Source organism: Pseudomonas sp. UM16, assembly GCF_050312595.1.
Classification (GTDB): domain Bacteria; phylum Pseudomonadota; class Gammaproteobacteria; order Pseudomonadales; family Pseudomonadaceae; genus Aquipseudomonas.
In genome coordinates this window covers 111,432-167,346 of the sequence record NZ_JBNPJT010000008.1, presented here as the reverse complement: position 1 = coordinate 167,346, position 55,915 = coordinate 111,432, and the positions used below count along the sequence as shown (strand labels likewise).

55 protein-coding genes and 1 pseudogene (1 of these 56 running past the window's edge) are annotated in these 55,915 nt (G+C 60.6%); 26 read left to right on the top strand and 30 right to left on the bottom strand.

The genetic code is table 11. From position 1 onward, the window contains the following. The first annotated feature begins 84 nt into the window (after positions 1-84). Entirely contained in the window at positions 85-2,556 is a 2,472-nt protein-coding gene (locus tag ACQRAX_RS11710; protein WP_412040259.1) for a TonB-dependent siderophore receptor, read from the top strand. A 34-nt stretch (positions 2,557-2,590) separates the two neighbouring features. Here the strand turns inward: ACQRAX_RS11710 and ACQRAX_RS11705 are convergent, their stop codons facing one another. The 3 genes from ACQRAX_RS11705 to ACQRAX_RS11695 all read right to left on the bottom strand — a co-directional run bounded on the left by ACQRAX_RS11705 (position 2,591) and on the right by ACQRAX_RS11695 (position 4,697). Continuing rightward, positions 2,591-3,184 carry an HAD family hydrolase gene (locus tag ACQRAX_RS11705; RefSeq protein WP_412040258.1) on the bottom strand — a complete coding sequence of 198 codons (594 nt, stop codon included), beginning with the start codon at positions 3,182-3,184 and terminating at the stop codon, positions 2,591-2,593. Further along, the gene (gene tesB, locus ACQRAX_RS11700) at positions 3,181-4,050 is read right to left on the bottom strand and encodes an acyl-CoA thioesterase II (protein WP_412040257.1); all 870 of its coding nucleotides are present in this window, start codon (positions 4,048-4,050) and stop codon (positions 3,181-3,183) included. The genes ACQRAX_RS11705 and tesB overlap by 4 nt, the downstream gene beginning before the upstream one ends. 77 nt (positions 4,051-4,127) lie before the next feature. Next, entirely contained in the window at positions 4,128-4,697 is a 570-nt protein-coding gene (locus ACQRAX_RS11695) for a GNAT family N-acetyltransferase (RefSeq protein WP_412040256.1), read from the bottom strand. A 189-nt stretch (positions 4,698-4,886) separates the two neighbouring features. On the opposite strand from ACQRAX_RS11695, the gene ACQRAX_RS11690 reads away from it, so the two are divergent. From ACQRAX_RS11690 to ACQRAX_RS11680, 3 genes are all read left to right on the top strand, one after another. Then, positions 4,887-5,576: a histidine phosphatase family protein gene (locus tag ACQRAX_RS11690; protein ID WP_412040329.1), complete on the top strand. Its 690-nt coding sequence runs from the start codon at positions 4,887-4,889 to the stop codon at positions 5,574-5,576. Positions 5,577-5,677: 101 nt separating this feature from the next. Beyond that, entirely contained in the window at positions 5,678-6,592 is a 915-nt protein-coding gene (locus ACQRAX_RS11685) for a histone deacetylase family protein (protein WP_412040255.1), read from the top strand. 148 nt (positions 6,593-6,740) lie between these two features. Next, positions 6,741-7,976: a TIGR03862 family flavoprotein gene (locus ACQRAX_RS11680; RefSeq protein ID WP_412040254.1), complete on the top strand. Its 1,236-nt coding sequence runs from the start codon at positions 6,741-6,743 to the stop codon at positions 7,974-7,976. Positions 7,977-8,049: 73 nt separating this feature from the next. On the opposite strand, the gene ACQRAX_RS11675 is transcribed toward ACQRAX_RS11680, so the two are convergent. Both ACQRAX_RS11675 and yedA read right to left on the bottom strand, forming a co-directional pair. After that, positions 8,050-9,381, bottom strand: coding sequence for a DEAD/DEAH box helicase (locus ACQRAX_RS11675; protein ID WP_412040253.1), 1,332 nt, complete (start codon positions 9,379-9,381; stop codon positions 8,050-8,052). A gap of 37 nt (positions 9,382-9,418) precedes the next feature. Next, positions 9,419-10,375 carry a drug/metabolite exporter YedA gene (gene yedA / locus ACQRAX_RS11670; RefSeq protein ID WP_412040252.1) on the bottom strand — a complete coding sequence of 319 codons (957 nt, stop codon included), beginning with the start codon at positions 10,373-10,375 and terminating at the stop codon, positions 9,419-9,421. Between the two features lie 152 nt (positions 10,376-10,527). On the opposite strand from yedA, the gene ACQRAX_RS11665 reads away from it, so the two are divergent. Then, a complete protein-coding gene (locus ACQRAX_RS11665; RefSeq protein ID WP_412040251.1) occupies positions 10,528-10,986 on the top strand; it encodes an Lrp/AsnC family transcriptional regulator in 459 nt (152 codons plus the stop codon). On the opposite strand, the gene ACQRAX_RS11660 is transcribed toward ACQRAX_RS11665, so the two are convergent. The 3 genes from ACQRAX_RS11660 to ACQRAX_RS11650 form a co-directional block, all read right to left on the bottom strand. After that, positions 10,983-11,585: a 3'-5' exonuclease gene (locus ACQRAX_RS11660; protein ID WP_412040250.1), complete on the bottom strand. Its 603-nt coding sequence runs from the start codon at positions 11,583-11,585 to the stop codon at positions 10,983-10,985. The two genes, ACQRAX_RS11665 and ACQRAX_RS11660, sit on opposite strands and share 4 nt — an antisense overlap. 19 nt (positions 11,586-11,604) lie before the next feature. After that, a complete protein-coding gene (locus ACQRAX_RS11655) occupies positions 11,605-12,105 on the bottom strand; it encodes an NYN domain-containing protein (protein WP_412040249.1) in 501 nt (166 codons plus the stop codon). Between the two features lie 80 nt (positions 12,106-12,185). Continuing rightward, positions 12,186-12,926: a DUF2076 domain-containing protein gene (locus ACQRAX_RS11650; protein WP_412040248.1), complete on the bottom strand. Its 741-nt coding sequence runs from the start codon at positions 12,924-12,926 to the stop codon at positions 12,186-12,188. A gap of 154 nt (positions 12,927-13,080) precedes the next feature. Here ACQRAX_RS11650 and ACQRAX_RS11645 point away from each other — a divergent pair, with 154 nt between their 5' ends. Further along, a complete protein-coding gene (locus ACQRAX_RS11645; RefSeq protein WP_412040247.1) occupies positions 13,081-13,749 on the top strand; it encodes a hypothetical protein in 669 nt (222 codons plus the stop codon). 53 nt (positions 13,750-13,802) lie between these two features. On the opposite strand, the gene hrpB is transcribed toward ACQRAX_RS11645, so the two are convergent. Continuing rightward, positions 13,803-16,331: an ATP-dependent helicase HrpB gene (gene hrpB, locus ACQRAX_RS11640; protein WP_412040246.1), complete on the bottom strand. Its 2,529-nt coding sequence runs from the start codon at positions 16,329-16,331 to the stop codon at positions 13,803-13,805. Between the two features lie 118 nt (positions 16,332-16,449). Here hrpB and ACQRAX_RS11635 point away from each other — a divergent pair, with 118 nt between their 5' ends. After that, positions 16,450-16,869: a polyribonucleotide nucleotidyltransferase gene (locus ACQRAX_RS11635; RefSeq protein WP_412040245.1), complete on the top strand. Its 420-nt coding sequence runs from the start codon at positions 16,450-16,452 to the stop codon at positions 16,867-16,869. A gap of 24 nt (positions 16,870-16,893) precedes the next feature. After that, the gene (locus ACQRAX_RS11630) at positions 16,894-17,766 is read left to right on the top strand and encodes a cation diffusion facilitator family transporter (protein ID WP_412040244.1); all 873 of its coding nucleotides are present in this window, start codon (positions 16,894-16,896) and stop codon (positions 17,764-17,766) included. Positions 17,767-17,780: 14 nt separating this feature from the next. On the opposite strand, the gene ACQRAX_RS11625 is transcribed toward ACQRAX_RS11630, so the two are convergent. After that, the gene (locus tag ACQRAX_RS11625; RefSeq protein ID WP_412040243.1) at positions 17,781-18,287 is read right to left on the bottom strand and encodes a hypothetical protein; all 507 of its coding nucleotides are present in this window, start codon (positions 18,285-18,287) and stop codon (positions 17,781-17,783) included. A 408-nt stretch (positions 18,288-18,695) separates the two neighbouring features. On the opposite strand from ACQRAX_RS11625, the gene ACQRAX_RS11620 reads away from it, so the two are divergent. Together ACQRAX_RS11620 and ACQRAX_RS11615 are read left to right on the top strand one after the other, a co-directional pair. Beyond that, positions 18,696-19,172: an Lrp/AsnC family transcriptional regulator gene (locus ACQRAX_RS11620; protein WP_045182667.1), complete on the top strand. Its 477-nt coding sequence runs from the start codon at positions 18,696-18,698 to the stop codon at positions 19,170-19,172. Positions 19,173-19,227: 55 nt separating this feature from the next. Further along, positions 19,228-19,431: a DUF2788 domain-containing protein gene (locus tag ACQRAX_RS11615; RefSeq protein WP_045182665.1), complete on the top strand. Its 204-nt coding sequence runs from the start codon at positions 19,228-19,230 to the stop codon at positions 19,429-19,431. Here the strand turns inward: ACQRAX_RS11615 and ACQRAX_RS11610 are convergent. The 4 genes from ACQRAX_RS11610 to ACQRAX_RS11595 all read right to left on the bottom strand — a co-directional run bounded on the left by ACQRAX_RS11610 (position 19,428) and on the right by ACQRAX_RS11595 (position 25,318). Further along, positions 19,428-20,057: a pseudouridine synthase gene (locus ACQRAX_RS11610; protein WP_412040242.1), complete on the bottom strand. Its 630-nt coding sequence runs from the start codon at positions 20,055-20,057 to the stop codon at positions 19,428-19,430. The two genes, ACQRAX_RS11615 and ACQRAX_RS11610, sit on opposite strands and share 4 nt — an antisense overlap. A gap of 6 nt (positions 20,058-20,063) precedes the next feature. Further along, complete coding sequence (gene amn, locus ACQRAX_RS11605; RefSeq protein WP_412040328.1) at positions 20,064-21,569, bottom strand: AMP nucleosidase; 1,506 nt, start codon at positions 21,567-21,569, stop codon at positions 20,064-20,066. Between the two features lie 32 nt (positions 21,570-21,601). Then, the gene (locus ACQRAX_RS11600; RefSeq protein WP_412040241.1) at positions 21,602-23,254 is read right to left on the bottom strand and encodes an acyl-CoA dehydrogenase family protein; all 1,653 of its coding nucleotides are present in this window, start codon (positions 23,252-23,254) and stop codon (positions 21,602-21,604) included. An 81-nt stretch (positions 23,255-23,335) separates the two neighbouring features. Beyond that, complete coding sequence (locus tag ACQRAX_RS11595; RefSeq protein ID WP_412040240.1) at positions 23,336-25,318, bottom strand: sensor histidine kinase; 1,983 nt, start codon at positions 25,316-25,318, stop codon at positions 23,336-23,338. 264 nt (positions 25,319-25,582) lie between these two features. On the opposite strand from ACQRAX_RS11595, the gene ACQRAX_RS11590 reads away from it, so the two are divergent. The 4 genes from ACQRAX_RS11590 (at position 25,583) to ACQRAX_RS11575 (ending at position 29,049) form a co-directional block, all read left to right on the top strand. Beyond that, entirely contained in the window at positions 25,583-26,380 is a 798-nt protein-coding gene (locus tag ACQRAX_RS11590) for a hydroxymethylpyrimidine/phosphomethylpyrimidine kinase (RefSeq protein ID WP_045182864.1), read from the top strand. Between the two features lie 15 nt (positions 26,381-26,395). After that, entirely contained in the window at positions 26,396-27,022 is a 627-nt protein-coding gene (thiE, locus tag ACQRAX_RS11585; protein WP_412040239.1) for a thiamine phosphate synthase, read from the top strand. A gap of 15 nt (positions 27,023-27,037) precedes the next feature. Then, positions 27,038-28,324 carry a glutamate-1-semialdehyde 2,1-aminomutase gene (gene hemL / locus ACQRAX_RS11580; protein WP_412040238.1) on the top strand — a complete coding sequence of 429 codons (1,287 nt, stop codon included), beginning with the start codon at positions 27,038-27,040 and terminating at the stop codon, positions 28,322-28,324. A 176-nt stretch (positions 28,325-28,500) separates the two neighbouring features. Continuing rightward, the gene (locus ACQRAX_RS11575) at positions 28,501-29,049 is read left to right on the top strand and encodes a tetratricopeptide repeat protein (RefSeq protein WP_412040237.1); all 549 of its coding nucleotides are present in this window, start codon (positions 28,501-28,503) and stop codon (positions 29,047-29,049) included. Positions 29,050-29,058: 9 nt separating this feature from the next. Here the strand turns inward: ACQRAX_RS11575 and ACQRAX_RS11570 are convergent, their stop codons facing one another. Next, a complete protein-coding gene (locus ACQRAX_RS11570) occupies positions 29,059-29,385 on the bottom strand; it encodes a DUF1820 family protein (protein WP_038606593.1) in 327 nt (108 codons plus the stop codon). A gap of 129 nt (positions 29,386-29,514) precedes the next feature. Between ACQRAX_RS11570 and miaB the strand changes: the two genes are divergently transcribed. The 5 genes from miaB (at position 29,515) to lnt (ending at position 34,826) form a co-directional block, all read left to right on the top strand. Then, positions 29,515-30,843 carry a tRNA (N6-isopentenyl adenosine(37)-C2)-methylthiotransferase MiaB gene (miaB, locus tag ACQRAX_RS11565; RefSeq protein WP_412040236.1) on the top strand — a complete coding sequence of 443 codons (1,329 nt, stop codon included), beginning with the start codon at positions 29,515-29,517 and terminating at the stop codon, positions 30,841-30,843. A gap of 123 nt (positions 30,844-30,966) precedes the next feature. Continuing rightward, positions 30,967-31,968, top strand: coding sequence for a PhoH family protein (locus tag ACQRAX_RS11560; protein WP_412040235.1), 1,002 nt, complete (start codon positions 30,967-30,969; stop codon positions 31,966-31,968). Continuing rightward, positions 31,961-32,455, top strand: coding sequence for an rRNA maturation RNase YbeY (gene ybeY / locus ACQRAX_RS11555; protein ID WP_412040234.1), 495 nt, complete (start codon positions 31,961-31,963; stop codon positions 32,453-32,455). Before ACQRAX_RS11560 ends, ybeY begins: the two co-directional genes overlap by 8 nt. A 5-nt stretch (positions 32,456-32,460) precedes the next feature. Further along, positions 32,461-33,300, top strand: a complete 840-nt coding sequence (locus ACQRAX_RS11550) for an HlyC/CorC family transporter (RefSeq protein ID WP_028944390.1) — start codon at positions 32,461-32,463, stop codon at positions 33,298-33,300. 8 nt (positions 33,301-33,308) lie between these two features. Beyond that, entirely contained in the window at positions 33,309-34,826 is a 1,518-nt protein-coding gene (lnt, locus tag ACQRAX_RS11545; RefSeq protein WP_412040233.1) for an apolipoprotein N-acyltransferase, read from the top strand. Here lnt and ACQRAX_RS11540 read toward each other — a convergent pair. Both ACQRAX_RS11540 and ACQRAX_RS11535 read right to left on the bottom strand, forming a co-directional pair. Next, positions 34,823-35,584: a YdcF family protein gene (locus tag ACQRAX_RS11540; RefSeq protein WP_412040232.1), complete on the bottom strand. Its 762-nt coding sequence runs from the start codon at positions 35,582-35,584 to the stop codon at positions 34,823-34,825. The two genes, lnt and ACQRAX_RS11540, sit on opposite strands and share 4 nt — an antisense overlap. 124 nt (positions 35,585-35,708) lie before the next feature. Beyond that, complete coding sequence (locus ACQRAX_RS11535; protein ID WP_412040231.1) at positions 35,709-36,026, bottom strand: hypothetical protein; 318 nt, start codon at positions 36,024-36,026, stop codon at positions 35,709-35,711. Positions 36,027-36,263: 237 nt separating this feature from the next. On the opposite strand from ACQRAX_RS11535, the gene leuS reads away from it, so the two are divergent. The 5 genes from leuS to ACQRAX_RS11510 all read left to right on the top strand — a co-directional run bounded on the left by leuS (position 36,264) and on the right by ACQRAX_RS11510 (position 42,223). After that, positions 36,264-38,870, top strand: a complete 2,607-nt coding sequence (leuS, locus tag ACQRAX_RS11530) for a leucine--tRNA ligase (protein ID WP_412040230.1) — start codon at positions 36,264-36,266, stop codon at positions 38,868-38,870. A gap of 65 nt (positions 38,871-38,935) precedes the next feature. Next, complete coding sequence (lptE, locus tag ACQRAX_RS11525) at positions 38,936-39,541, top strand: LPS assembly lipoprotein LptE (RefSeq protein WP_412040229.1); 606 nt, start codon at positions 38,936-38,938, stop codon at positions 39,539-39,541. A gap of 36 nt (positions 39,542-39,577) precedes the next feature. After that, complete coding sequence (gene holA, locus ACQRAX_RS11520) at positions 39,578-40,615, top strand: DNA polymerase III subunit delta (RefSeq protein ID WP_412040228.1); 1,038 nt, start codon at positions 39,578-39,580, stop codon at positions 40,613-40,615. A gap of 65 nt (positions 40,616-40,680) precedes the next feature. Then, complete coding sequence (gene arfA / locus ACQRAX_RS11515) at positions 40,681-40,845, top strand: alternative ribosome rescue factor ArfA (RefSeq protein WP_412040227.1); 165 nt, start codon at positions 40,681-40,683, stop codon at positions 40,843-40,845. Between the two features lie 61 nt (positions 40,846-40,906). Then, complete coding sequence (locus tag ACQRAX_RS11510; protein ID WP_412040226.1) at positions 40,907-42,223, top strand: lytic murein transglycosylase; 1,317 nt, start codon at positions 40,907-40,909, stop codon at positions 42,221-42,223. A gap of 26 nt (positions 42,224-42,249) precedes the next feature. Here ACQRAX_RS11510 and ACQRAX_RS11505 read toward each other — a convergent pair whose 3' ends face one another. From ACQRAX_RS11505 to ACQRAX_RS11445, 13 genes and pseudogenes are all read right to left on the bottom strand, one after another. Then, complete coding sequence (locus tag ACQRAX_RS11505) at positions 42,250-43,209, bottom strand: S66 peptidase family protein (protein ID WP_412040225.1); 960 nt, start codon at positions 43,207-43,209, stop codon at positions 42,250-42,252. A gap of 135 nt (positions 43,210-43,344) precedes the next feature. Next, positions 43,345-44,343: a lipoyl synthase gene (gene lipA / locus ACQRAX_RS11500; protein WP_412040224.1), complete on the bottom strand. Its 999-nt coding sequence runs from the start codon at positions 44,341-44,343 to the stop codon at positions 43,345-43,347. A 2-nt stretch (positions 44,344-44,345) separates the two neighbouring features. Then, the gene (gene lipB / locus ACQRAX_RS11495; RefSeq protein WP_412040223.1) at positions 44,346-44,993 is read right to left on the bottom strand and encodes a lipoyl(octanoyl) transferase LipB; all 648 of its coding nucleotides are present in this window, start codon (positions 44,991-44,993) and stop codon (positions 44,346-44,348) included. Beyond that, positions 44,993-45,265: a DUF493 domain-containing protein gene (locus tag ACQRAX_RS11490; protein ID WP_412040222.1), complete on the bottom strand. Its 273-nt coding sequence runs from the start codon at positions 45,263-45,265 to the stop codon at positions 44,993-44,995. Before ACQRAX_RS11490 ends, lipB begins: the two co-directional genes overlap by 1 nt. A gap of 76 nt (positions 45,266-45,341) precedes the next feature. Next, complete coding sequence (locus tag ACQRAX_RS11485) at positions 45,342-46,502, bottom strand: D-alanyl-D-alanine carboxypeptidase family protein (protein WP_412040221.1); 1,161 nt, start codon at positions 46,500-46,502, stop codon at positions 45,342-45,344. A 134-nt stretch (positions 46,503-46,636) separates the two neighbouring features. Beyond that, a complete protein-coding gene (locus tag ACQRAX_RS11480) occupies positions 46,637-47,635 on the bottom strand; it encodes a septal ring lytic transglycosylase RlpA family protein (protein ID WP_412040220.1) in 999 nt (332 codons plus the stop codon). Further along, positions 47,635-48,645 carry a lytic murein transglycosylase B gene (gene mltB, locus ACQRAX_RS11475; protein WP_412040219.1) on the bottom strand — a complete coding sequence of 337 codons (1,011 nt, stop codon included), beginning with the start codon at positions 48,643-48,645 and terminating at the stop codon, positions 47,635-47,637. The genes ACQRAX_RS11480 and mltB overlap by 1 nt, the downstream gene beginning before the upstream one ends. A 17-nt stretch (positions 48,646-48,662) precedes the next feature. After that, entirely contained in the window at positions 48,663-49,766 is a 1,104-nt protein-coding gene (gene rodA, locus ACQRAX_RS11470) for a rod shape-determining protein RodA (protein WP_051939583.1), read from the bottom strand. A gap of 38 nt (positions 49,767-49,804) precedes the next feature. Continuing rightward, entirely contained in the window at positions 49,805-51,694 is a 1,890-nt protein-coding gene (mrdA, locus tag ACQRAX_RS11465) for a penicillin-binding protein 2 (RefSeq protein ID WP_412040218.1), read from the bottom strand. Between the two features lie 16 nt (positions 51,695-51,710). Further along, on the bottom strand, positions 51,711-52,178 hold the full coding sequence (gene rlmH / locus ACQRAX_RS11460) for a 23S rRNA (pseudouridine(1915)-N(3))-methyltransferase RlmH (protein WP_010222895.1): 468 nt from the start codon (positions 52,176-52,178) through the stop codon (positions 51,711-51,713). Positions 52,179-52,187: 9 nt separating this feature from the next. After that, positions 52,188-52,595 (bottom strand): annotated as a pseudogene (gene rsfS, locus ACQRAX_RS11455) (ribosome silencing factor); the annotation flags it as partial. Between the two features lie 63 nt (positions 52,596-52,658). Further along, positions 52,659-53,315: a nicotinate-nucleotide adenylyltransferase gene (gene nadD, locus ACQRAX_RS11450; RefSeq protein WP_412040327.1), complete on the bottom strand. Its 657-nt coding sequence runs from the start codon at positions 53,313-53,315 to the stop codon at positions 52,659-52,661. Positions 53,316-53,346: 31 nt separating this feature from the next. After that, on the bottom strand, positions 53,347-54,618 hold the full coding sequence (locus ACQRAX_RS11445) for a glutamate-5-semialdehyde dehydrogenase (protein ID WP_412040217.1): 1,272 nt from the start codon (positions 54,616-54,618) through the stop codon (positions 53,347-53,349). A 199-nt stretch (positions 54,619-54,817) separates the two neighbouring features. On the opposite strand from ACQRAX_RS11445, the gene ACQRAX_RS11440 reads away from it, so the two are divergent. Both ACQRAX_RS11440 and ACQRAX_RS11435 read left to right on the top strand, forming a co-directional pair. Continuing rightward, a complete protein-coding gene (locus ACQRAX_RS11440) occupies positions 54,818-55,510 on the top strand; it encodes a DNA-3-methyladenine glycosylase (protein ID WP_412040216.1) in 693 nt (230 codons plus the stop codon). Between the two features lie 4 nt (positions 55,511-55,514). Then, positions 55,515-55,915 carry the 5' end (the start) of a bifunctional DedA family/phosphatase PAP2 family protein gene (locus ACQRAX_RS11435; protein WP_412040215.1) on the top strand. 916 nt of this gene lie beyond the right edge of the window, so 401 of the gene's 1,317 nt are visible here — the first part of the coding sequence; it begins with the start codon at positions 55,515-55,517; the stop codon falls past the right edge of the window.

The following is a 55,915-nucleotide window of genomic DNA, read 5'->3' as shown; positions in this document are numbered from 1 at the left end:
CGATTTTCATTCTCATTCGGCTACGCAGTTAAAGCAGCAAAAAACCAGCTGCCACTCTGCCCAGCCAATCGAAGGAAAACCTGCATGACCCGCATTTGCCCTCGGGCGCCCCGCCCTCTGGTTCGCGCCGTTCACCTGGCATTGTTCGGCCTGACCCTGGCACCGCTACCGATGCTGGCGTTGCTGCCAACACACGCCCAGGCACAGAGCGCCAGCAAAGATTTTCAGATTGCGCCTGGGGCATTGGGTACCAACCTGAGTCTGTTCGCCACCCGTGCCAACATCACCCTGTCGTTTGATGCGCGTCAAACCCAGGGCCGACAGTCGGCTGGACTGCAAGGCAATTACTCGGTGGAAGAGGGTCTGGCGCGCCTGCTCCAGGGCAGTGGCTTGCAAGCCCAACGCCAGAGCAATGGCGGCTATGTGCTGGTGCCGATCAGCAGCGACGGCACGGTGGAACTGGGCGCCACCAGCATCAATGGCCAATTTCTCGGCGAAACCACAGAAAACACCGGCTCCTACACCACTGCCGTGACCCGCACCGCCACCAAGCTGCCTCTGTCGATCCGTGAAACACCGCAGTCGGTCACCGTCGTCACCCGTCAATTGATGGACGACCAGGGCGCCCAGAGCATCTCCGATGTGTTGCGCAACACCCCCGGTATTTCCTCGCAAACCTATGACAGCGACCGTACCGAGTTCACCAGCCGCGGCCTGGTAATCACCAACTATCAGTACGATGGCGTCAACACCATCTATGACGGTGTGTATGACGAAGGCACCGCCCACGTCGACATGTCGATCTATGACCGGGTTGAAGTACTCAAAGGCGCGACCGGCCTGATGACCGGCTCCGGCGACCCTTCAGCGACGGTCAACCTGATCCGCAAGAAACCTACTGCGCAGTTCCAGGCCTCGCTCACCGGCAGTGCCGGCAGCTGGGACGATTACCGTGGCCAGGGCGATGTCTCTGGCCCGCTGAACAGTACCGGCACCCTGCGCGGACGCTTCGTTGGTGCGCAGCAAGACAAGCAGGGCTACCAGGACCACTACGAGCAAAAGAAAGAGGTGTACTACGGCATTCTCGAAGCCGACATCACCCCTGACACCCTACTGACTGTCGGTATCGATCAACAGAACACCACGCCACGCGGCACCTCCTGGACCGGTAACCCGGTGTACTACACCGATGGCGGTCGGACCGACTTCTCCCGCTCATTCAACCCTGGGGCTGACTGGAGTCGACGCGACTTTCAGAACCGTACCTACTTCGCCTCCCTGGAGCAGGCCCTGGCCAATGACTGGTCACTCAAGCTCAGCGTCAACCAATTGCAGAGCGACCATGACACCCGCCTGGCATCGGCCAGCGGCGGTGCCCCTGACCGTGACGGCAACGGCATGTATTTCTTCTGGGGTCGCTGGGAAGGCCATCGGGTTCAGAACACTGCCGACCTGAACCTTTCTGGCCCGTTCAGCCTGTTTGGCCGCGAGCATGATCTGGTAGTCGGCTATAACGCCTCGTATTCACGCCAGACCGGCGCCACCTGGGACACCAGCGAATTCGCCATGGTGCCGGGCAGTATCTTTGACTGGAAGGGCCACATCGGCGTCCCCGACTTCCCGAAGAACGGCAAGTATGAGCAAAAGAAAAGCCAGACTGGCGCCTATATTGCCACCCGCCTGCGTCCAACCGATGACCTTTCGGTGATCCTCGGCACCCGCGTCAGCACCTTCAAGTACGACGACAATTATGACTATGACGGCCTGAACCCACTGTTCCCGGACAGCCAGGCCAGTTACAAGCAACATGGTGTAGTCACGCCCTACGCCGGTGTCGTGTACGACCTCAACGATACCTACTCGGTGTACGCCAGCTACACCTCGATCTATCAACCGCAGAGCAATAAGGACAGTAATGGCAGCACGCTTGACCCGGTCGAAGGCGACAGCTACGAAACTGGTCTGAAAGCCGCCTACTTGGTGGGTAAGCTCAATGCCAGCCTGGCACTGTTCCGCACCGAACAAGACAATGTAGCGGAGCAGATCGGTACCAACCCGGCGACCAACGAAGGCATTTTCAAGGCCACCAGTGGGGCAACCACTGAAGGTGTGGAGCTGGAACTGAGCGGTGAGTTGCAGGAAGGCTGGAACCTGTCGGCTGGCTACACCTACGCCCGCACCCGCGATGCCGACGAACAGCGCATGTACGGGTTCCCGATGAGCACCAGCAAGCCTGAACATCTGGTACGGGTGTTCACCACTTATCGCCTGCCAGGGGTAATGGACAAGGTCACCGTCGGTGGCGGGGTGAATTGGCAGAGCGCGTTCTACGGCAAGATCTATAACCGATCAGTCAACGACTACACCTTTATCAAACAAGGCGGCTACACCCTGGTCGACCTGATGAGCCGCTACCAGTACAACGAACATCTGAGCTTTACCGTCAACGCCAACAACGTGTTCGACAAACGCTACCTATCCGGGCTGGGTAACTTCGACACCACCTATTACGGCGAGCCGCGCAATATGATGTTGACCACGCGCTGGGATTTCTGAGAAGTGATCGCGGGCCTGTCCCGCGATTACCCACTCACTGGTTAAGCAATCCCTGCAACGCCCGGCAATCCGCCGCATGCCAGTCGGTCAACTCCGGCCAGGGGTTGTCCGGCAGGTTGACCAGGATAGTTCTGGCACCTGCCGCGCGACCGCAATCAAGGTCAAAGCGATAGTCACCGACCATGACCATCGCACTCGGCCTCACATCCCAGGCATCGGCCAGCTTCAACAAGCCACCGGGGTGCGGTTTTGGCGGCGCTTCATCACGCCCCAGCACGTACGCCTCGGCAAAGCAGTCAGCCAGGCCAATCGCCTCCAGCGTCACATGCGCCAATTCCCGCGCATTACGGGTAAGGATGCCTAACTGGCAGCCACGCCCAGCCAGCTCGTGAACCAACGCCACAGCACCGACTGCCGCCTGCGAGCCGATCGCCAGGTCACGTTCGTGCTCCAGCAACCAGGCGTGCTTGGCCGCCGCTTCAGCAGCGGGCAAGGCGGCCAGGTGAGTGAGGATGTCATCAGCCGGTGGAATTTCCAGAGCCTCACGAATCGCCGCGAAATCATGCACGGCCACGGTCAAGGTGCCATCCATGTCGAACACCCAATGACGGATATCGTTGAGGTTCATGCCCAGTCCTTGCGATGACGAATCAACCCTTCCTGGCAGGATGAAGCCACCAACTGCCCGGCCTGGTTGTAGATGTTGCCGCGGGAGAATCCACGTGCATTACCCGCCCAAGGGCTGTCCATGGCATACAGCAGCCACTCGTCAGCGCGCAGATTGCCGTGGAACCACAGTGCATGGTCAAGGCTGGCGATCTGCATGTCTCTCTGCCATACCGATTTGCCATGGGGCAGTAACGAGGTGGTCAACAGGCCGAAGTCCGAGGCGTAGGCAAGCATGTACTTGTGCAGCGCCGGTACGTCCGGCAGGGTGCCATCGGCCCGGAACCAGATGTACTTCACCGGATCACCCGGCTTGGGATCGAATGGATCTTCTTCGGTAACCGGGCGCATCTCGATCGGTTTGGCGCAGAGCATCTTGTCGCGGATAGCCTCAGGCAGGCGATCAGCCATGCGCTGGAACAACTCCACTTCCGACGGCAGGTTTTCCGGCCCCACCACCGTCGGCATCTGCGTCTGATGCTGGTAACCTTCTTCGTCGTACTGGAACGAAGCGCTGCAGGTAAAGATCGGTTGTCCCTTCTGGATCGCCGTCACCCGCCGGGTGCTGAAACTGCCCCCGTCGCGAACCCGGTCAACCGAGTAAACCACTGGCATCGCCGCATCACCCGGGCGCAGGAAATAACCGTGCAATGAATGCACGTGGCGCGCTTCCTCGACCGTCTGGCTGGCAGCCGACAACGACTGACCCAGCACCTGGCCGCCATACAACTGACGAAAACCCAGGTCCTGACTGCGTCCGCGGAACAGATTTTCCTCGATGGCTTCCAGACTCAGCAGGTCAACCAGATCGTCCAACACGTGGCTCATTCAAGATTCTCCAAAGCAATGCGCAACTGCGACAAATGATACAGGGTTTGTCATAGCGCACCCGTATGTCATGCAATTCAGCCGCGCAGGGTCTGTTGCCACTGGGCCCGGTTGATGCGGTACAGGACATGCGGACGCAGCGGGTGAAACTCGGGCAGTTTCGGGTGCAAAAAGCTGCCGGCCACGTCCTGCTGCATGCCAATGGCTTGCATGACTTTCTGAGACGGTAGATTACTTTCGGTGGTGAACGACACCACCTGCTCGAGCCCCAATTGGGCGAAAGCGCAGCGCAAGCTGGTCCAGGCCGCCTCGCTGGCGAAACCCAAGCCCCAATGACGACGGGCCAGACGCCAGCCGATTTCTACCGCCGGGGTGAAATCGGCGTCGAAATTGACGTTGAGCAAACCGGTCATGCCAATGAAGGCGCCGCTGTCTTTGCGCTCTAACGCCCACAGTCCAAAACCGTACTCATTGAAATGACCACGGATACGACCGATCAGGGCTGCGCTTTCCAGGCGGGTCAGGGGGGCGGGGAAATAGCGCATCACGTGTGGATCGGCGCACAGGGCGGCGAATTCGCCGAGGTCGTCATCCTGCCATTGGCGCAGTACCAGGCGGGCGCTTTCCAGTTCAAATATGGGGGTCATTGCCTGCTCCTCGACACATCCCCTGCAGTTTATAGCGTAGGCACCTGCAGAAAAATCGCGATTCAAACAGGTAAAGACTTTTTTCACATTCGCTTCACCTGCTCTGCACAGGCCACGTTCTAAAGTGCCGCCATTCTCATGGCAGCCATCGTCCTGGTTGCTACCCGATCCAATTACCCGTACGGAGTATTGTTGTTGCCAAACACCGCTGAGAACCTCGTTCTGTCCCCCGCCAAACGACGACGTTTATCCCCATTCAAAACGCTGTGCATCGGGCTGAGTGTGATGCTTGCACTCGCCACCCTCAGCGCCTGGGCATCAACGAGAACACATATCGTGGACTTGAGCAGAGACAATCGAATGTACAGCAGCGGCGTGTACCGTGAATGGTCCAAGGGCAAGGTGATCGTGCTGATCCGTCATGCCGAGCGCTGTGACCGTTCAAGCAATAGCTGTCTCAGCGACCCGAGCGGCATCACGGTGGCGGGCAGTCAGGTTGCTACAGACGTCGGAGACGGCCTGCACCATCTAGGGCTGGGCGATGCAGATGTGCTAAGCAGCCCACAAGTAAGGACCCGCCAAACGGCGCACTATATCTTTGGCAAAGCCATTAAAAGTGAAGAGTGGGTACAACAATGCGACGAGGGCTTCGCCGAATCGGCCCTGGCGCATAAAGCGACCAATCACAATCTGGTGCTGGTCACCCATAGTGGTTGCATTGACCACCTGGAGCGTCAGCTGAATGTGCCCGGTGGTCAGCGCTCCAGCGACTATGCCAGCGCTTTGTTCGTCTCGGTCGCTGCCGATGGAAAGCCGAGAATTCTCGGCAAAATGAACGCCGACCAATGGCAAAGGCTACTAAATAGCGCAAACCGTTGAGTAGTTGTACCAGCGACTCGACACCATCAAACAACTCATAAAGTAGCGCAACGGCGCCAGCAACTGGCAAGATCAGCCTCTGTCCAGTTCAAGAATTTGTCATGCCGCTGCCGCTGATCTACCACGACGACTACAGCCCGGAATTCCCCGCTGAGCACCGTTTTCCGATGGACAAGTTCCGCCTGCTGCGCGACCACCTGGTCGACAGCGGCTTGACCTGCGAGCAGGCGCTGCTGCGCCCGGAAATCTGCCCCAATGACATCCTCGCCTTGGCCCATGACCGCGATTACATCGAACGCTACATGCATGGCGAGTTGTCCCGCGAAGACCAGCGGCGCCTCGGTCTGCCCTGGAGCGAAGCGCTGGCGCGGCGTACCGTGCGGGCAGTGGGCGGCTCGCTGCTGGCAGCGGAACAGGCCCTGGAACATGGCATTGCCTGTCACCTGGCCGGTGGCACTCACCATGCTCACTACGACCACCCGGCCGGCTTTTGCATCTTCAACGACCTGGCCGTGATCAGCCATTACCTGCTGGAAGCCGGGCGGGTGCACAAGGTGTTGATCTTCGACTGCGATGTACACCAAGGCGATGGCACCGCGCGAATTCTCCATGACACGCAAGATGCCATTACCGTGTCCTTGCACTGCGAGCAGAACTTCCCGGCGCGCAAGGCCCAGAGCGACTGGGATATTCCGTTGCCACGGGGCATGGGTGACCAGGCCTACCTGAAAGTCGTGGAAGACGCGCTCAATTACTTGTTGCCATTATACCGTCCGGACCTGGTGCTCTATGACGCTGGCGTCGATGTACACAAGGACGATGCCCTTGGCTATTTACAGCTGACCGATGAAGGCCTCGCCGCCCGTGACGAGCAGGTGCTGCGCCAATGCCTGGGCCGCGATATTCCGGTGGTCGGGGTAATTGGTGGCGGTTACAGCAAGGACCGCCAGGCCTTGGCACGTCGTCATGGCATTCTCCATCACAGCGCCAGCCGGGTCTTGGGTTACTCACAATGACTGTGGAGCCGCCTGTGGATAACCTGAGCGAAAGCCATTCAAACCCTTAGCCCGCTTGGGCTTGAGGCGACTGTACGTTTTTTGCTCAGTGTTTCCGCCTGCCCTGCTGAGGTAGAATGCCGGCTCTTTTCCCAGCTTGCAGCCGACCATGACCGACACCCGCGCCACCAACCGCCCACACGTTGCCATTATCGGAGGCGGGCCGGCCGGGTTGATGGCCGCCGAAGTGCTCGGTCAGGCCGGGGTCGCCGTCGATCTCTACGACGCTATGCCTTCGGTGGGGCGCAAATTCCTCCTGGCGGGCGTCGGTGGCATGAACATCACCCACTCCGAACCTTACCCGGCGTTCATTTCCCGTTACGCCGAACGCTGCGGCGAAATTGCCGCGCTGCTCGAAGGCTTCGACGCTGATGCGCTGCGTCAGTGGATTCACGACCTAGGCATCGAGACATTTGTCGGCAGCTCTGGCCGGGTTTTCCCCCGCGACATGAAAGCCGCCCCGCTGCTGCGTGCCTGGCTCAAGCGCCTGCGCGACAACGGGGTAGTTATCCACACCCGTCATCGTTGGTTGGGCTGGAACAGCGACGGCAGCTTGCGGCTGGCTTATCCACAAGGTGAATTGGCGCTCACGCCAACCGCCACAGTCCTGGCCCTCGGTGGCGGTAGCTGGGCGCGCCTGGGTTCCGATGCCGCGTGGCTACCATGGCTTGTGGATAAAGGCGTGCAGGTCGCGCCGTTACAGGCCGCCAACAGTGGCTTTGAGGTGCGCGCCTGGAGCGATTTGCTCAAGGAAAAATTCGCCGGTTCGCCGCTGAAAAACATCGCCCTCAGCCTTGCTGGACAGACGCCGCGCCTGGGTGAGTGCATTGTCACTGCCCAAGGGTTGGAAGGAAGTCTGGTGTATGCCTGGTCGGCGCAGATTCGTGAAACGATCAACCGTGCAGGCTGTGCCACTGTGCTACTCGACCTATTGCCCAATCGCACTGTGGATAACATTCAAACGGCCTTGGCAAAGCCACGCGGCTCCCGCTCGATGGCCAAGCACCTGCACAGCCAATTGGGTCTGGATGGCGTCAAGGCGGCATTGCTGCGCGAATTGATCGATGCGCAGTGCTTTGCCGATCCGGGGCGACTGGCCCAGGCGATCAAAGCCTTGCCGATTGTGCTGGTGCGCCCACGCCCGCTGGATGAAGCGATCAGCAGCGCTGGCGGCGTGGTGTTCGAAGCGCTGGATGAGCACCTGATGCTCAAGCAACTTCCGGGGGTGTTTGGCGCCGGGGAAATGCTCGACTGGGAGGCACCGACAGGCGGCTATCTGCTGACGGCGTGTTTTGCCAGTGGACGTAAGGCGGGGCTTGGGGTTCTGGACTGGCTGAAAAACTAAGGGAAGCCAGCTCCCAGTATTCCCTGTAGGAGCCGGCCTTGCCAGCGATGGGCCGCGAGGCGGCCCTAGGCGCTCAAGGCTTGCGCTTGCGCGGCCCAGTATTAAAGGTTGGCACCTTGCGCACCGGCTTGGCCGCAGGCGCTGCCGCGGGTGTGTCGCCGCTGTCCATCCAGCGCCCCAGGCTACGCTTGCTGCTGCTTTCCTTGGGCTTTTTCGGTTTCTTCGGCTTCTTCAGCACCTGACCACTGGCATCGGTCATCGGCACTTTGTGATCAGGGACGAAGTCCGGTTCTTCGTGACGCGGCAAGGTTTTGCGGGTCAGCGTCTCGATCGCCGACAGCAACTGCACTTCATCAGCGCACACCAGTGAGATCGCCTCACCGGTATTGCCCTTGCGGCCGGTACGACCGATACGGTGGATGTAGTCTTCGGCGACTATCGGCAGGTCAAAATTGACCACCAATGGCAAGTCGTCAATGTCCAAGCCACGCGCCGCCACGTCGGTGGCCACCAGAATCTGGATTTCACGCGCCTTGAAACTGTCCAGAGCACGCTGACGAGTGGCCTGGGGCTTGTCGCCATGGATGCCGTCGGCATTCACGCCTTGGCCGCGCAGGCGCTCAACCAGTTGATCGACACCGTTACGGGTCTTGGCAAACACCAACACCTGCTTCCAGCGCTGTTTGCGCAGCAGATGGCTGAACAGCTCCGGCTTGCGCTTCTTGTCCACCGGGACGATCCATTGCTTGACCGTACTGGCGGTGACATTGCGCGGACTGACTTCAATGCTCAACGGGTCATTCAGGGTCTGCCCGGCAAGTTGGCGGATCTCGTCAGAGAACGTCGCCGAGAACAACAAGGTTTGCCGCCGAACTGGCAACGCGGCATACACCGCGCGCAGCTCTTCGGCAAAGCCCAGGTCGAGCATGCGATCGGCTTCGTCGAGCACCAAAGCCTGGAGCTGATTGAACTTCACCGCATTCTGGCGGAACAGGTCGAGCAGGCGCCCTGGTGTCGCCACCAGCAGGTCAATACCCTTGCGCAGCTTCATCATCTGCGGGTTGATACTGACCCCACCGTAGACCGCGTAGGTACTCAGCGGCAGGTGTTCGGCATATTCGCAGATGTTGCTGTGGACCTGTTCGGCCAATTCACGGGTCGGCACCAGGACCAGAGCGCGCACCGAGTTGCTGGCAACCTTGGCCCCTTCCAGGGTCAGACGTTGCAACAGCGGCAAGGCGAAGCCTGCGGTCTTGCCAGTACCGGTCTGGGCCGCGGCCATCAGGTCACGCCCGGCCAATACGGCAGGAATGGCCTGGGCCTGGACCGGCGTCGGGGTGTTGTAGTCCAGGCGCTCAAGCGCGCGCAGCAAAGGTTCAATCAGGCCAAGTTTGGCGAATGTCATGGCAATACCGTCAGGGGAATTCAGCAATGGCGGCAGTTTACCTTGTTCCGCCAGCACCTTCCTGACAAACCGCTGCTTCGCTCACTTGCGCTTGCGACTTGCTGACCACTGTCGTCGGCTTGCGCCACTGCGGTAGACCGATCAACACCACCGCGCCAATGATCACAGCCATGGCCACACATTCCTCAAAGCCGATCTGTTCGCCGGCAAACAGGATCCCCAGCAACACCGCCACCGCCGGGTTGACATAGGCATAGCTGGTGGCTGCCGCTGGACGCACATGCTTGAGCAGGTACATATAGGCGCTGAAGGCCAGGATCGACCCGAACACCACCAGGTAGGCCAACGCCCCCCAGCCAGCCGCCGTAGGCATCTGAGTCATGCGTTCACCGCTCAAGGCACTGCCCAGCAATAAGACGCCACCCCCCACCAGCATCTCTGCGGCACTGGCCATAGGCCCTTGGGGCAGCGGCAGGCTTTTGCTCCAGACCGAGCCAAACGCCCACGAAGCGGCAGCAAACAGGATCAACGCGGCGCCCATGGGGCTGGCCTGTAGGTTTGAACCCAGGTTGAGCATGGCGATACCGATCAGCCCGAGCAAGATCCCGGCCCATTCCAGGCGCGTGTTGCGCTGGCCCCAGAACAAGCCGAACACCAGAGTAAACAGCGGCACCGTGGCCACCGCCAGAGCGGCCACCCCGGAGGCAACGCCTGCATGTTCGGCCAGGGTCACGCCCCCATTGCCACAACTGAGCAACAGCACACCAATCACCCCGGCTGCACGCCATTGTGGCCAGGTCGGTGCTGGCACCCCGCGCCAGCGCAGGAAGCCATACAGCAGCGTCCCGGCAATCAAAAAGCGCACGCCCGCCATCAGCAGTGGCGGCCAGGACTCGACGCCAATGCGAATAACCAGGTAGGTCGAACCCCAGACCAGGTACAGCGCGAGGAAGGCGCCGATCAATACCAAGGGAAAGCGACGAGGGGCAGACATGGGAGGCTCGAATTCTGTTGAGGGGAGGTTTAGTTTAGAAAGGCAGGTGCGTAAACATAAGTTACAAAACCTGTTTAAATGAACCGTACACTTTTGAAAGCATGGTTCTACTGGCCTTTGACCTTTGATTCAACACAGCGCTTAGGAATGCCATGGACAAGTACGATCGAATACTGCTCAGCGCTCTGCTGGAAAACGGCCGCGCCTCTTTTGCCGAGCTTGCACGCAAGGTCAACCTGTCTGCGCCAGCGGTCGCCGAACGAGTGGCCAAACTTGAGGCCAGTGGTGTGATCACCGGCTACCAGGCCAAGGTCGATCTAGAGAAAATCGGCTTGCCGATCCAGTGCGTCATTGAACTGCGCCTGGCCAGTCATGGTAATCAGCAGACCTACGAAGAGCTCACGCAAATCCCGCAACTGACCGAATGCCACCGAGTCACTGGCGATCCTTGCGTGATCATGAAGGCCGCCGTGAGCTCAATGCCGGAGCTGGAAGCGTTGATCAACCGCGTTGCCCAATTCGGCTTCAGCAAGACCTCGATCATTCTTTCCAGCGCGGTGGAGCAGCGCTTGCCGCTGGGCCATCTGGAGCACACCGGCAAGAAGCCCTAGCGGTAGGTTTTCAGTGCGTCAGCGACTTTAGCTGCTGGGACTTTCTGCAGGCTGCAGAATAACTGGTGAGACACCGCATTGACGCCTTGCGCACGCAACTGCCCGGCCAGGTGCTGGGCGAGGTTGGCAGCCATTTCCGCATCCACCATGGCCCGGTGCGTGGTGCCGGTGTCTGGCAAGCCAGCCCAGCGGGTCAGGGTGCCAAGCTTGTGGTTGGGTGCTGCCGGCATCAAACGTCGCGCCAACAACATCGAACAGGCAAAGCGTTGATTGCGACTGCGGCCGATCTGCGCCAGCTCGTAATCCCAGAACTTCTGGTCGAACGAAGCGTTGTGCGCCAGCATCGGTGTATCACCGACGAACTCGGCGACTTCGTTCATCACTCGGGCAATCGGCGGAGCGCTGCGCAGCATGGCCGTGGTGATCCCGGTCAGACTGGCAACAAAGGCCGGCACTGGCAGCCCGGCATTCATCAGGCTCTGGTAGCGTTCGACAATGCGCCCACGTTCAAGCATGACCACTGCCACTTCAGTGGCGCGGCAATTGGCACCGGGTGAAATGCCCGTGGTTTCAAAGTCGATGACAGCGATACGTTCCAAAACAAAACCTCAGTAAAACCTAGTGCCTGAGCAACAGGCCGCCCTCGATGGGCACATAACGACTGGCAGCGCGAATCAACGAGTTGGCGGTCAGCCCAGGGACGCCATAGGCGACGGCTTCGATGCCGTGACGACTGATCACCCGTTCCAGCAGCAAGTCGAAATCACCGTCGCCGGATGCCAGCACCACTTCGTCGACCCGTGCCGCGGCATCGATCACGTCAAGGGTGATGCCCACATCCCAATCGCCCTTGGCTGAGCCATCGCTGCGTTGAATGTAAGGTTTGAGTTTGACGGTGAAACCGAGGTTACGCAGGATCTGCTGAAACTGCTGCTGCTTGCTGTCGCCGCGGTCGATGGCGTAGGCCACCGCCTCGACGATCTGCCCATGTTGGCTGATGTCAGCCCACAGCGCGGCATAATTGAAATGACAGCCATAGGCCTGGCGCACGGTGTAGTAGAGGTTCTGCACATCGGCGAACACCGCAATCTTCTTCACCGTCTTTCCTCGTGGCGCCATTGCGCGGTTGCCGGCCTCCGCACACCGGGGCCGTTTCGGCGCCCAGTATGCCAGCCTGGAAGCGGTGCGGGTATGTGCGCTCAGACGAAGCTGTCATCGCCGTCGAAAAAACTGCCGTCGTCGCTGCCGTAATCAGTGTCCATGAAACCACCCTGATCGTTGCCGTAGTCGCTGTTGTCAGCGGTCAGACGCTGATCCTCATTGCTGCCCCAGCCACCGCTATCGCTGGCAGATGCGGGTTCTTCCTTGATCACCTCGACCACTTCTTCTGGTTGCGAGTTATGGTTGAACAAGCTGCTGATGCCTTGGGCCAACATGACGCCACCCGCCACCCCGGCAGCGGTTTGCAGTGCGCCACCAAGGAAACTGCTGGCGCCACCGCGTGGCGCCTGGACAGGCGCTGCGCTAAAGCCCTGCTGCCCAGCTGCACCAGGCTGATTGAACGAGCGCGACGGCTCACGCCAGCCGCCACCGCTTGGGGCACTGGTCGGCGCTTGCGAGCGCAGCGGCTGCGGATCGCGAGCACCACTGCCGAAGATACTCGAAAGAAAACCGCCACTGTTGCTCGGTGCGGTAGCCGCGACTTGTGCTTTAGCCTGCTTCAGTTCGGCCTGCAGCTGTTTGTTCTGCTCGTCCAGACGCTTGAGTGCAGCCTCCTGAACCAGGATCGCCTGGGCCATGTAATAAGGTGCCGACGGTTGCTGTCGCAGGTGCTCGGCAATCCGCGCCTGGGCCTGAGCATCACGAGGCACGGCCGGGTCTTCGGCCTGCCTGAGTCGGCCGAACAGGCCATCGATCAGGGTTTGTTCTTCACTGTTCATGGGCAACCTCACACAAAAGCCGGAGAATTCAGGTTCACTGAAAATGGGGTGCCAGGGCCGTGGATTCAACACAAGGCGCGATGAAACTTTCTTCAGGTTAGGGGCCAGCTGGGCTAAAGTTACGCCCTGCTTTTTACCCATACGATATCGACCGATGAATCCGCTCAGTGTTTTGCGTGACTCCCTGTATTTCTTCCGCCGCCACCTGCTGAGCATCGTCCAGCTGTGCCTACCCCTGGTGGTGCTCGAAGCGTTGTTCACCCAGTTGCTCTACCAGCAACTGGGCAAGGACGCGTCACAGGCCTATGGCATGCTCGCCAGCCTGTTGTTCTACCCACTGTACAGTGCAGCATTGATCCTCTACCTCGACACCCGCAGCAACGGTTATACCCCGCTCAAGCGCAACCTGCTGGCCATGGCCCTGCGCCTGTGGCCATCGTTCGCCTTGATGGTGATGCTCAGCTCGTTGCTGATCATGGCCGGTGCGGCGCTGTTCATCCTTCCGGGGATCTGGGTGATGGTCAATCTGGTGTTTGCCGAGTACCTGCTGGTGCTGCGCGGCCTGCCACCGATTGCTGCGATGCGCGAAAGCTTCCAGATGACCACCGGCAATTTCTGGCGGATCTTCAGCTGCATCCTCGGCGTGCTTGCTCCATTGTGGCTGATCGATGGCCTGAGCCAAATGCTGGTTCCTGAACCGTCGGCGCTGGTGCAACTGGCATTGGACAGCGGCAACAGCTTCCTGCAGTTATTCAGTACGGTGGTGATGTTCCGCCTGTTCATGCTGATCAGCGAACCTGCCGAGCAGTCGCCAGCGCCCTGAACCAGGCTGGAAGGCTACCCGAAACACCAGCAAACGCTTCGGGTAGCGATTCGTCAGGTTTTCCTTGGCTTTGCCCGGGCCGTGGCCTCGGCCACCAAAGGATCATCCGGCCAATAGTGTTTCGGATAGCGACCCTTCAGGTCTTTCTTCACTTCGGCATAGGTCGTGCGCCAGAAATTGGCCAGGTCCTGGGTCACTTGGACCGGACGACGCGCCGGCGATAACAGGTGCAGCAGCACTTGCTGGCGGCCTTGAGCAATACGCGGGGTGTCGGCAAGGCCGAACAACTCCTGCAGGCGCACGGCAAGAATTGGCGGCGTGGCGCTGTAATCGATACGGATGTTCGACCCCGACGGCACACTCAGGTGTGTCGGCGCCCATTCATCCAGACGCTGAGGCAAGGGCCAGGGCAGCAGGTTGCGCAAGATCGACGCCAGGTCGAGTTGGGCGAAATGGCTCAGGCGCGTGACTTTACCCAGGTAGGGTTGTAGCCAGTCCGCCAAGGTCGCCAACAACGCGCAATCACTCAGGTCGGGCCAATCACTGCTGCTGCCGGCCTGCAGATCCAGCTGACGTAACAACGCCACCCGCGCCTGCCACTGGCGCAGCTCCGGGGTCCAGGACAGCAGCTCCAAGCCCTTTCGCCGTACCAGCTCCAACAGTGCTCGGGCACGGGCATCTTCGTCCAGACCGGTCAACGGCTCGCGGCTGAGCACCAGTTCACCGACTTTGCGCTGACGCTCGGCGCGCAGCACGTTTTCGCGCTCGTCCCAATCGAGGATGTCCAGGCTGCGCACTTGCTCGGCCAGCACCCCGTCGAACAGTGCCGGATCGAATTCGGCGGCCAAATAGATACGTTCCTCACGTTGGCCCTGACGGCTGCCTAGATCGGCGACCACCAGCCACGGGCACTTCATCAGCGCATCGGGCTCGCCAAACTGCGCCGCGCGGCCATTGGCCAAGCGGTATTCACCGCCGCCGGCGCGCCGCTGCTGGGCAACCCGGTCCGGATAGGCCAGCGCCAACAGAGCTCCCAGCCAGCGCGGATGCTCAGGGTCGACAACGGCTGAGCGCGCGCTGCCACGCAGGTAACCGCGATACTGCCGAGCCAACTGTCGGGCACGCTGTACCCCGCCCTGCCCGCCTTTGCTCGTGCGGGTGTCTCCACTGAGCAAGGCCAAACGGTTGTGCAGATCTGCGCCACCACCGCGCAGAATATCGCGCTCACCGAGTAACGCGGCCACCTCACAAGCCATGCCTGCCAGGCCCAGGTCCTGACCACGCAACAACAGATGCGCGATGCGCGGATGCGCTGGCAATTCGGCCATGGCCTGACCGTGGTCACTGAGGTTGTCTTGGCTGTCAGCTTTGAACGCGCCCAAGCGCTGCAACAAGTCCAGGGCTTGCGCGAAGGCGGCGGCAGGTGGCAGGTCTAGCCAGTGCAGTTGATCAGGCGTGACGCCCCAACGCGAAAGCTGCAAAGCCAGCCCGGCAAGATCCGCCTGGAGGATTTCTGCTGTGCCATAGGCGGCGAGTTGATCGTGCTGGGCCTCGGACCACAGCCGATAGCACACGCCCGGTTCAAGACGCCCGGCACGACCAGCACGCTGGGTGGCACTGGCGCGAGAAATACGCTGGGTGTCGAGCCGGGTCATGCCACTGCCTGGATCAAATCGCGGCACCCGCGCCAGCCCGGCATCCACCACCACTCGTACGCCGTTGATGGTCAGGCTGGTTTCGGCGATGTTGGTGGCCAGCACCACCTTGCGCTTACCTACGGCTGGAGTATCGATGGCTGCACGCTGGGCGTTGAGGTCCAGCTCACCGTGCAAGGGGCACAGGAGTATGTCCTGGCGATCGCCCAGCGCCTCCTGCAACTGCTGGTGGACCCGACGGATTTCTGCCTGGCCAGGCAGAAACACCAACAAGCTGCCTGACTCATCGGCAATAGCCTGCAACACGCAACCAACCACCCGCGGCTCGATAAATTCGCCTGGCTGAAATGGCCGCCCCCAGCGCACGTCGACCGGGTACATGCGCCCTTCACTGCTGATAACTGGCGCGTCTGCCAGCAAACGCGACAAACGTTCGCCTTCGAGTGTAGCCGACATCAACAGGATCTTCAGCGGCGGGTCATCTCGCAGCAGTTCTCGCCCATTGAGGCTCAAGGCCAGAGCCAGGTCTGCATCAAGGCTTCGCTCATGGAATTCATCGAAAATCAGCAGACCAACGCCCTCCAGTGCAGGGTCGGCTTGCAGGCGACGGGTCAAGATACCTTCGGTCACTACTTCGATGCGGGTAGTGGGGCCGACCTTGCTGTCCAGACGAATTCGATAACCGACGGTTTGCCCGACCTGCTCACCCAGCTCACTGGCCAGACGTTCTGCGGCAGCCCGCGCCGCCAGGCGCCGTGGTTCGAGCATGAGAATGGACTGCCCAGCCAGCCATGGTTCATTGAGCAGCGCCAGCGGCACACGTGTGGTCTTACCCGCGCCTGGCGGCGCTTCCAGCACAGCTTCATGGCGCAGGCTCAACGCTTCACGCAAGGCTGGAAGTACGGCATCGATAGGTAACGAAATCATGGTAGCCCTCAAACAATGCGCCGAGTATAACGGCGAACCGAGTCCGGCCTATCATGGTCTTAGCTATAGATACCGGCTCATAGCCTGTATCGTTGCGGCCCTCATCCCGGAGATTTTCATGCGTATTCCTTCTCGTGTCGTTGGCAGCGTTCTGGTTGCCACCCTGCTGACCCAATTAACGGCCTGTGGCACGATCTTCTACCCTGACCGACGCGGCCAGATTGAGGGCAAGATCGACCCGGTGGTCGCCGCCATGGACGCCATCGGTATCTTGTTCTATGTGCTTCCGGGCCTAATTGCTTTCGGTGTCGACTTCGCCACCGGCGCTATCTACTTGCCAGGGGGCAAATCGGCTCAGGTTGCTCCAGAAAAACTCAACCAGGCAATCAGCGCCGACGGCAAGGTCGACAGGAACAAACTGCAGGCCATCCTCGAAAGCGAACTGGGCCAGCGCTTGCCGCTGAACGACCCGCGCCTGATCATGCATAAGGGCAGTGTTGAACAACTGGCGATGTACGGCCTCAAGCCCACCGCCTAATACGCACAGGAAGCCACCACCCGCATGACATCTTCAGCTGAACATCAACGCCTGCTGCGCCTGGCCACCCGCGCATCGCTGGCGGTGGCCAGTATCCTCGTCCTGACTAAGGCAGTGGCCTGGTGGCTCAGTGGCTCAGTCAGCCTGCTGGCTGGCTTGACCGACTCGGCTCTCGACGGCGTTGCTTCGTTCCTCAACTTGCTTGCCGTGCATTACGCCTTGCGGCCGGCCGATGACGATCACCGTTACGGGCATGGCAAGGCTGAAGCTATGGCAGGCATGGCCCAGGCGCTGTTCATTGGTGTCAGTGCCGTGCTGATTGGCGTACAAGCAGTAGAGCGTTTGCAGAACCCGCAACCGCTGGGGGACACCTCCATCGGTATCGCCGTGATGCTGCTGTCATTAGCGTTGACGGTGGCGTTACTGATGCTTCAGGCCCGGGTAGTACGGGTTACCGGCTCTACCGCAGTGCGTGCCGATTCCCTGCATTACCGCTCCGACTTGTTGCTCAATGCCAGCATCCTGGTCGCTCTCGTGCTCGCACGGTTCGGCTGGCCGCAACTGGATGCCTTCTTCGGTTTGGGCATTGCCTTGTACATCCTCTGGAGCGCACTACAGATCGCCCGGGAAAGCACGGCGATCCTGATGGATCAGGAGCTCCCTGGCGATATCAGTGAGCGAATGCTCGCGCTGGCCTGTAGCGTACCCGGGGTGCGCGGTGCACATGACTTGCGCACCCGGGTATCAGGGAGCCATTGGTTCGTGCAGGTGCACCTGGAATTGCCTGGCGACTTGCCGCTGACTCAGGCCCATGCCCTGTGTGACCAGGCAGCGGCGGCAATCCATGGCAGGTATCCGAAGGCAGAAGTGCTGGTGCATGCCGATCCGGTGACCTGAAACGCCCACAAGGTTCAATTGACGCTGTATCCCCGGCCATTCAGACAGGCACCTTGCGCCCGCCGGTAGCTGTCCATCACCTGCGCTGCTGGCGCATAGCGCGCCGACGCCGGGTCGAAGCCAGTCTGCTGCAGCGCCCAGCGATGGCAATCATAGCGGTCACGGTCCAGTTGCTGCCGGCTCTGCCCTGAAGCCGGGTAGACCATCAGCTCATAGGGCGGTGTCACCACCACATAACGCGGGCCTTGCGGACGATACCAATAGCCATTGGAGTAGAGATACTCATGCCCGGCGTATGGCACCTGCCAATATGGATCAGCAAAGTGCTCGATGACATGCCCGGGGCGGTAGCGATCATGGCGCCGAGGGATGTCCTGGTAATATCCGGTGCGCGGTTCCTGGGTCTGACGCACCTCATCCGGGCGTGACTGCAGCGGTGAGGCGCCCTGCTCTTCGGCCAACACCGGCAGGCTGCTGCATGACAACCCTATCCCGAGCAGGTACCAGATAGTCGACTTCATGCTGTTCCTCTGAGCATGTTGAAGGTGGCCTGGGTGAATCTACCAGGCTGTCTGACATGAGGTATCGGCCGCATAAGGAAAAAACGCAGGCAATAAAAAAGGGAGACCTTGAGGTCTCCCTTTGAGAATTTTGTCCGTGCTCGACGCTTGTGACGTCGGCTCACCTCACGCTGTCTTGTGAACAGTGTGTAGCCCGGGGGCCGAGCACAACCCGGTTGGGTTGCTGGCCGCAGCTGCCCCGATAGGGCCAGCTGCACTGGACTGATGTCCGGGCAGTGATTCTGGGTGTAAGCATAGGGCTAGAGCGGCGACAGCGGATTGCGAAGATTGCTCAATCAAATACCGCTTGCGCAATTTTTACCTAAAGATTGATAATTCAACGCAATTGAAACAGAAAAGGCATGTTCCATGAGCAAACTGGACCGCTACGACCTGAGCATTCTTGCCGAACTGCAACGCGATGCACGTATCTCCAACCAGGAATTGGCCGAACGCATTGGCCTGTCGCCCTCACCCTGCTCGCGCCGGGTCAAGCAACTGGAAGATGACGGCTACATCGCCCGCCAAGTGGCCTTGCTGGACCGCAAGAAGCTGGGATTGAGCCTCACCGCTTATGTACTGATCGGCATGGACCGCCACACTCCCGAACGTTTCGAAGCGTTCGAAACAGCTATCCGCAACCTGCCACAGGTGCTTGAATGCAGCTTGGTCACCGGGATGGATGCCGACTACCAGCTCAAGGTTGTAGTACCGGACATGGATCACTATCAGAAGCTGCTGCTGGGCCACCTGACCCGCATTGAAGGCGTCACCAGCGTACGCTCGAGCTTTGTGCTCAATCAGGTGCTGGCCAGTACCGAACTACCGTTGACGCACCTGCGTTAGTCAGACCTGCAAGCGAGGCGTATAATCGCGCGCCTCAACTTGCCGGAGAGTATCGATGGATCCTGCGTTGTTCGAAGAGTGGATGATGACCATCCTGGTCACCATCCTGATTGGTTTCATGGGTTTTATCGTCTGGGACCTGGCGAAAAAATCCAAGGCCGGCAAGTTCGGCACTTTTATCCTGTTTTTCGTCCTCGGCCTGGGTATCCTCGCCTTCATCATCAAAAGCGTGGTGATTGGCTACATCGAAGGCGTCTAGCGTCTGGCTGGCACTTCCCGCCACTGCCCCTGGCCAAGACCTTCCAAGGTCCAGTCGCCGATCCGCACCCGAACCAGGCGCAGGGTCGGCAGACCGACGGCGGCGGTCATGCGCCGTACCTGACGGTTACGCCCTTCCTTGATCACCAATTCCAGCCAGCTGGTTGGCACGCTTTTGCGAAAGCGTACCGGCGGGTTGCGTGGCCATAGCTGCGGTTCTTCAAGCTGCCGGGCCTGGGCAGGCAAGGTGGGGCCGTCGTTGAGCTCGACGCCATCGCGCAAACGCTGCAATTGTTCCTCGCTTACCTCGCCCTCAACCTGCACCCAATACGTTTTCGCCAGTTTATGCTTGGGGTCGGCAATGCGCGCCTGGAGCTGGCCGTCATTGGTCAACAACAGCAAGCCTTCACTGTCACGATCCAGACGCCCGGCCGGATAGACGCCGGGAATATCAATGAAGTCCTTGAGGGTCGCACGCCCTTCGCCATCACTGAACTGGGTCAGGACGTCAAAAGGCTTGTTGAACAGGATCAACCGCGGCTCGGCCGGCGGCGCCTTGGGTTGGCGCCGCGGACCGGCGGGTTTGGCCGCGGGTTTACGCGGCTTGGAGCGTGGGGGTAACGGCATGGGGCCTCAGCGGAACGGCGGCTCGTCAAAACTGCGCAGTTTACGCGAGTGCAACGAATGCAGCTCGGTGCGCAGCAAGTCGAGGGCGGCGATACCGATTTTCAGGTGCTGGCTGACGGCCCGATTGTAGAAGGCATTCGCTGCACCTGGCAGCTTGATCTCACTGTGCAACGGCTTGTCGGAAACACAGAGCAAGGTCCCATACGGTACCCGCAAGCGGTAACCCTGGGCAGCGATAGTGCCGCTTTCCATGTCGACCGCCACCGCACGCGACAGGTTGATCAGCGGCCGCTCCTGGGCCCAGCGCAACTCCCAGTTACGATCATCGTAGGTCAGCACGGTGCCGGTACGCAGGCGTTTCTTCAACTCCTCGCCGCGCTCGCCGGTGACTTGCGCAGCCGCTTCCTGCAATGCCAGTTGGACTTCGGCGAGGGCTGGAATCGGGATATGTGGCGGCACCACCCGATCAAGAATGCCATCACGGCGCATGTACGCGTGGGCCAGCACGTAGTCGCCAATGGTCTGCGACTGCCGCAAGCCGCCACAGTGACCGATCATCAACCAGCAATGCGGGCGCAGAACCGCCAGGTGGTCGGTGATGTTCTTGGCGTTGGACGGGCCGACGCCGATGTTGACCAGGGTGATGCCATCGCCATCGGCGGCGATCAAGTGATAGGCCGGCATCTGATAGCGATGCCAGACCACCCCCGCCACCAACGCCTGTGCCTCGCCGTTGTCCATGGCCTTTTCAATGATCACATTGCCCGGCAGCACCATGCGTACAAAGCGTGGATCGTCACGCAGCTGCTCCAGGCCATGGCTAACGAACTGGTCGACATAGCGGTGGTAGTTGGTCAACAGGATCCAGGGCTGCACGTGGCGCCAGTCGCTGCCGGTGTAGTGCACCAACCGGCGCAGGGAAAAGTCCACCCGCGCCGCGTCGAACAGTGCCAGCGGCAATGGGTCGACATTAGCCCAGTCGTACAGACCATCGGCGATGCCATCGGTGGCGGCCGACAGATCAGTGCTGGGGAATACCCGTGCCAGCGCCGCGGCGGTGATACCGGTACCGGCCAGTTCATCACCCTGCTCGACCACATAGGGATAGGGAATGTTCTGCTGGCTGACACCGACTTCGACGGTGACGGTAAAGTCGCGCATCAGCGGCTTGAGCTGCTCCAGCAGATAGCCACGGAAAGCGCCGGGATGGGTGACGGTAACACTGTAGGTGCCCGGCAACTGGACCTTGGCGTAGGCGCGGGTAATCGCTGGCACCTCACCATGGTACTGATAGGTCAGGCGCAGTTCCGGGTAGCGAAACAACGCGCGCTCTTGGGCAGTGGGTTCGGTGCGGTCCTTGAGGTAGCGTTTGAGCGCCAGGCTCAAGGCCACAGTGGATTGCTCGTGCAGGCTGGCCAAACGATCGACAGCCTGCTCGGCGGTTTCTACGACAACGAAGGCTTCATCAGTACGGCTCACAATGTACTTCCTGTCTGACATGCATGCGCCCATCTTGCCTATATATTCAGGCAAAGGCACGCATGTTAGAGCGGCCAGTTCGGCGTCGAGCGTGCCACCAGTTCGCCAACATCGATGCCCCGTGGCAGCACGCCATAGACGCGACCACTGCCGCCCAGGCGGCTGCCGATAAAGGCATCGCTGACTGTGGCATTACCGGCCTCAAGCAACAGCTTGGCCTGCAAGCCCAAAGCAATGTCTTCGGTGAGCTGCCGGGCGCGGTACTGGATATCGCCAGTGTCGGCAAATGCCGCCTTGAGATTGCCAATGTGTGCGGCCAGCCGTGGATCGCCATGCCCGTCGCCAAGTTCATCGAAAAGCACATCAAGCACACCTGGCTCCTTGGACAGGGCGCGCAGCACGTCCAGGCACTGGACATTGCCCGAGCCTTCCCAGGTCGAGTTGACCGGCGCCTCGCGGTACAAGCGCGGCAGAATACTGTCTTCGACATAACCAGCGCCGCCCATGCACTCGGCGGCTTCGTTGATCATCGCTGGCGCACGCTTGCAGATCCAGTACTTGCCCACCGCCGTGACCAGACGTGAGAAACGCACTTGCTGCGGGTCATCCGGCTGATCCAGGGCATGCCCCATGCGCAGGCTCAGGGCCAGCGCCGCTTCACTTTCCAGGGCCAGGTCAGCCAGTACATTCTGCATCAACGGTTGCTCAGCAAGCAGGCGCCCCCCGACCTGGCGATGGGCACAGTGGTGCGCCGCCTGGGTCAGAGCCTGGCGCATCAGCGCGCTGGAGCCAACCATGCAATCGAAACGGGTCATCGCCACCATTTCAATGATGGTCGGCACCCCACGGCCTTCCTCGCCAATCATCCAGGCCAGGGCACCGCGAAACTCCACTTCACTGGAGGCGTTGGAACAATTGCCGAGCTTGTTCTTCAGGCGCTGAATGTAGAACTGGTTGCGACTGTCATCCGGGCGATGGCGCGGCAGCAGGAAACAGCTCAGGCCCTTGTCGGTTTGCGCCAGGGTCAGGAATGCGTCGCACATCGGCGCCGAACAGAACCATTTATGCCCAACCAGCTCGTACGCCTGCCCCGGCCCTGGTGCTCCCACGGGATAGGCACGCGTGGTGTTGGCACGCACGTCAGTGCCGCCCTGCTTCTCGGTCATAGCCATACCCAGAGTCACCCCGGCCTTGTGCCGGTCGCCGACGTTGCGTGGGTCGTACTCGGTGGCAAGCACCTTGGGTAACCAATACTCGGCCAGTTCCGGCTGCAATTTGAGCGCCGGCACGGCGGCAAAGGTCATGGTCAGAGGGCAGCCGCTGCCCGCTTCGGCCTGACTGTGCAGGTAGGTCATCGAGGCCCGGGCCACATGAGCCCCTGGGCGCGGATCGGTCCAGGGTAGCGACGGCAAACCGTGCTCGATGGCCGTGCGCATCAGTTCATGGTAGGCCGGATGAAACTCCACCAGGTCGATTCGATGCCCATAGCGGTCATGACTGCTGAATTGCGGTTTGTGCTGATTGGCCAGGAACCCTGCTGCCATCAATGGTCCGCCGGCCAGTGCCCCATACGCATCAATCCGCGCCTCAGCCCAACCCGCCCCATAGTGCCGCGACCATTGCTGCAATGGCAGGTCGATGCGATAGAGGTTGGCGCCATCCAGCGCTGGCGGCTGGTTGGTGACTTCATGGGTTTCAGCGTACTGGTGCAGGTTCATCAGGGGCCTCCTGGATCTGACGTGACTGAAATTTCAGTGAATCACGCCCCGCCCCCCGGTCAAAGTGACAAAAACGCCTAACTAGCCGCGATTTAGCCCTGGCCTGGCCAGTGCATGGGGTTGGCTCAAGGCCAGGCTCAAGCCCAGTTCGAAGCGACTGCCCTGCCCTGGGTTGGACTCATGCTGTAGGCGCGCACCGATGAGTTCAGCCAGTTGCCGACAAATTGCCAAGCCGATCCCCAAGCCACCGTATTGGCGGCTCATCGAACCATCGACCTGGAAAAAACGTTGATACAGCCCCGGCTCGGCCAGGCGGTCGAAACCAATGCCACTGTCACTGACGCTGATAGTCAGGCCGAGCAGGTCCGGCCCCTGTAAACGCCCACGAACCTGTAGCATCACGCCGCCCTGATGGGTGAACTTGATCCCGTTGTCGAGCAGGTAACTGATGCACAGCGCCAGTTTATGCCGGTCTCCTACCAACATCTCAGGCAAATCGGCTGGCGTGTCGAGTGTCAGGTACAAGCCCTTGCTCAATGCCGCGGCGGCATACTTGGCACGCAGTTCCTGCAACAGGCTGCGCAGGCCAAACGGCGCATTCTGCGCACTCAAACGCCCGGCCTGCAGTTCGGTAAGGATAAGAATGTCGTCGACCATGCCCATCATGTCTTGGGCGGCGGAGCTGGCGGTGTGCTGGTAATGCGCCAACTCGCCGCCCATGGGCACGGTCTGCATCAGCTCCAGCGAACCGATCACGCCGTTCATCGGCGTGCGCAGCTCGTGGGTCACGGTGGCGAGGAACTCATCCTTCAAACGGTTGCTGTTGGCCAATTGCTGGTTGAGCACTTCCAGCGCCCGCCCGGTATCGCGCAGGGCCTGGGCCTGTTGATTGCGCATGCTGTTGATGCGATCGGCCAGTGCCAGCGACAGCAGGCACACCTCCAATGCCGAACCGATCTGGCTGGCGTACATGGTCAGGAACACATTGGGCAGGTAGCCGAGCACCATCAAGGTGTTGAGCAAACCACCGAGCAGGAAGGCCGTCCAGGCAATAATGAAGTAACGTGCCACCCGCAGGCCACGCCACCAGGCGTACACCCCAGCGGCAAAGATAGTCACGGTGAACAACAGGGCCAGGGCAGTTGCCAGGCGCAGCGCAATGCCGTAACTGCTAATCAGCGACAGCAACATGACCAGGCCGCCACTGGCCATCAACACCTTGAGCAGGCCATCAAAGGCACGACTGTGCTGGGCCATTTGCAGGAAGCTACGGGCGAACTGGCAACCAAACAATCCCGATGCGCCAATGAACAGTGGCGTCGCTGCGTTCGCCCACCAGGGATTATCAGGCCAGAAGTACGCCACTCCAGCGCCGTTGACGGACACCTGGTAAAGGCCGAAGGAGGCGATATAGAGGATGTAATAGAGGTAGCTGGTGTCGCGCACACTAAGGTAGATGAACAGGTTGTAGACCAACATCCCCAGCAGCACGCCATAGATCAGGCCGAGGACATATAGACGGGTCGGCTGCGCCTCCAGATAGGCATCGGTGGACCACAAGGTCAACGGCGCCTGCACCGACCCCTGGCTGTGCAAGCGTAAATAGGCGGTAGTGGTTTGCCCTGGATTGAAGGGCAGCTCGAACAGGTAGTTGTTCTGCTCGATCTGGCGGCTGGCATAAGGCAGTGCGTCGCCGGTGCGCTGCGCCAGACGGAAGTTGCCGGCACTGTCAGGCAAGTAGAGTTCCAGATGATCGAGCGGCGGGTAGGCCAACTCCAGCAACCAGCTGCGCGACCCGGCGTCGGGCAAGGCGGTGTAACGCAGGTCCAGCCGGATCCAGAACACCGAGGCCGAGTAACCGGCATTCAATACATCAGCGTGGTGGGGGCGGAAATGCTCGCTGAACGCCGGAGCGCTCACCTGCGCAATGCTGGCATTGCCCTCACGGTCCTCGAACACCTGCATCACCCGCCCCAAGGGCAGGCTGCGCGTTGAGTCGTCGAAATCGACCGCTGTGGCCAGAAGTGGCAACCAGCTCAGCACAACAATCAGCAAATAGCGCATACCGCCCCAGCATGGTCTGTTCCGGTCGTGTCGCGGTGGCCTCCTGTCCGTTTGAGGCGACGCGATCCAGAGTAACCGTTATCGGTTTATTCGAGCACTCTAGCATAGCTTTTCAGGGCTGCCAGAAGCCACTTAAAATTTTAAACTGAAGGCTCTAGCACGGTACTTTCAGCACTAACAAAAACATTTTCCTGACCACTTGATCAAAAAAGCTTGGCGCCGGGGCAGACCCGACAAAAGCGTTTGGTGGTAAGCTCGCGCACCATGAATACCTACAGCTCCCGCCCCGTTGTCCTCTGTCTCTCCGGCCACGACCCCAGTGGCGGCGCCGGCTTGCAGGCAGATATCGAAGCCCTGATCGCCCAAGGTTGTCATGCCGCTCCCGCCGTGACCGCCCTGACCGTGCAGGATACCGTCAATGTTAGTGACTTTCGCGTGCTCGACCGCGAGTGGGTGCTGGCCCAAGCCAACGCCGTACTTGCCGATTCGACGGTAGCGGCGGTCAAGCTGGGCATGCTCGGCTCACTGGAAATGGTCGACACCGTGGTCGAACTGCTCAGTGCCCATCCGCATCTGCCGTTGGTCTGCGACCCGGTGCTGCGCGCTGGCGGCGGTGGCCGCCTGGGCAAAGACGAAGTCGGCTATGCCATGCGCGAACGACTCTTGCCACTGGCGACCATCGCTACCCCGAACCTGCCCGAAGCGCGCATTCTGGCCGAGTTGCCTGAAGGCACGGCGGACGAGTGCGCAGAAAAGCTGCTGCCGTTTGTCAGACACCTGCTGATCACTGGCGGTCACGGTGACGAGCACGAAATCCACAACCGCCTGTACAGCCGCGACGGTCAGCGTCACACCTGGACCTGCCAGCGCCTGCCGGGCAGCTACCACGGCTCGGGTTGCACCCTGGCCAGCACCCTGGCCGGTCGTCTGGCCCTTGGCGAACAATTGCAAAGCGCCGTACGCTCGGCCCTGGACTACACCTGGCGCACCCTGCGCGATGCCGAACAACTGGGCAAAGGCCAATTCGTGCCGCGTCGCCTGCCCCTGGATTTCTGCTCCTGAGCCTGAGGCCCCTAGATGAAACTACGCGGTCTGTACGCCATCACCGACAGCCAACTGCTGGCCGGCAAGTTTCTTCCCTATGTCGAAGCTGCCCTCGAGGGCGGCGTGACGTTGCTGCAGTACCGTGACAAAAGCCAGGACGAGGCCCGTCGTTTGCGCGAGGCCGAAGCCCTGACTGAACTCTGTGCGCGCTACAAGACCCGCCTGATCATCAACGACGATGCCGAGCTGGCTGCGCGCCTGGGCGTTGGCGTCCACCTCGGCCAGACCGACGGCCCGCTGACCCCGGCACGTACCCTGCTTGGCCGCGACGCGATCATCGGTTCGACCTGCCACGCCCAACTGGAGCTGGCCGAACAGGCCGCCCGCGAAGGTGCCAGCTATGTCGCCTTCGGCCGTTTCTTCAATTCTGTGACCAAGCCGGGCGCGCCAGCCGCGGATACCGCGTTACTGGAAAAAGCCCGCACCCGGCTCAAACTGCCGATTTGCGTGATCGGCGGCATCACCCTCGACAACGCCGCCCCACTGGTCGCCCATGGCGCCGACCTGCTGGCGGTGATTCACGGCCTGTTCGGCGTCGACAGCACGCAGGAAGTTACCCGCCGTGCCCGCGCCTTCAACGCCCTGTTCGCATCTGCCTGATTGAGAGAGCCCATCATGTCTCGTTCCGAAACCTTGTTCGCCAACGCCCAGAAACACATCCCCGGAGGCGTCAACTCGCCAGTGCGGGCGTTCAAGAGCGTTGGCGGCACACCGCTGTTCTTCAAACATGCCGAAGGTGCCTACGTCACCGACGAAGACGACAAGCGCTACGTTGACTATGTCGGCTCCTGGGGCCCGATGATCCTTGGCCATAGCCACCCGGACGTGCTGGATTCGGTGCGCAAGCAGCTTGATCACGGCTTGTCCTACGGCGCACCGACGGCCATGGAAACCGAGATGGCTGACCTGGTCTGTTCGATCGTGCCGTCGATGGAAATGGTGCGCATGGTCAGCTCCGGCACCGAAGCGACCATGAGCGCCATTCGCCTGGCCCGCGGCTACACCGGCCGTGACAGCATCATCAAGTTCGAAGGCTGCTACCACGGTCACTCCGACAGCCTGTTGGTGAAAGCCGGCTCCGGCCTGCTGACCCAAGGCGTGCCAAGCTCCGCTGGCGTACCGGCGGCGTTTGCCAAGCACACCCTGACCCTGCCGTTCAACGACATCGGCGCCGTCGAGCAAATGCTCGCAGAAGTCGGTCAGGAAGTGGCGTGCATCATCGTTGAGCCGGTGGCTGGCAACATGAACTGCGTGCCCCCGGCACCTGGGTTCCTCGAAGGCCTGCGCAGCCTGTGTGACCAGCACGGCGTGGTATTGATTTTCGATGAAGTGATGACCGGTTTTCGTGTTGCCCTGGGCGGCGCACAAGCGCATTACGGGGTGACTCCGGACCTGTCGACCTTCGGTAAGATCGTCGGCGGCGGCATGCCGGTGGGCTGCTTCGGTGGCAAGCGCGCAATCATGGAGCAGATCGCCCCGCTGGGCCCGGTCTACCAAGCCGGCACCCTGTCGGGCAACCCACTGGCCATGGCCGCCGGCCTGACCACCCTGAAACTGATCAGCCGCCCAGGCTTCCACGACGAACTCAGCGCCTACACCAGCCGCCTGCTCGATGGCCTGCAGCAGCGCGCCGATGCCGCCAGCATTCCGTTCGTCACCACCCAGGCCGGCGGCATGTTCGGCCTGTACTTCAGCGGTGCTGACGACATCGTTACCTTTGAAGATGTGATGGCCAGCGATGCTGAGCGCTTCAAGCGCTTCTTCCACCTGATGCTCGAAGGCGGCGTGTACCTGGCGCCAAGCGCCTTTGAGGCTGGTTTCACCTCGATCGCTCACGGCGAAATCGAGCTGCAGATCACCCTGGATGCCGCAGAGCGGGCATTCGCCAAGCTCAAGGATTGATCCTGTCAGGGCTGCTTTCGCAGCCCATCGCCGGCAAGGCCGGCTCCCACAGGAATCCGCTGTGGGAGCTGGCGAAGCAGAAAATCGAGTAAAGACTTTGTAAGGTAGGCGTTGCTTATCCCATAATGTGCCACCAGACACTTTGGCCGCAGCTTTGCAGAGGTAAGTCGATCCCCATGAACCGCACCGGCCGCGCCCTCGCTCTGGGCTGCCTGTTGCTTCTTCAGCCCCTGCTGGCCTTGGCAGGCGGTAACTCGTTGCTGATTCCAGCAACGGGCCGCTGCACCCTCAATTCCCAGCCTGAAGACCTGCCTCAAGCCTTGGCCACCTGCCAGAAGGCGGCGCAGGAAGGTGATGCACAAGCTCAATACGAGCTCGGTGAGTTCTATTACGAAGGCACCAACACCCCACGCGACCTCAAGCAAGCCCTGAGCTACTTCGAGCAAGCCTCGCTGCAAGGCCACGCCCAAGCCCAGTACCGTCTGGGTACCATGTTCTTCAAGGGTGAAGGTGTTGCGGCCAACAACGTGCAGGCCTACATCGTGCTGAAAATGGCTGCCGTCAACGGTGCCGAAGAAGCCCTGGACCTGGCCGACGAAGTCTCCGAGCAAATGCCGCGTGAAGACCTGGAAGTGGCAACTCAGGTTCTCGGGCAAATCTTTCGCAAATACCTGCTGGAACTGCAGACCGCCGAAGGGCGTACACCCTTCTCGCCACTCCCCTGAATTCCCGGCTTACTTTTCCGGCATTGGCATCGGAAACGGCATTACGTTGCTGACCCCGCGAGCCTCACTGATCTTTGGCGTGCCCAAGCGCTCTACCTCATCAATGCGCACAATCGAGTGCATCGGCACAAAGCTGCGCACCACGCCTTCAAATTGCGCCTTGAGCTTTTCCTCGCTCGGATCGACCACCACCTGAGTGCGTTCGCCGAAGACAAATTCTTCAATTTCAAGAAAGCCCCACAGATCACTTTGGTAGATCTGCTTGGCATACATCTCGAATACCTGACCCTGGTTGAGAAAGATCACTTTGTAGATCGGAGCTTCGCGTTTGGTCATTTCGGCGGGGACAGTCACAGGTTGTAAAGAAAGGGCAAACTATAACATAGCGCCCGGACCGAGAACGCTAGGATCCATCGTCCTACCCCCCTATAATGTGCGGTTCTTCGAATTACCTGATGATCTCCCATGGCCAAGAAGCTTTACATCGAAACCCACGGTTGCCAGATGAACGAGTACGACAGCTCGCGCATGGTCGACCTGCTGGGTGAACATCAAGCCCTGGAGGTCACCGCGCGTGCCGAAGACGCCGATGTGATCCTGCTCAACACCTGCTCGATCCGCGAGCGCGCCCAGGACCGGGTGTACTCCCAGTTGGGCCGCTGGCGCGAACTGAAAGACCTGAAGCCGGACATGGTCATCGCCGTCGGCGGTTGCGTGGCCAGCCAGGAAGGCGAGTCGATCCGCAAGCGCGCACCCTATGTCGACGTGGTGTTCGGCCCGCAAACACTGCACCGCCTGCCCGAAATGATCGACGCCGCACGCACCACGCGCCTGCCTCAGGTCGACGTGTCGTTCCCGGAAATCGAAAAATTCGACCACCTGCCCGAGCCCCGCATCGATGGCCCAACCGCCTATGTCTCGGTCATGGAAGGGTGCAGCAAATACTGCACGTTCTGCGTAGTGCCCTATACCCGTGGCGAAGAAGTCAGCCGACCGTTCGACGACGTACTGGCAGAAGTCATCCACCTGGCCGAAAACGGTGTACGTGAGATCACCTTGCTGGGGCAGAACGTCAACGGTTACCGAGGTCAGACCCACGATGGTCGCCTGGCCGATCTGGCCGAGCTGATCCGGGTGGTGGCAGCCGTCGATGGCATTGACCGCATTCGCTATACCACCTCGCACCCACTGGAGTTTTCCGACAGTCTGATCCAGGCCCACGCCGAGGTTCCGGAACTGGTCAAGCACCTGCACTTGCCGGTGCAATCGGGCTCCGACCGCGTATTGGCTGCGATGAAACGCAACCACACTGTCCTTGAGTACAAGTCCAAGCTACGCAAACTCAAGGCTGCGGTGCCAGGGATCTGCATCAGCTCGGACTTCATCGTTGGCTTCCCGGGTGAAACCGAAAAAGACTTCGAACAGACCATGAAGCTGGTGGCCGATGTCGGTTTCGACTTTTCCTACTCTTTCGTCTATAGCCAGCGCCCGGGCACTCCAGCCTCTGACCTGCCCGACGAGACCACGGAAGAGGTGAAAAAAGAGCGGCTCAAGGCCCTGCAGCATCGCCTCGATACCCAAGGCTTCGAGATCAGCCGACAAATGGTCGGCACGGTCCAGCGCATCCTCGTCACCGACTACTCGCGCCGCGATCCCGGCCAACTGCAGGGGCGCACCGAGAATAACCGTATCGTCAACTTCCGCTGCGACAATCCGAAGCTGATCGGCCAGTTCGTCGACATCCATATCGACGACGCTCGCCCGCATTCGCTGTTTGGCTCGCTAGCACATTGACCTGTCCTGCCGGGCCTGATTACAGGCCCGGCGACCCTTGATCGTTTCAGCGCTTTCGCCCTGCAGCGGCTAGGGTTATCCTTGAGACCATCTCCATTGCCGTTGGGCGGCTGAAAAACGACCTTGAACGCACCCATAGAACCTCATCGTTTCATCCTCGAGCCTTTCGAGGCCCATCGTTTCGCCAATCTGTGCGGGCAGTTCGACGAGCATTTGCGCCTGATCGAACAGCGCCTGGCCATCGAAATCCGCAACCGCGGCAATCAGTTCGAACTGATCGGCGAACCCAAGCACACCTCCTCTGCCGAGCAACTGCTGCGCCGTCTCTATCGCGAGACCAAGGCCACCGAGCTGTCGCCGGAAATGGTGCACCTGTTCCTGCAGGAATCTGCGGTAGAACAACTGGAAAACCCAGCCGTCAACGAAGTCAGTGTTTCCCTGCGTACGCGCAAGGGCATGATTCGTCCGCGCGGGCTGAACCAGCAGCGCTATGTGAAGGAAATTCTCGGCAACGACATTAACTTCGGCATTGGTCCGGCCGGTACTGGCAAGACCTACCTCGCCGTGGCCTGTGCTGTCGATGCGCTGGAACGTGAACAGGTGCGACGCATCCTGCTGGTGCGCCCTGCGGTCGAAGCGGGCGAGAAACTCGGCTTCCTGCCGGGCGACCTGGCCCAGAAGATCGACCCTTATCTGCGCCCGCTGTACGACGCGCTGTACGAGATGCTCGGCTTCGAACACGTCGCCAAGTTGATCGAGCGCCAGGTGATCGAGATTGCCCCGCTGGCGTACATGCGTGGCCGTACCCTGAACAACAGCTTCATCATCCTCGATGAGAGCCAGAACACCACGGTCGAGCAGATGAAAATGTTCCTGACCCGTATCGGTTTCGGTTCCACTGCGGTGATCACCGGTGACATCACCCAGGTCGACCTGCCGCGCGGGACCAAGTCGGGCCTGGCGCATGTGATTGACGTGCTCAAGGGCGTGCCGGGCATCAGCTTTACCCATTTCCAGCCCAAAGACGTGGTTCGCCACCCCTTGGTGCAACGTATCGTCGAAGCGTACGAGCGCTTTGAGAGCCATCAACATGACAGCAGCGAAGGCAACAAACGCGATGCTTGAGCTCGATCTGCAGCTGGCAAGTGATGCCCCGCACCCCACTGAAGAACAGTTCCGCCAATGGTGCGAGCTGGCCCTGCGCCAGCGCACGGCCGACTCGGAGTTGACCATTCGCCTGGTCGATGAAGCCGAAGGCCGCGAACTGAATCACACCTGGCGCGGCAAAGACTACGCCACCAACGTTCTGTCGTTCCCGGCCGACGTGCCCGATGAGCTGCTCGACATCCCGCTGCTCGGCGACCTGGTGATCTGCATCGCCGTGGTCGAGCGCGAAGCCGCCGAGCAGGGCAAGTCGCTGGAGGCCCATTGGGCGCACCTGGTTATCCACGGCTGCCTGCACCTGCTGGGCTACGACCACATCGACGACGATGAGGCCGAAGAAATGGAAGCACTGGAACGAGAGTTGCTGGCGGAACTGGGTCATCCGGACCCTTACGCTGATGACGAACACGACGCATCCCACACTGACATCTGCAAGGATCACGAGTAACCGCCATGAGCGAAGATCGATCGAGCAACGGGCAAAAGTCCTGGTTAGGCAAACTGACCCAGGCTTTTGCCCATGAGCCGAAAAACCGCCAGGAGCTGCTAGAGCTGCTGCGCGAAGCCCATCAGAACAAGCTGCTCGACAGCGAGGCGCTGACCATCGTCGAAGGCGCCATTCAGGTAGCCGACCTGCAAGTGCGCGACATCATGGTGCCGCGCTCGCAAATGATCAGCATCAAGGCCACGCAGTCGCCACGCGAGTTCCTCCCAGCGGTGATCGACGCTGCGCACTCGCGCTACCCGGTAGTAGGCGAAAGCCATGACGACGTCCTTGGCGTGTTGTTGGCCAAAGACCTGCTGCCGCTGATCCTCAAAGAGAATGGCGACAGCTTCAACATCAAGGACCTGCTGCGCCCGGCCACCTTCGTGCCCGAGTCCAAGCGCCTGAACGTGCTGTTGCGCGAGTTCCGCGCCAACCACAATCACATGGCCATCGTCATCGACGAATACGGCGGCGTGGCGGGCCTGGTGACCATCGAAGACGTGCTTGAACAGATTGTCGGCGACATCGAAGACGAGCACGACGTCGAAGAAGACAGCTACATCAAGCCACTCCCTAGCGGCGACTTCCTGATCAAGGCGCTGACGCCGATCGAGAACTTCAACGAGTTCTTCGACAGCCAGTTCTCCGACGATGAGTTCGACACCGTTGGCGGCCTGGTCATGAGCGCCTTCGGCCACCTGCCAAAGCGTAACGAGACTACCGAAATCGGCCCGTATCGCTTCCGCATTCTCAACGCCGACAGCCGCCGAATACACTTGCTGCGACTGACCCCTATCACCCGTTAAGGACAACCATGCGCTGGATCACCCGCCCCGGCTGGCCCGGTAACCTGCTGGCCGTGGCGGCCGGTGCAATCACTACCCTGGCCCTGGCGCCGTTCGACATCTGGCCACTGGCATTGCTGGCCGCGGGCCTGTTCTATCTCGGCCTGCGTGAACTCAGCCCACGCCAGGCCCTGGGCCGTGGCTGGTGCTTCGGCTTCGGCTTGTACGCTGCCGGCACCAGCTGGATCTACGTCAGTATCAATACCTACGGCGGCGCCACACCGCTACTGGCGACGGCCTTGCTGGTGGCATTCTTTGCGGCCATTGCCTGGTTCTTCGCCCTGCCCGCCTGGATCTGGGCGCGCTGGCTGCGCCGTAACGAAGCGCCCTTGGCCGACGCCCTGTGTTTCGCTGCTTTGTGGGTTGGACAGGAAGCCTTTCGTGGCTGGTTCCTCACCGGCTTCCCCTGGCTCTATTCCGGTTACAGCCAGCTGGACGGTCCGCTATCCGGCCTGGCGCCGGTCGGTGGCATGTGGCTGATCTCCTTCTGCCTGGCCCTGTGCGCCGCCTTACTGTGCAACCTGCCACGGCTGCGCGAGCGCAAGTCGTTCCTGGCTGTTGCCATCGTCCTGTTGCTGGCGCCCTGGACTGTGGGCCTGACCCTGAAAAACCACGCTTGGACCGAACCTGCCGGCAAACCACTGACCGTGGCCGCCCTGCAGGGTAACGTCGAGCAGGAACTCAAGTGGAACCCGGAACACGTCAACGCCCAACTGGCCTTGTACCGAGACATGAGTTTCAGCTCCAAGCCGGTTGACCTGCTGATCTGGCCGGAAACGGCGGTACCGATCCTCAAGGAACAGGCCCAAGGCTATCTGGACATGATGGGCAGCTTCGCCGCTGACCGCCATTCGGCGCTGATCACCGGAGTACCGATACGTGAGGTGGTGCATCAGCAACGCCGCTACTACAACGGTATTACCGTGACCGGTGAAGGCGACGGAACTTACCTGAAGCAGAAGCTCGTGCCGTTTGGTGAGTACGTGCCGCTGCAGGACATGCTCCGCGGGGTGATCGCCTTCTTCGACCTGCCGATGTCGGACTTTGCCCGCGGCCCGGAAGACCAGTCACTGCTGCAGGCCAAGGGCTATCAGATTGCGCCATACATCTGCTACGAAGTGGTCTATCCGGAGTTCGCCGCAAGCTTGGCAGCCCGTAGCGACATCCTCCTGACCATCAGTAACGACACCTGGTTCGGCACCTCGATTGGCCCCCTGCAACACTTGCAGATGGCTCAGATGCGCGCGCTGGAGGCTGGACGCTGGATGATTCGCGCCACCAACAACGGCGTCACCGGCCTGATCGACCCCTTCGGGCGTATCACCGCACAGATCCCGCAGTTCGAACGCGGCATCCTCTACGGCGAAGTGGTGCCGATGCAGCAGCTCACACCCTACCTGCAATGGCGTTCCTGGCCCCTGCTGATTCTCTGCGTACTGCTGTTCGGCTGGGCCCTGCTGGCCAGCCGGATCGCCAAGACCGTTTAGTAGAACAGCCGGTAACCGAGCAGGCCGATTGCCTCATTGAGCAATTGGCCGCTCTGCCAGATCGCTTTGCTTTCCGGTAGCCAGCCGCCGAACGGGCGCGCGTGGTCGCGACCGAGAAAGCCGACTGGCGCGGGTACCACAGCAAACCCTGCCCGCTCGAAGCTCCAGCGTGAGCGCTGCATATGCCAGGCTTGAGTAACCACAACTACCCGCTTGATACCCTGAGGCAGGAGAATTTCGGCACTCATCTGGGCATTCTCCCAGGTGGTGCGGCTGCGCTCTTCCTTCCAGCGCACACTCACCCCCAAGTCACGCTGCAGCGCATCGGCCATCAACTGCGCTTCACTGGGTGGGGTGCCGTAATGCAAACCACCACTGATCAATAACGGCAAACCTGAGGCCTTGGCCAGTTGCGCGGCATAGCGCAGGCGCTCCATGGCCACGCCGGTGGGCTGATCAACCAAGTTCCAGGCCGGATCACCGCGTTCACGTCCCGCCCCGAGCACCACAATGGCATCCGCCTGTTCAGCCAGATGCGTCCATTGCTCATGGCTCAAAGCGGATTCGGTTTCCAGCACGCGCGCCGAACGCTCGACGACGATCGGCAAGCTCATCGCCCACAAGCCACCCAAGCCCAGGACAAAACACAGGGCTGACAGCCGCGGCCAGGAACGGCGCAGCCACCAGGCCGCAATCAGCAGCAGGAACAGTACGCCAGGCGGCAAAAGCAATTGTTTGATGAAATAACGAATCGGCACAGGTCACCTCCATGGAGGTGCGCAGCCTAAGAGGATCGGCACCTGGCAACAAGCGTCAGATGCCGATCATCTTATTTTTTGCAAAGGGGTGCGCACTCCGCATTGCGCCTGGGGATCCGAACGGCTATTTGAATTGCAGCGTCCTGGATTTTGCCGTGGAGGTGGAGCGCGTCTTGTCCTTGAGCCAGACGACTCTGGCCGAAGAGGGCGGCTCCGCTGATAGCTGTGCGCCAGCGCATCCATGCCTGCCCTCTGGAAGAGAGTCCAGATAGGCCTTGATTACATCGAATTCAGCGCGGCTCAGGCCACGCAGTTCCAATTCAGCAGGCATTTCATCGCGTAACCGAACGGAGGTTCTGGCAACATCCAGGGCGAGCCCCAGACGATCGATCAACCGTTCGTAAAGCTCCGGTTTTGTTACTTGAAACTGCGACTCTCCCATCCGTTCACCTCATTGAAGATAAAATATCTCCCCCCAACAGTGAGCTTAGCGTCACTCGTAAAAGCAGCCGGACGCTGCGACCAACGGCCCGCAGTGGCTCTGGCAGTGCAATCAGGGTTTCCCTCGATGGACAGGGGTCATGTATGCTAGGCCGTTCACCATTTTGACACCGGATTGCCGATGCAGCGTTTTTGCGCTGCCTGGATAAGGTCTCCCATTTCTCAGCGCAAAGTAGCCATGCACGAACTCTATCAGCCCCGCGAAATCGAAGCCGCCGCCCAGACCTACTGGGACGAGCAAAAGTCTTTTGAAGTCAGTGAACAGCCAGGCAAAGAATCTTTCTACTGCCTATCGATGTTCCCGTACCCGAGCGGCAAGCTACACATGGGCCACGTGCGCAACTACACCATTGGTGACGTGATCGCACGCTACCAGCGCATGCAGGGCAAGAATGTCCTGCAGCCAATGGGGTGGGATGCCTTCGGCATGCCGGCAGAAAACGCCGCGATGAAAAACAACGTCGCGCCGGCCAAGTGGACCTACGAAAACATCGACTACATGAAGACCCAGCTCAAGAGCCTGGGTCTGGCCTTCGACTGGTCGCGTGAAGTCACCACCTGCAAGCCGGACTACTACCGTTGGGAACAATGGCTGTTCACCCGCCTGTTCGAAAAAGGTGTGATCTACCGTAAAAACGGTACCGTGAACTGGGACCCGGCCGACCAGACCGTACTGGCCAACGAGCAGGTCATTGACGGCCGTGGCTGGCGTTCGGGCGCGCTGATCGAGAAGCGCGAAATCCCGATGTACTACTTCAAGATCACCGACTATGCCGACGAGCTGCTGGAAAGCCTCGACGAGCTGCAGGGCTGGCCAGAACAGGTCAAGACCATGCAGCGCAACTGGATCGGCAAGTCCCGCGGCATGGAAGTGCAGTTCCCCTACGACCAGACCAGCATTGGTCACGCCGGGGCACTGAAAGTCTTCACCACCCGTCCGGACACCCTGATGGGCGCCACCTATGTGGCCGTTGCCGCCGAGCATCCGCTGGCCACTCAAGCCGCTCAGGGTAACCCCGAGCTGCAAGCGTTCATCGATGAATGCAAGAGCGGCAGCGTCGCCGAAGCCGACGTCGCCACCCAAGAGAAGAAAGGCCTGGCCACTTCGCTGTTCGTCGAACACCCGCTGACCGGCGAAAAACTGCCGGTATGGGTCGCCAACTATGTGCTGATGCACTACGGCGATGGCGCAGTAATGGCCGTGCCGGCCCACGACGAGCGCGATTTCGAGTTCGCAAAAAAGTACAACCTGCCGTTCAAGGCCGTGATTCGCACCAGCCTTGGCGACCAAGTGGCTGCCGAATGGGATGCTGCTTGCGGCGAACACGGCGTGCTGATCAACTCCGGTGAGTTCGACGGCCTGGATTTCCCAGGTGCTTTCGATGCCCTCGAAGTGGCCCTGATCAAGAAAGACCTCGGCAAGTCGCGCACTCAGTTCCGTCTGCGCGACTGGGGTATCAGCCGTCAGCGTTACTGGGGCTGCCCGATCCCGATCATCCACTGCCCATCCTGTGGCGATGTGCCAGTCCCAGAAGACCAGCTGCCTGTCACCCTGCCAGAAGACGTGGTACCCGATGGCGCCGGTTCGCCACTGGCGCGCATGCCTGAGTTCTACGAATGCACCTGCCCGAAATGCGGCACAGCGGCCAAGCGCGAAACCGACACCATGGACACCTTCGTTGAGTCGTCCTGGTATTTCGCCCGCTACGCCTCGCCGAACTACGAGGGTGGCATGGTCGATCCGAAGGCTGCCAACCACTGGCTGCCGGTAGATCAGTACATCGGTGGCATCGAACACGCCATCCTGCACTTGCTCTACGCACGCTTCTTCCACAAGCTGATGCGTGACGAAGGTCTGGTCACCTCCAACGAGCCGTTCAAGAACCTGCTGACCCAGGGCATGGTCGTTGCCGACACCTACTACCGCGTTGCCAGCAACGGCGGCAAGGACTGGTTCAACCCAGCCGACGTAGAAGTCGAACGCGACGCCAAGGCCAAGATCATCGGCGCCCGCCTGAAAACCGACGGCCTGCCGGTCGAGATCGGCGGCACCGAGAAGATGTCCAAGTCCAAGAACAACGGCGTTGACCCACAGGCAATGATTGATGCCTACGGTGCCGACACCTGCCGCCTGTTCATGATGTTCGCCTCGCCGCCCGACATGAGCCTGGAATGGTCCGACTCCGGTGTTGAAGGCGCCAACCGCTTCCTGCGTCGCGTCTGGCGCCTGGCCCAGGCCCATGTGACTCAGGGTCTGCCGGGCAAACTGGACATTGCCGCCCTGGACGACGCCCAGAAAGTGATCCGTCGCGCCATTCACGCGGCGATCAAACAGGCCAGCACCGATGTCGGCCAGCACCACAAGTTCAACACCGCCATCGCCCAGGTGATGACCCTGATGAACGTGCTGGAAAAGGCCCCACAAACCAGCGAACAGGACCGCGCCCTGCTGCACGAAGGGCTGGAAACCGTCGCCTTGCTGCTGGCGCCGATCACCCCGCACATCAGCCATGAGCTGTGGCAGCGCCTGGGTCACCAGGATGCCGTGATCGATGCCGGCTGGCCTGCACTGGACGAAAGCGCCCTGGTTCAGGACAGCATCGTTCTGGTCATCCAGGTCAATGGCAAGCTGCGCGGGCAGATCGAAATGCCCGCTGGCGCCAGCCGCGAAGAAGTCGAGGCCGCCGCCCGCAGTAACGAAAACGTGCTGCGCTTCACCGAAGGCCTGAGCATCCGCAAGGTCATCGTGGTACCGGGCAAGCTGGTCAACATCGTCGCCAACTGACAGGAATACCGGCCCGCATGAATGGCGGGCCGGTACACAGAATCGGCCCACAAGGGAGCAACAAGATGATCAAACGCAATCTGCTGGTAATGGGCCTGGCCGTAATGCTCAGCGCCTGCGGTTTCCAGCTGCGTGGTACCGGCACCACTGAAATGGCCATCAAGGAGCTGGACGTCAGCGCACGCAACGCCTACGGCGAAACCGTGACCCAGCTGCGCCGAGCCCTGCAAACCAGCGGTGTCAATGTTCACACGGGCGCGCCCTACCGCCTGGTGCTGACCAACGAAGCAGAATCCCAGCGTGCGGCCACCTATGCTGGCGGCTCGGGCAGCGCCGAGTATGAGCTGACCACTGTGCTGAGCTACAGCATCAATGGTCTGAACGACACCAACCTGCTTAACGACAAGCTCGAAGTACGCAAAGTCTACGTGTATGACGGCAACAACATCACCGGCGCCGACCAGGACTCCACCCAGACTCGCGAAGAAATGCGTCGCGAGCTGGTGCAGAACATGCTGGTCCGCCTGCAACTGCTGACCCCTAGCCAGCTCGACCAGCTGCAAGTGGAAGCAGATGCTCGCGCCAAGGCCGAAGCCGACGCTCTGGAAGCGGCCCGCCGCGCCCAGGACGAGACGCCTCAGCAGTCGCCACTGCAACTGCCGAACAACTGAGTGTGAACGGGGCACTTCGGTGCCCCGCCTGCGATCATGAAACTCGCCCCCGCCCAGCTCAACAAACACCTGCAAGGTAGCCTCGCCCCGGTCTATGTCATCAGTGGCGACGACCCGTTGCTGTGCCAGGAAGCCGCCGATGCGGTGCGTGCTGCTGCGCGCCAGCAAGGTTTTGATGAGCGCCAGGTGTTCAGTGCCGACGCCAACTTCGATTGGGGCACCCTGCTCCAGGCCGGTGCCAGCCTGTCACTGTTCGCCCAGCGGCGCTTGCTGGAACTGCGCCTGCCTTCCGGCAAGCCCGGTGATAAAGGCGCTGCGGCGCTCATCGAATACTGCTCGCGCCCTGCCGAAGACACCCTGTTGCTGATCAGCCTGCCCAAGCTTGACGGCAGTGCGCAGAAGACCAAATGGGGCAAAGCACTGATTGAAGGGCAACAGGTCCAGTTCATCCAGATCTGGCCGGTCGACACTCAGCAACTGCCACAGTGGATCAATCAGCGCCTGGCCCAGGCCGGGCTATCTGCCCAGCGTGACGCCGTAGACCTGATTGCCGCGCGCGTCGAAGGCAACTTGCTGGCTGCCGCCCAGGAAATCGAGAAACTCAAGCTGCTGGCAGAGGGCAATCAAATTACCCTGGAGACGGTGCAAGCCGCTGTCGCTGACAGTGCGCGATTCGATGTCTTCGGCTTGGTCGATGCGATTCTCAATGGGGAGGCTGCACATGCCCTGCGCATGCTCGAAGGCCTGCGTGGCGAAGGCGTCGAGCCGCCGGTGATTCTCTGGGCCCTGGCTCGGGAATTGCGCTTGCTGGCGAGCCTTTCTCAGCAGTACAGCCAGGGCGTGCCATTGGACAAAGCGTTCAGTCAGGCTCGCCCACCGGTCTGGGACAAGCGCAAGCCGTTGATGAGCAAAGCCCTGCAGCGCCATTCAGCACAGCGCTGGAGCCAGTTGTTACAAGATGCCCAGCGTATCGATGCGCAAATCAAGGGCCAGGCCCAAGGCTCACCCTGGACCAGCCTGGCACGCTTGTCATTATTGATGGCCGGGCAACGCTTGCCTCTACCGGCGCAGTGATGCTTGCCCTGCGATAGGTTCGCGCCTATATTGCGCCCGACACCCATCAAGCAGGATTCACCGTCATGAGCAAAAAGCCCTCAAAGCCCGGGCCCAACAAGGCCAAATCAATCATCGCCCAACCCCTGTTCCGCAGCCGCCAGGAACGAGCAGGCAAAGGCAAAGGCAGCTACCGCCGCGAAGCCTTCCAATCGAGAGATTGGGAGGCTTCTTACTTTTTGGCCGCATAAAAGCAAGAATTCGACAGGCATGGTATGGTCGGCACCTGACTTGAAATACCTGGACCTGTGCATGCCCTTTTGTCTTTCCCGTCGCTGGCAACCTCGCCAGCTGATCGCTGCCTCCAGCCTCATCTTGCTTGTCGCCTGCGCGGAAAAACCCACCGCCGCCGATGCGTTGCCGCTGGCACCTGCCCAGCCCGCTCCGGTTGTGACCGTGCCAAACCCGGCTGTCGACACAAGCACTGAAATTCAACCGCTACAGAGCTTTGCGCAGTGGCAAGCGGGCTTCCGTCAACAAGCCTTGCAAGCCGGCATCAATGCCAACCTGTTTGACCGCGCCTTCCTCGGTGTCACGCCCGACATGGACGTGATCAAGGCCGACCGTAGCCAGCCAGAGTTCACCCGACCAGTCTGGGAGTACCTCGACGGCGCGCTGTCGCCGCTGCGCGTACGCAACGGCAAAGCCCTGCTGGAAAAACACGCCGAGTTGTTGGGTCAGATCGAACAACGTTACGGCGTCGACCGCAATGTGCTGGTCTCGGTGTGGGGCATGGAAAGCAACTTTGGCCAGTTTCAGGGCAGCAAATCGGTGATCCGCTCGCTCGCAACCCTGGCCTATGAAGGCCGGCGCCCACAGTTCGCCCAAGACCAACTGATAGCGGCCCTGCAGATTCTGCAGAACGGCGACATCCAGCCGGACGCCATGCGAGGCTCTTGGGCCGGTGCCATGGGCCAGACCCAGTTCATCCCGACCACCTACAACACCCACGCGGTGGACTTCGACGGCGACGGCCGCCGGGATATCTGGAACAGCTCTGCCGATGCCTTGGCCTCTACCGCCCATTACCTACAAAGCTCGGGCTGGAAACGCGGTCAACCCTGGGGCTTCGAAGTTCAGTTACCTAGCGGCTTCGACTACTGGATCGCCGATGGCGCCCAGCGCAAAACTGTCGCCGAATGGATGCAACTGGGCTTGAAGCTACCAACCGGCGTACGCCTGCCTGCCGGCAGTGAACAACTATCCGCCGCCCTGTTGCTGCCTGCCGGTTATCGCGGCCCGGCGTTCCTGGTACTGGATAACTTCCGTGCGATCCTGCGCTACAACAACTCGTCGTCGTATGCCCTGGCCGTCGGCCTGCTCGGTCAGCGGTTCGATGGCTCAGGCTACATTGCCGGTGGCTGGCCAAAAGACGATCTGCCACTGAGCCGTAGCGAGCGCGTCGAATTGCAAACGCTGCTCAGCGCCAAGAACTACGACGCCGGCACCGCCGACGGCATCATCGGTGCCAACACCCGTAAGGCCATTCGTACTGCACAGCAGGCACTGGGCTGGCCAGCCGATGGCTATCCAACCCATAAGCTGCTGGACAGCTTGCGTCAGCGATAAAAAACGCCCCGGTTTCGGGGCGTTTTTTATTGCGCGAAGAGATCCTGCTGCAACTGCAGGCAACGTTGATCAGCATCCAGATAAACCTGCGCCCCCAACGGCAAAGTGAGATTGGGATCGCAATGGCCGCTGCGCCAACCGGCCAGCACCGGTATCTGCATGGGTTCAAATGTTGCCCGCAACAGCGGCGTCAGCGCCTCTACCGTCAATCCGGCAAAGTCCCCTGCCAGTACCCCCCGCAGCCCGTCGAACTTGCCGGCCAGACGTAGCTGAGTCAACAACCGATCGATGCGATACAGCGGCTCGTTAACATCCTCGATAAACAGAATGCCATCGCGGCAGTTGAGCTCTGCTGCCGTGCCCAACGTTGCACAGAGCATCGCCAGATTGCCTCCCATTAACCGTCCTGACGCCGTGCCAGAGACAATTGTGCTGAGCGGGTATCGGTCTGGGTGCTGGAGCCTGTCACCACAGCTCAAGCGCCCACTGAGCAGCTCGAAGAGCGAGGAAATGCTCAGTTCCTGCTTGTTGGCCAGCAACTCTGACTTGAGCATCGCCCCATGGAAGGTCACGAAACCAGCATGCCGGGCAATCGCATTGTGCAGCGCCGTAATATCGCTGTAGCCCACCAACGGTTTGGGATTGCTACGCAACAGGGCGTAGTCGAGCCCCTCAAGTAGACGCATGCTGCCGTAGCCACCGCGCAGACAGATGATAGCGTCGACATCGCTTGCTGCGAACGCCGCATGCAGGTCCGCCAAGCGCCGCGCATCGCTGCCGGCCAGGTAGCCCTCAGCTTCAGTGACCCCAGGATAGATTCGGCACTGATAGCCACGTGCTTCAAACCACTTAATGGCCGTGAGCGTATCAAGCGAAGCGGGCCCTGCTGGGGCGATGATGGCGATACGGCCGTTGTCAGGCAGCGCCTTGGGCAGTATCAAGCTTTCTGCGTGCAGCCTGGGCTGATGATCGCAGGGAAGGTTCATCCAGACGACTCCTTGTATGGACTTGAGCATCAACGCTACGACTGTTGACGCTCAAATGGCGCGCGGAACAACTGCCAGAAACAAAAAATGCCGATGCCGCTGGCAAGCGGACATCGGCATTGTACAAAGCCAGGATCAGAGCTTGATCTTGGCCTCGTGCGCCTGCTGGTCAGCATGGTACGAAGAACGTACCAGAGGACCGGAAGCGACGTTCTTGAAGCCCATTTTCAGGCCTTCTTCAGCGAACCAGGCGAAAACATCCGGATGCACGAAGCGCTGCACCGGCAAGTGGCTGCGCGATGGCTGCAGATACTGGCCCAGCGTCAGCATGTCGATGTTGTGCTCGCGCATGCGCTGCATCACTTCGATAACTTCTTCGTCAGTCTCGCCCAGGCCCAGCATCAAGCCGGACTTGGTCGGTACGTGCGGCACCAGTTCCTTGAATTTCTGCAGCAGGGTCAGCGACCACTGATAGTCAGATCCCGGACGTGCGGCCTTGTACAGACGCGGAACGGTTTCCAGGTTGTGGTTGAACACATCCGGCGGGGTCTCGGCGGTAATGGCCAAGGCCACATCCATCCGTCCACGGTAGTCCGGCACCAGGGTTTCCAGCTGAACGCCCGGCGACAATGCGCGGATTTCACGGATACAGTCGGCAAAGTGCTGGGCACCACCGTCACGCAGGTCGTCGCGGTCCACCGAGGTGATGACTACGTACTTCAGGCGCAGGTCGGCAATGGCCACTGCGAGGTTCTTCGGCTCGTCGACGTCCAGAGGCTTCGGACGACCGTGCCCCACGTCGCAGAACGGGCAACGACGGGTGCAGATGTCACCCATGATCATGAAGGTCGCGGTACCGCCGGAGAAGCACTCGCCCAGGTTCGGGCAAGACGCCTCTTCGCAGACACTGTGCAGCTTATGCTTGCGCAGCAGTTGCTTGATACGGTCGACTTCCGGCGAAACCGGGATACGCACGCGGATCCAGTCGGGTTTTTTCGGCAGCTCGTCGGTGGGGATGATCTTTACCGGGATACGCGCGACTTTTTCCGCGCCACGCAGTTTGACACCCGCCTCGACCTTGGGCCGAGGTGCTGGTGTCACACTTTGCACTGGTTCTTGCACAACAGTAGTCATATTCAGAATATTCCGCCCGTAAGGGTCGTCTGCTCAGCATAGTCGAGGTGCTTGACCAGCTGCCCGCGCAGCCTTGCCCTTACCTCAGAGAGTTCGATCGAGCCTGCCTGGTCGCGCAGCTGGGTCATGGCCAGCCCCGCATACCCGCAGGGGTTAATCCGGCGGAATGGCGCAAGGTCCATGTCCACGTTCAAGGCAAGGCCATGGAACGAACAGCCATTGCGAATCCGCAGGCCGAGGGAGGCAATTTTCGCCCCGTCGACATACACGCCAGGCGCATCCGGCTTAGCCGCTGCCTCGACGTCATAACTGGCCAGCAACTCGATCAGGCAACGCTCGATCCGGGACACCAGATCTCGCACGCCAAATCCCAGCCGGCGAACATCCAACAACAAGTACGCCACCAATTGCCCGGGACCGTGATAGGTCACCTGGCCGCCCCGATCAGTCTGCACCACCGGAATATCGCCGGGCACCAGTAGGTGCTCGGCCTTGCCGGCCTGGCCCTGGGTGAACACCGCAGGGTGCTCCACCAACCAGACCTCGTCGCCGGTTTGCGGGCCACGCTGGTCGGTAAACCGGCGCATGGCCTCGAGCACCGGCTCGTAAGGCAGTAATCCCAGATCGCGAAAGCCGAGGCTTGCCGGCATCACAGCACCATTTTTACGATGCCAGTGGCACGCAGGGCGCTATTGATGTTGTGCAGCTGGTCTTCGCCAGTGGCGACGATGTGCAGCTGTACGGTGGTGTACTTGCCTTCTTTACTCTGGCGCTCAGCCAGAGTGGCGAGGTCGACCTCAGCGTACTTCTTGAGGATCTCGATCACCGTGTCCTTGAAGTGGACCACGGTGTCACCGATTACCTTGATCGGGTAGTCCGCGCAAGGGAATTCGATTTTGTGCGACTTATCAGCTTCGGTCATGGCAATAACGGCCTCGTAAGCCGTGGCAACAACAACGCCCCCGCGTGTGTTGGCGGGGGCGTGGCAGGTCACGATATCAGTTGAACAACCCGTAGAAGAATAGCCGAATGCTATCCCACACCCGACGGAAGAAACCACCTTCCTCGACGCCGTCCAGCGCGATCAGGTCGGCACTGTGTACAACGTTGTCATCCAGTTTGACTTCCACTTTACCGATCACGTCACCTTTGGCGATGGGTGCGGTCAGTTGTGGGTTCATGGTCATGCTTGCAGCCAGTTTCTTCAATTGGCCTTTAGGCAAAGTCATGGTCAGGTCTTGGGCCAAACCGGCTTTGACCTGGCTCTCGGCACCCTTCCAGACCGGCGCCTGGGCCAGCTCGGTGCCTTTCTGGTAGAAGGTCTGGGTTTCGAAGAAGCGGAAGCCGTAGGTCAGCAGCTTCTGGGTTTCAGCCGCACGCGCTTGGTCACTGTTGGTGCCGAACACCACAGCGATCAGACGCATACCGTCACGCACTGCGGAAGTCACCATGCAGTAGCCTGCTTCGTCGGTGTGACCGGTTTTCAGGCCATCAACGGTCTTGTCGCGCCACAGCAGCAAGTTGCGGTTGGTCTGCTTGATGTTGTTCCAGAAGAACTCCTTCTGCGAGTAGATCGCATAGTGAGCCGGGTCTTCGTGGATGATCGCTCGGCCCAACACTGCCATGTCATGAGCCGACGAGTAATGCTCAGGGTTCGGCAAACCGGTCGGGTTCATGAAGTGGGTGTTGGTCATGCCCAGGTCAGCAGCGGTCTTGTTCATCATATCGGCGAATGCGTCTTCGCTGCCGGCCATGTGTTCGGCGAGGGCGACGCTGGCGTCGTTACCCGACTGGATGATGATGCCGTGCAGCAGGTCGCTGACGCTGACCTGAGTACCGACTTTGATGAACATCCGCGAGCCGCCGGTACGCCAGGCATTTTCGCTGACGGTCACCATGTCGTTCTCGCCCAGTTGCCCTCGACGGATATCCAGGGTCGCGATGTAGGCGGTCATCAGCTTGGTCAGGCTCGCCGGAGGCAGGCGCTGATCACCATTGTTCTCGACCAGGACATTACCGCTGGAGGCTTCCATGAGCACGTAGGACTTGGCTGCCAGTTGCGGCGGCGACGGCATCATCTGCTCTGCGGCGAAAGCCGCAGGGGTGATCATCAGCGGTACAAGCAGGCAAAGGCGTTTGGCAAAGCTGGTTATGTTCATCCGTCTCTCGAAATGGCTAATGGGCTCATGCCCTTATGGGCAAAACGTCTTCAGGCGCTGGGCCTTGCGAGCAAAACCGCCATTGTACATGGCTGTTCCGCCCGCTTACATGACAAACCGACCAGTCCCCCCGGTCAGTCTGCCGTGACAACTTTTGGCTGGCCAAGATTGGCCAGACGCACACTGTCTTGCATCTGCTGGGCTTCGCCCTGGCTGTTGATCGGCCCCAGGCGGACCCGGTGCAGGGTTTGTTGGTTACGCACGATCGAACTGATGAAGACCGGCGCGCTGACCATACCACTCAACTTCGAACGCAGCAGTTCGGCGGCATCCGGGTTGGCGAAGGCGCCGACCTGCAAGTAAAGACCATTGCTGGTCTGGCCAGCGTTACTGGCGATTTGTACCGGTACCATTGCCGCGGCATGTTGTTGCGGCGGTGGCGTCCATTGCTCGACGGTACCAGTGCTGGCAGACAACGCCTGAGGCTGGGCGACCTGCGGCTGGTCCAGGACCATCGGCGCTGGCTGACCTCGCTGGGCCCACCATTGTTTCGGGTCGATGCCTTCAACACGCACCCGCGCGGTACCGGTTTCGGCATAACCGAGTTTTTTCGCCGCCGCGTAAGACAGGTCGATAATGCGGTCGGAGTAGAACGGCCCGCGGTCGTTGACCCGCAGAACCACACTGCGATGGTTGTCGAGGTTGGTGACTTTGACATAGGCCGGTAGCGGCAAAGTCTTGTGCGCCGCGCTCATGCCGTAGAGGTCATAGACCTCGCCGTTGGCGGTGTTCTGGCCGTGAAACTTGGTGCCATACCAGGATGCAGTGCCTTCGGCGCGGTAGTTGCGCGAATCCTGGATCGGAAAGTAGGTCTTGCCCAGCACGGTATAGGGGTTGGCTTTGTAATTACCGGTATGCACGGTCGGCGTGGCGTCGGGGATCTTCGTGACATCGACATCCCACCACGGCGCGCCATCTTTGTGCGCGCGATTGATGTCCAGGCCCGGCTTGGCGCGCACCACATTATTGCTGCTTTGCGGCGCCGGCTTGCTCGAAGAACAGCTGACCAGCAACAGGCCCACGGCCGCACAACCGATCAGTTTCACAGATGTAGCAGAAAACATTCCGCGCATTACTTGGCGCCCCGTGCTTGAACCAGCAGGTCCGATAGCTGATGTACCGCCATCGCGTACATCACGCTGCGGTTGTAGCGAGTGATCGCGTAGAAGTTCTTCAGGCCCAGCCAATATTCGGGGCCGTTGTCGCCTTCAAGCCGGAAAGCGGTGACCGGCAGATCATCGCGCAGCGCATCATGACTTGACCAGCCCAGTGCCCGCAACTCCCCGACCGTCTTGACCGCGTCAATACCGGGGCTCAGGCCCTCATCGATGCGATCACCAGTGGCGGTGGCACGACTGACCACTTGCTCCCCGGCAACCCAACCATGGCGTTTGAAATAGCTGGCGACGCTACCAATCGCATCGTCCGGGTTGTTCCAGATATTGATGTGACCGTCGCCGTCGAAATCCACGGCGTAGGCGCGAAAGCTGCTGGGCATGAACTGTGGCAGGCCCATGGCGCCGGCGTAGGAACCCTTGAGGGTCAACGGGTCGACTTGCTCTTCACGGGCTAGCAGCAGGTACTCACGCAGCTCTTTGCGGAAGAACTCGGCACGTGGCGGATAATCGAAGCCCAAGGTCGAAAGCGCATCGATGACCCGGTAGTTGCCAGTGTTGCGACCGAAAAAGGTTTCAACGCCGATGATCGAAACGATCACCTGGGCCGGGACACCGTATTCCTGCTCGGCGCGGGCCAGGGTTGCCTCATGCTGGCGCCAGAAATCCACACCACGGGCTACCCGGGCATCGGTGAGGAACATCGGGCGATAATCCTTCCACGGTTTTACCCGCTCGGCCGGACGAGAAATCGCATCGAGGATCGACTGCTTGCGCTTGACGTCGCGAAACACGTCCATCAACTGCTCATCGGCAAAGCCGTAATCGCGGGTCATCTCAGCGACGAACTGAGCCACCTGCGGCGAGCCGTCATAGTCCCCGGCGGTCGCTTGCTGGCTAGCACCGAACAGGCCAATCAGGCCTACCCAGGGCGCACAGCGAGCAGCCCAGCCACGCATTGCTTGCATGTAATTCTTCACCTTATTCAAACTTGCGCAATCCATTTGCGATGCGTATGGATCGACATCAAAACTCCAAACGCTGACAGCAGCGTCACCAACGAAGTTCCGCCATAACTAATGAAGGGCAGCGGCACGCCCACTACAGGCAACAAGCCGCTGACCATACCGATATTGACGAATACATAAACGAAAAAAGTCATCGTCAAGCTGCCGGCCAGCAGCTTGCCGTAGAGTGTTTGCGCCTGGGCGGTAATCACCAGGCCGCGGCCGATCAACAACAGGTAGATCAGCAGCAGCGCACAAATGCCGACCAGGCCGAACTCCTCGCCGAGCACGGCAATGATGAAGTCGGTGTGGCTTTCCGGGAGGAAATCCAAGTGCGACTGCGTGCCGAGCAACCAGCCCTTGCCGAATACGCCACCGGAACCGATGGCCGCCTTGGACTGGATAATATTCCAGCCGGTACCGAGCGGGTCGCTTTCCGGGTCGAGGAAGGTCAGTACACGTTGCTTCTGGTAGTCATGCATGACGAAAAACCACATCGCCACCGCTACCGGCACCGCCGCCGCAAGCACACTGAGGATCCAGCGCCAGCGCAGCCCCCCCATGAACAGCACGAAGGCGCCCGAAGCGAGAATCAGCAGTGCCGTGCCCAGGTCAGGCTGGCGCACGATAAGGATAAACGGCACGCCAATCATGATCAGGCTGATCATTACATGCTTGAGGTGCGGCGGCAGCGAACGTTTGGCCAGGTACCAGGCGATGGTCGCCGGCATGATGATCTTCATGAACTCCGAGGGCTGGAAGCGGATAACCCCGGGAATGTTGATCCAGCGTGTGGCGCCCATGGCGTTGTGACCCATGACATCCACCACCACCAGCAGGATCACCCCGCAGACGTAGGCCAAAGGCACCCAGCGTGCCATGAAGCGCGGCTCCAGCTGAGCGATAACGAACATCGACACCAGGCCAATACCGAAGGAACTGGCCTGCTTGAGTAGCAAGTCCCAGTTTTTGCCGCTGGCCGAATAAAGGACGAACAGGCTGCCGGCTGCCAGGGTCAGCAGCAGGATCAGCAAAGGACCGTCGATATGGATGCGCTGCAGGAAACTGGCGCGGCGGCGCATCACATCCTCACTGGAGAGCATGCGATCGAAATTACTCATCACGGGGCCGGTTCCTGGACAATGGACGGATTGGCGAATTCAGGCTTGAGACGGCCGTCGGGGCCGAGCAACCAGGCATCCATGACCTGACGCACCACGGGTGCGGCAACTCCGGAACCGGACTCGCCGTTCTCGACCATCACCGACACTACGATTTTCGGGTTTTCGGCCGGCGCGAAGCCAACGAACAGTGCATGGTCACGGTGACGTTCCTGCAGTTTGTTCCGGTCGTAGCGCTCACCCTGCTTGATCGCCACTACCTGGGCGGTACCACTCTTGCCGGCAATCCGGTACTGGGCACCGATCGCCGCCTTGCGCGCAGTACCGCGGGCACCGTGCATCACCTGCTCCATACCGTGAGTGACCTTGTTCCAGTCGGATTTGTCACGCAGGACGATGTCTTCCATCGGGTTTTCATCCACCGGTGGCTGACCTTCGATGGTCTTGGCCAGGTGCGGGCGGTACCACTTACCTTTGCTGGCGATCAGTGCGGTGGCCTGGGCCAGTTGCAACGGCGTGGTCTGCATGTAGCCCTGGCCGATACCGAGGATCAGGGTTTCGCCCGGGAACCAGGCTTGACGGCGAGTGGCGCGCTTCCATTCACGTGAAGGCATCAGCCCCGGCGACTCTTCGAACATGTCCAGCGAGACCTTCTGGCCGATACCGAAACGGTTCATGTAGGTGGACAGGCGGTCGATGCCCATCTTGTGCGCCAGGTCGTAGAAGTAGGTGTCGTTGGAACGCATGATCGCCGTGTCGAGGTCGACCCAGCCGTCACCGCTGCGGTTCCAGTTACGGTACTTGTGATCGTAATTGGGCAGTTGGTAATAACCGGGGTCAAAGACTCGGCTCGAGGCGGTCACCACACCACTGTCCAGGCCGGCAATCGCCACCGCAGGCTTGATCGTCGAGCCTGGCGGGTACAAGCCGCGCAGCACACGGTTGAACAGCGGCCGGTCGATCGAGTCGCGCAGCTCGGCATAGGCTTTGAAGCCGATACCGGTGACGAACAGGTTCGGATCAAAACTCGGCTGACTGACCATCGCCAACACTTCGCCAGTGTTGGGGTCCAGCGCAACGATAGCGCCACGCCGCCCAGCCAATGCGGCCTCGGCTGCTTCCTGCAACTTGATGTCGAGGCTCAGGACAATGTCCTTGCCGGGGATCGGGTCAGTGCGTTTGAGCACCCGCAAGACCCGGCCTCGCGCATTGGTCTCGACCTCTTCGTAGCCGACCTGACCATGCAGCTCAGGCTCGTAGAAGCGCTCGATACCGGTTTTGCCGATATGGTGAGTACCGCTGTAGTTGACCGGATCGAGGGTTTTCAGCTCTTTCTCGTTGATCCGCCCGACATACCCGACCGAGTGGGCAAAATGCGCACCCTGTGGGTAATGGCGCACCAACTGGGCCACCACTTCAACGCCGGGCAGACGAAACTGGTTCACGGCAATCCGGGCAATCTGCTCTTCCGTCAGCTCGAACAGGATCGGCACCGGCTCGAACGGCCGACGCCCCTGACGCATACGCTTTTCGAAGAGCGTACGGTCATCCGGGGTCAGCTCGAGTACTTCGACAATCACGTCCAGCACCTGTTGCCAGTCGCCAGAACGCTCGCGGGTCATGCTCAGGCTGAAGCTTGGCCGGTTGTCGGCGATGATCACCCCGTTACGGTCGAAAATCAGCCCGCGGGTCGGCGGAATCGGTTGCACATGCACCCGGTTGTTTTCCGACAGGGTCGAGTGATAGTCGTACTGGATCACCTGCAGGTAATACAGGCGCGCAATCAACACGCAGATCAGCAGGACGATCGCCACGGCACCGACCACGACGCGACTGCGCACCATACGGGCGTCTTTCTCGTGATCCTTGAGGCGAATCGGCTGCGTCATTGAAAGGCTTACAGGTTCATTTGTGGTAAGGGTGCCCGGACAGCACGGTCCAGGCGCGGTACAGCTGTTCGCCGATCAGTATCCTTACCAACGGGTGCGGCAGGGTCAGCGGCGACAGCGACCAGCGCTGCTCAGCACGCGCGCAGACTTCCGGCGCCAGCCCTTCCGGGCCGCCGACCATGAAGTTCACGGTACGCGAGTCCAACCGCCAGCGGTCCAGCTCGACCGCCAGTTGCTCGGTACTCCAAGGCTTGCCATGGACCTCCAGGGTGACAATCCGTTCCCCTGGCTGCACCTTGGCGAGCATGGCCTCACCCTCCTGACGAATCAGGCGGGCGACATCGGCATTCTTGCCCCGGGTGTTGAGCGGAATTTCCACCAGCTCCAGCGACAGCTCCGAGGGCAGGCGCTTGGCATATTCATGCCAACCGTCTTCGACCCACTTGGGCATGCGCGAGCCGACCGCGATCAGACGCAGACGCACGACGAACCCTTACTGCTGGTCTTTGTTGAGCTTGTCAAAATGCTCGTGCGTATTTTCCGGGCTGTGGTGCTTGCCATCGGCGGCACGGCTTTGCTCAGCGCCCTTCCACAGGCGCTCCAGGTCATAGAACTGGCGGGCCGAGGCGGTCATCATGTGCACGATGACGTCGTCCAGGTCGAGCAGAACCCAGTCGCTGTCGCCCTTGCCTTCTTCACCCAACGGGCGCACGCCCTGGGCTTTGACCATTTCGCGGACCTTCTCCAGCATCGCGCCGATCTGGCGGTTCGAGGTGCCGGTGGCAATGATCATGAAATCGGTGATGCTCTGCTTGTCGCGAACGTCGATGACCAGAATGTCATGGGCCTTGACGTCTTCCAGGGCAGCAACGGCTACCTTGACCAGATCTTCGCCTTTAATCATTTCTTGCTTGCTCATATAAAACTCATTCAACTCAATAGTGTGAGGCGCTTCACAGCACCTTCAGTTCGGCGCACGGTACAGATTGTGCGCATCGATGTAGGCCAGTACTGCGTCCGGCACCAGAAACCGCACCGACTTGCCGCTGGCCAGCAGCTGTCGGATCTGCGTGGCTGACACCGCAAGCGGCGTCTGCCAGACGAATGCAATATGTCCCGCCGGCCCAACCAGGGCCTGCGGATCACTGACTGAGCGTGCGGCCAACAGGTTGCGCAGGGCATCCGGTGGCTCGACGTCGGCATCCGGGCGTTGCAGCACCAGGATGTGACAGTGTTGCAGCAATTCTTCCCAACGGTGCCAACTCGGCAGGCCGCAAAATGCGTCCCAGCCCAGCAGCAGAAACAGTTGCTCCGAAGCGGCCATTTCGGCGCGCATCAGCTCAAGTGTTTCGATGGTATACGACGGTGTTTCACGCGCCAGTTCTCGCGCATCCACCGACAAGGTCGGCACACCCTCAACCGCGCAGCGAACCATTGCCAGCCGGTCTTGCGCCGATACCTGCGGCGTATCGCGGTGCGGCGGGCGGGCATTGGGCATCAGCCGCAGCTCGTCCAGCACCAGTACCTCGGCCACCTCAAGCGCACTGCGCAGGTGACCGATATGTACCGGGTCGAATGTCCCGCCGAGCACGCCGACGCGCCGGGCAGGCGACCTCGTCATGACCTTGGCGAGCGGTTTGCGCTCGGCCAAGTCAGATCGACTCCTGCCCACGCAGTTGACCGTCGCCGATCACCACATACTTTTCACAGGTCAGGCCTTCAAGACCAACCGGACCGCGCGCATGCAGCTTGTCGGTGGAAATACCGATTTCTGCGCCCAGGCCGTACTCGAAGCCATCGGCAAAACAGGTCGGGGTGTTGATCATCACCGAGGACGAATCGACCTCGGCAGTGAACTGACGGGCCTGGCCCTGGTGTTCGGTAACGATAGAATCGGTGTGGTGCGAGCCATAGTGATTGATGTGTTCGATGGCCTGTTCCAGGCCGTCGACGACACGAATCGACAGGATCGCTGCCAGGTATTCGGTGTTCCAGTCTTCTTCGCTTGCCGGCACGGCATCGATAATTTTCCGAGTACGCTCGCAACCACGAAGTTCGACGCCTTTTTCCCGAAATTGGCGGGCCATTTCCGGCAGGAAATCCGCAGCTATCGACTGATCCACCAGCAGGGTTTCCATCGCCCCGCAAATGCCATAACGGTAGGTTTTAGCGTTGAAAGCAATGCGTCGGGCCTTGTCCAGCTCGGCATGTTCAGCAACATAGACGTGACAGATGCCGTCCAGGTGCTTGATCACCGGCACCCGCGCATCACGGCTGATGCGCTCGATCAGGCCCTTGCCGCCACGAGGGACGATGACATCGACATACTCTGGCATGCTGATCAGCGCGCCAACCGCCTCGCGATCAGTGGTTTCCACCACCTGGACCACCGCTGCGGGCAGGCCGGCTTCGGCCAGGCCACGCTGAATGCAGGCGGCAATGGCGCGATTGGAGTGAATGGCCTCGGAGCCACCGCGCAGGATGGTCGCGTTGCCCGACTTCAGGCACAGGCTGGCCGCGTCAATGGTCACGTTCGGCCGCGACTCGTAGATGATCCCGATCACCCCCAGTGGCACACGCATCTTGCCGACCTGAATGCCCGAAGGCCGGTAGCTCATGTCGCGAATTGCCCCGACGGGGTCAGGCAGGCTGGCCACCTGACGCAAGCCGACGATCATGCCGTCGATACGAGCAGGGGTCAGCGCCAGGCGCTCGAGCATGGCCGGTTCCAGGCCATTGGCGCGGCCAGCGGCCAAGTCCAGCTCGTTGGCGGCGGACAACTCGGCGCGGGCGGCGTCCAGCGCATTGGCCGCCGCCTGCAACGCACGGTTCTTCTGTGCGGTACTGGCGCGGGCGATGACGCGGGCGGCCTGACGGGCAGCGCGACCCAGGCGGGTCATGTAGTCAAGAACGGACTCAGTCATGGGCTCAGTGTCTTGGCGAAGGGGAAATCGGCTGATTATAACTGGCACGTCGCCCCGCGCCCAGCGGTGACAGGCGGATGGTCGAAAACAGTCTTAAATTGGCGTTGATCTCTGTAAACCAATGGCTTCAACGCTTGTTCAGCATCGATTAAGAGAGAAATTGCTATCATCCCGATCTGACCCCCGTGAAACTGCCAGCATGCCCGACTCAGCCCCCTGCCCCGACCGGGCCTTGCCCGACAGCTTTTTCGACCGCGACGCCCAGGCGCTGGCCAAATCCCTGCTGGGCAAGATCATCCGTCACCGCCAAGGCCCCTATTGGCTGTCGGCGCGGATCATCGAGACCGAAGCCTATTACGCCAGCGATAAGGGCAGCCACGCCTCACTCGGTTACACGGAAAAGCGCAAGGCGCTGTTTCTTGATGGCGGTCACATCTACATGTATTACGCCCGTGGTGGCGATTCGCTGAACTTCAGCGCTCACGGCCCAGGCAACGCAGTGCTGATCAAATCAGCCTTTCCCTTCGTTGACGCCATCTCCGACGCCAACAGCCTGGCACAAATGCACCTGAACAACCCCGATGCCAGCGGTCAACCGCGTGCTGTCGAACGCCTGTGCGCCGGGCAGACCCTGCTATGCAAAGCACTGGGCCTGAAAGTGCCACACTGGGACGCCAAGCGCTTCGATCCTGAGCAATTGTTCGTCGAGGATTGCCGAATCAATGTGAAACACATTATCCAGACCACCCGTCTAGGCATCCCCACTGGCCGCGACGAACATCTGCCCTACCGTTTTGTCGACGCCGAGTTCGCCCGCTATTGCACGCGGAACCCGCTGCGCCGTGGCCAAGTCGAAGACCGCGACTACTTTTTACTGACACAAGGAAGCTGAGACGATGGGCCAATGGCTCGACAGCCTGACCGGTTGGCTAGGCGCCAACCCACAGTGGCTTGGCATGGCAATTTTTCTGATCGCCTGCGTGGAATGCCTGGCAATTGCCGGGATCATCGTGCCGGGTACCGTGCTGCTATTCGGCGTCGCCGTGCTGGCCGGCAGCGGTGCACTGTCGCTAGGCGAAACCTTAATGCTGGGCTTCTTCGGCGGCCTGCTGGGTGATGCCATCTCCTACACCCTGGGGCGCAAATTTCATCAAAATATCCGGCGTCTGCCGCTGTTGCGTCACCACCCAGAATGGATCGGCGGCGCCGAGACCTATTTCCAGCGCTATGGCATCGCCAGTCTGCTGGTCGGGCGTTTCATCGGCCCGCTACGGCCGATGCTGCCGATGGTCGCCGG

Coding starts and splice junctions, on each gene's coding strand:
- ACQRAX_RS11610 (WP_412040242.1), bottom strand. CDS start 20,057: ATGCCGTTACCCCCACGCTCCAAGCCGCGTAAACCCGCGGCCAAACCC.
- ACQRAX_RS11685 (WP_412040255.1), top strand. CDS start 5,678: ATGCCGCTGCCGCTGATCTACCACGACGACTACAGCCCGGAATTCCCC.
- miaB (WP_412040236.1), top strand. CDS start 29,515: ATGGCCAAGAAGCTTTACATCGAAACCCACGGTTGCCAGATGAACGAG.
- ACQRAX_RS11620 (WP_045182667.1), top strand. CDS start 18,696: ATGAGCAAACTGGACCGCTACGACCTGAGCATTCTTGCCGAACTGCAA.
- ACQRAX_RS11650 (WP_412040248.1), bottom strand. CDS start 12,926: ATGAACAGTGAAGAACAAACCCTGATCGATGGCCTGTTCGGCCGACTC.
- nadD (WP_412040327.1), bottom strand. CDS start 53,315: ATGACGAGGTCGCCTGCCCGGCGCGTCGGCGTGCTCGGCGGGACATTC.
- ACQRAX_RS11710 (WP_412040259.1), top strand. CDS start 85: ATGACCCGCATTTGCCCTCGGGCGCCCCGCCCTCTGGTTCGCGCCGTT.
- lipB (WP_412040223.1), bottom strand. CDS start 44,993: ATGCCGGCAAGCCTCGGCTTTCGCGATCTGGGATTACTGCCTTACGAG.
- ACQRAX_RS11440 (WP_412040216.1), top strand. CDS start 54,818: ATGCCCGACTCAGCCCCCTGCCCCGACCGGGCCTTGCCCGACAGCTTT.
- leuS (WP_412040230.1), top strand. CDS start 36,264: ATGCACGAACTCTATCAGCCCCGCGAAATCGAAGCCGCCGCCCAGACC.
- ACQRAX_RS11695 (WP_412040256.1), bottom strand. CDS start 4,697: ATGACCCCCATATTTGAACTGGAAAGCGCCCGCCTGGTACTGCGCCAA.
- ACQRAX_RS11680 (WP_412040254.1), top strand. CDS start 6,741: ATGACCGACACCCGCGCCACCAACCGCCCACACGTTGCCATTATCGGA.
- ACQRAX_RS11550 (WP_028944390.1), top strand. CDS start 32,461: ATGAGCGAAGATCGATCGAGCAACGGGCAAAAGTCCTGGTTAGGCAAA.
- ACQRAX_RS11615 (WP_045182665.1), top strand. CDS start 19,228: ATGGATCCTGCGTTGTTCGAAGAGTGGATGATGACCATCCTGGTCACC.
- tesB (WP_412040257.1), bottom strand. CDS start 4,050: ATGAGCCACGTGTTGGACGATCTGGTTGACCTGCTGAGTCTGGAAGCC.
- ACQRAX_RS11665 (WP_412040251.1), top strand. CDS start 10,528: ATGGACAAGTACGATCGAATACTGCTCAGCGCTCTGCTGGAAAACGGC.
- ACQRAX_RS11575 (WP_412040237.1), top strand. CDS start 28,501: ATGAACCGCACCGGCCGCGCCCTCGCTCTGGGCTGCCTGTTGCTTCTT.
- lptE (WP_412040229.1), top strand. CDS start 38,936: ATGATCAAACGCAATCTGCTGGTAATGGGCCTGGCCGTAATGCTCAGC.
- rodA (WP_051939583.1), bottom strand. CDS start 49,766: ATGCGCCGCCGCGCCAGTTTCCTGCAGCGCATCCATATCGACGGTCCT.
- ACQRAX_RS11570 (WP_038606593.1), bottom strand. CDS start 29,385: ATGACCAAACGCGAAGCTCCGATCTACAAAGTGATCTTTCTCAACCAG.
- ACQRAX_RS11535 (WP_412040231.1), bottom strand. CDS start 36,026: ATGGGAGAGTCGCAGTTTCAAGTAACAAAACCGGAGCTTTACGAACGG.
- ACQRAX_RS11675 (WP_412040253.1), bottom strand. CDS start 9,381: ATGACATTCGCCAAACTTGGCCTGATTGAACCTTTGCTGCGCGCGCTT.
- yedA (WP_412040252.1), bottom strand. CDS start 10,375: ATGTCTGCCCCTCGTCGCTTTCCCTTGGTATTGATCGGCGCCTTCCTC.
- mrdA (WP_412040218.1), bottom strand. CDS start 51,694: ATGACGCAGCCGATTCGCCTCAAGGATCACGAGAAAGACGCCCGTATG.
- ACQRAX_RS11590 (WP_045182864.1), top strand. CDS start 25,583: ATGAATACCTACAGCTCCCGCCCCGTTGTCCTCTGTCTCTCCGGCCAC.
- lipA (WP_412040224.1), bottom strand. CDS start 44,343: ATGACTACTGTTGTGCAAGAACCAGTGCAAAGTGTGACACCAGCACCT.
- ACQRAX_RS11635 (WP_412040245.1), top strand. CDS start 16,450: ATGCGTATTCCTTCTCGTGTCGTTGGCAGCGTTCTGGTTGCCACCCTG.
- ACQRAX_RS11445 (WP_412040217.1), bottom strand. CDS start 54,618: ATGACTGAGTCCGTTCTTGACTACATGACCCGCCTGGGTCGCGCTGCC.
- ACQRAX_RS11705 (WP_412040258.1), bottom strand. CDS start 3,184: ATGAACCTCAACGATATCCGTCATTGGGTGTTCGACATGGATGGCACC.
- thiE (WP_412040239.1), top strand. CDS start 26,396: ATGAAACTACGCGGTCTGTACGCCATCACCGACAGCCAACTGCTGGCC.
- ACQRAX_RS11645 (WP_412040247.1), top strand. CDS start 13,081: ATGAATCCGCTCAGTGTTTTGCGTGACTCCCTGTATTTCTTCCGCCGC.
- lnt (WP_412040233.1), top strand. CDS start 33,309: ATGCGCTGGATCACCCGCCCCGGCTGGCCCGGTAACCTGCTGGCCGTG.
- amn (WP_412040328.1), bottom strand. CDS start 21,569: ATGGGCGCATGCATGTCAGACAGGAAGTACATTGTGAGCCGTACTGAT.
- ACQRAX_RS11655 (WP_412040249.1), bottom strand. CDS start 12,105: ATGGCGCCACGAGGAAAGACGGTGAAGAAGATTGCGGTGTTCGCCGAT.
- mltB (WP_412040219.1), bottom strand. CDS start 48,645: ATGCAAGCAATGCGTGGCTGGGCTGCTCGCTGTGCGCCCTGGGTAGGC.
- ACQRAX_RS11480 (WP_412040220.1), bottom strand. CDS start 47,635: ATGCGCGGAATGTTTTCTGCTACATCTGTGAAACTGATCGGTTGTGCG.
- ACQRAX_RS11485 (WP_412040221.1), bottom strand. CDS start 46,502: ATGAACATAACCAGCTTTGCCAAACGCCTTTGCCTGCTTGTACCGCTG.
- ACQRAX_RS11510 (WP_412040226.1), top strand. CDS start 40,907: ATGCCCTTTTGTCTTTCCCGTCGCTGGCAACCTCGCCAGCTGATCGCT.
- hemL (WP_412040238.1), top strand. CDS start 27,038: ATGTCTCGTTCCGAAACCTTGTTCGCCAACGCCCAGAAACACATCCCC.
- ACQRAX_RS11490 (WP_412040222.1), bottom strand. CDS start 45,265: ATGACCGAAGCTGATAAGTCGCACAAAATCGAATTCCCTTGCGCGGAC.
- hrpB (WP_412040246.1), bottom strand. CDS start 16,331: ATGATTTCGTTACCTATCGATGCCGTACTTCCAGCCTTGCGTGAAGCG.
- holA (WP_412040228.1), top strand. CDS start 39,578: ATGAAACTCGCCCCCGCCCAGCTCAACAAACACCTGCAAGGTAGCCTC.
- ybeY (WP_412040234.1), top strand. CDS start 31,961: ATGCTTGAGCTCGATCTGCAGCTGGCAAGTGATGCCCCGCACCCCACT.
- ACQRAX_RS11630 (WP_412040244.1), top strand. CDS start 16,894: ATGACATCTTCAGCTGAACATCAACGCCTGCTGCGCCTGGCCACCCGC.
- arfA (WP_412040227.1), top strand. CDS start 40,681: ATGAGCAAAAAGCCCTCAAAGCCCGGGCCCAACAAGGCCAAATCAATC.
- ACQRAX_RS11595 (WP_412040240.1), bottom strand. CDS start 25,318: ATGCGCTATTTGCTGATTGTTGTGCTGAGCTGGTTGCCACTTCTGGCC.
- ACQRAX_RS11625 (WP_412040243.1), bottom strand. CDS start 18,287: ATGAAGTCGACTATCTGGTACCTGCTCGGGATAGGGTTGTCATGCAGC.
- ACQRAX_RS11505 (WP_412040225.1), bottom strand. CDS start 43,209: ATGAACCTTCCCTGCGATCATCAGCCCAGGCTGCACGCAGAAAGCTTG.
- ACQRAX_RS11600 (WP_412040241.1), bottom strand. CDS start 23,254: ATGAACCTGCACCAGTACGCTGAAACCCATGAAGTCACCAACCAGCCG.